The organism is Roseibium sp., from assembly GCF_965233565.1.
Classification (GTDB): Bacteria; Pseudomonadota; Alphaproteobacteria; order Rhizobiales; family Stappiaceae; genus Roseibium.
On record NZ_OZ247494.1, the window covers coordinates 5,978,395 to 6,036,065 of the forward strand.

47 protein-coding genes (1 of these 47 running past the window's edge) are annotated in these 57,671 nt (G+C 58.9%); 23 read left to right on the plus strand and 24 right to left on the minus strand.

The genetic code is table 11. The annotated features are described in order from the left end of the window. The first annotated feature begins 31 nt into the window (after nucleotides 1-31). Entirely contained in the window at nucleotides 32-1,174 is a 1,143-nt protein-coding gene (locus ACO6TG_RS27275; RefSeq protein WP_422376087.1) for an Mrp/NBP35 family ATP-binding protein, read from the plus strand. A gap of 469 nt (nucleotides 1,175-1,643) precedes the next feature. After that, nucleotides 1,644-2,882, plus strand: a complete 1,239-nt coding sequence (locus ACO6TG_RS27280; protein WP_422376088.1) for a multidrug effflux MFS transporter — start codon at nucleotides 1,644-1,646, stop codon at nucleotides 2,880-2,882. A gap of 55 nt (nucleotides 2,883-2,937) precedes the next feature. On the opposite strand, the gene moaA is transcribed toward ACO6TG_RS27280, so the two are convergent. The 3 genes from moaA to ACO6TG_RS27295 all read right to left on the minus strand — a co-directional run bounded on the left by moaA (nucleotide 2,938) and on the right by ACO6TG_RS27295 (nucleotide 5,714). Then, complete coding sequence (gene moaA, locus ACO6TG_RS27285; protein WP_422378960.1) at nucleotides 2,938-3,927, minus strand: GTP 3',8-cyclase MoaA; 990 nt, start codon at nucleotides 3,925-3,927, stop codon at nucleotides 2,938-2,940. A gap of 241 nt (nucleotides 3,928-4,168) precedes the next feature. Continuing rightward, nucleotides 4,169-4,615 carry a MarR family winged helix-turn-helix transcriptional regulator gene (locus tag ACO6TG_RS27290; RefSeq protein WP_094070440.1) on the minus strand — a complete coding sequence of 149 codons (447 nt, stop codon included), beginning with the start codon at nucleotides 4,613-4,615 and terminating at the stop codon, nucleotides 4,169-4,171. Then, complete coding sequence (locus tag ACO6TG_RS27295; protein WP_422376089.1) at nucleotides 4,608-5,714, minus strand: Acg family FMN-binding oxidoreductase; 1,107 nt, start codon at nucleotides 5,712-5,714, stop codon at nucleotides 4,608-4,610. The genes ACO6TG_RS27290 and ACO6TG_RS27295 overlap by 8 nt, the downstream gene beginning before the upstream one ends. A gap of 148 nt (nucleotides 5,715-5,862) precedes the next feature. Here ACO6TG_RS27295 and ACO6TG_RS27300 point away from each other — a divergent pair, with 148 nt between their 5' ends. From ACO6TG_RS27300 to ACO6TG_RS27325, 6 genes are all read left to right on the plus strand, one after another. After that, on the plus strand, nucleotides 5,863-6,309 hold the full coding sequence (locus tag ACO6TG_RS27300) for a cupin domain-containing protein (RefSeq protein WP_422376090.1): 447 nt from the start codon (nucleotides 5,863-5,865) through the stop codon (nucleotides 6,307-6,309). Beyond that, nucleotides 6,306-6,647, plus strand: coding sequence for an ArsR/SmtB family transcription factor (locus tag ACO6TG_RS27305; RefSeq protein ID WP_422376091.1), 342 nt, complete (start codon nucleotides 6,306-6,308; stop codon nucleotides 6,645-6,647). Before ACO6TG_RS27300 ends, ACO6TG_RS27305 begins: the two co-directional genes overlap by 4 nt. After that, entirely contained in the window at nucleotides 6,644-7,078 is a 435-nt protein-coding gene (locus ACO6TG_RS27310; RefSeq protein WP_422376092.1) for an SRPBCC family protein, read from the plus strand. The genes ACO6TG_RS27305 and ACO6TG_RS27310 overlap by 4 nt, the downstream gene beginning before the upstream one ends. Nucleotides 7,079-7,177: 99 nt before the next feature. Further along, on the plus strand, nucleotides 7,178-8,614 hold the full coding sequence (locus ACO6TG_RS27315) for a cryptochrome/photolyase family protein (protein WP_422376093.1): 1,437 nt from the start codon (nucleotides 7,178-7,180) through the stop codon (nucleotides 8,612-8,614). Between the two features lie 72 nt (nucleotides 8,615-8,686). After that, complete coding sequence (locus tag ACO6TG_RS27320) at nucleotides 8,687-9,055, plus strand: gamma-butyrobetaine hydroxylase-like domain-containing protein (RefSeq protein WP_422376094.1); 369 nt, start codon at nucleotides 8,687-8,689, stop codon at nucleotides 9,053-9,055. A gap of 190 nt (nucleotides 9,056-9,245) precedes the next feature. Beyond that, nucleotides 9,246-9,968 carry a DNA helicase gene (locus tag ACO6TG_RS27325; RefSeq protein WP_422376095.1) on the plus strand — a complete coding sequence of 241 codons (723 nt, stop codon included), beginning with the start codon at nucleotides 9,246-9,248 and terminating at the stop codon, nucleotides 9,966-9,968. Between the two features lie 45 nt (nucleotides 9,969-10,013). On the opposite strand, the gene ACO6TG_RS27330 is transcribed toward ACO6TG_RS27325, so the two are convergent. The 5 genes from ACO6TG_RS27330 to ACO6TG_RS27350 form a co-directional block, all read right to left on the minus strand. Further along, nucleotides 10,014-10,607, minus strand: coding sequence for a L,D-transpeptidase (locus ACO6TG_RS27330; RefSeq protein ID WP_094074510.1), 594 nt, complete (start codon nucleotides 10,605-10,607; stop codon nucleotides 10,014-10,016). A 365-nt stretch (nucleotides 10,608-10,972) separates the two neighbouring features. Beyond that, a complete protein-coding gene (locus ACO6TG_RS27335) occupies nucleotides 10,973-12,610 on the minus strand; it encodes a fumarate hydratase (protein WP_422376096.1) in 1,638 nt (545 codons plus the stop codon). Between the two features lie 140 nt (nucleotides 12,611-12,750). After that, nucleotides 12,751-13,308, minus strand: coding sequence for a YceI family protein (locus ACO6TG_RS27340; protein WP_422376097.1), 558 nt, complete (start codon nucleotides 13,306-13,308; stop codon nucleotides 12,751-12,753). 24 nt (nucleotides 13,309-13,332) lie between these two features. Then, nucleotides 13,333-13,917, minus strand: coding sequence for a cytochrome b (locus ACO6TG_RS27345; protein ID WP_422376098.1), 585 nt, complete (start codon nucleotides 13,915-13,917; stop codon nucleotides 13,333-13,335). 50 nt (nucleotides 13,918-13,967) lie between these two features. After that, on the minus strand, nucleotides 13,968-14,552 hold the full coding sequence (locus ACO6TG_RS27350) for a YceI family protein (RefSeq protein WP_422376099.1): 585 nt from the start codon (nucleotides 14,550-14,552) through the stop codon (nucleotides 13,968-13,970). A gap of 425 nt (nucleotides 14,553-14,977) precedes the next feature. Here ACO6TG_RS27350 and ACO6TG_RS27355 point away from each other — a divergent pair, with 425 nt between their 5' ends. After that, the gene (locus ACO6TG_RS27355; protein WP_422376100.1) at nucleotides 14,978-15,697 is read left to right on the plus strand and encodes a glycerophosphodiester phosphodiesterase; all 720 of its coding nucleotides are present in this window, start codon (nucleotides 14,978-14,980) and stop codon (nucleotides 15,695-15,697) included. Nucleotides 15,698-15,763: 66 nt separating this feature from the next. Here ACO6TG_RS27355 and ACO6TG_RS27360 read toward each other — a convergent pair whose 3' ends face one another. Next, nucleotides 15,764-16,342, minus strand: a complete 579-nt coding sequence (locus ACO6TG_RS27360; protein WP_422376101.1) for a TetR/AcrR family transcriptional regulator — start codon at nucleotides 16,340-16,342, stop codon at nucleotides 15,764-15,766. A 336-nt stretch (nucleotides 16,343-16,678) separates the two neighbouring features. Here ACO6TG_RS27360 and ACO6TG_RS27365 point away from each other — a divergent pair, with 336 nt between their 5' ends. The 3 genes from ACO6TG_RS27365 to ACO6TG_RS27375 all read left to right on the plus strand — a co-directional run bounded on the left by ACO6TG_RS27365 (nucleotide 16,679) and on the right by ACO6TG_RS27375 (nucleotide 18,542). Beyond that, nucleotides 16,679-17,407: a hypothetical protein gene (locus ACO6TG_RS27365; RefSeq protein ID WP_422376102.1), complete on the plus strand. Its 729-nt coding sequence runs from the start codon at nucleotides 16,679-16,681 to the stop codon at nucleotides 17,405-17,407. Nucleotides 17,408-17,460: 53 nt separating this feature from the next. Then, on the plus strand, nucleotides 17,461-18,099 hold the full coding sequence (locus ACO6TG_RS27370) for a hypothetical protein (RefSeq protein ID WP_422376103.1): 639 nt from the start codon (nucleotides 17,461-17,463) through the stop codon (nucleotides 18,097-18,099). Nucleotides 18,100-18,170: 71 nt separating this feature from the next. After that, entirely contained in the window at nucleotides 18,171-18,542 is a 372-nt protein-coding gene (locus tag ACO6TG_RS27375; protein ID WP_422376104.1) for a VOC family protein, read from the plus strand. A 128-nt stretch (nucleotides 18,543-18,670) separates the two neighbouring features. Here ACO6TG_RS27375 and ACO6TG_RS27380 read toward each other — a convergent pair whose 3' ends face one another. From ACO6TG_RS27380 to ACO6TG_RS27405, 6 genes are all read right to left on the minus strand, one after another. Beyond that, nucleotides 18,671-20,128 (minus strand): NAD-dependent succinate-semialdehyde dehydrogenase, encoded by a 1,458-nt coding sequence (locus tag ACO6TG_RS27380; RefSeq protein WP_422376105.1) that lies wholly within the window; start codon nucleotides 20,126-20,128, stop codon nucleotides 18,671-18,673. A 244-nt stretch (nucleotides 20,129-20,372) separates the two neighbouring features. Beyond that, entirely contained in the window at nucleotides 20,373-20,726 is a 354-nt protein-coding gene (locus tag ACO6TG_RS27385) for a helix-turn-helix domain-containing protein (RefSeq protein WP_208988532.1), read from the minus strand. 230 nt (nucleotides 20,727-20,956) lie between these two features. Next, nucleotides 20,957-25,303, minus strand: a complete 4,347-nt coding sequence (locus ACO6TG_RS27390; RefSeq protein WP_422376106.1) for a translocation/assembly module TamB domain-containing protein — start codon at nucleotides 25,301-25,303, stop codon at nucleotides 20,957-20,959. Between the two features lie 5 nt (nucleotides 25,304-25,308). After that, a complete protein-coding gene (locus ACO6TG_RS27395; RefSeq protein ID WP_422376107.1) occupies nucleotides 25,309-27,291 on the minus strand; it encodes an autotransporter assembly complex protein TamA in 1,983 nt (660 codons plus the stop codon). A gap of 226 nt (nucleotides 27,292-27,517) precedes the next feature. Next, nucleotides 27,518-28,429 (minus strand): bifunctional methylenetetrahydrofolate dehydrogenase/methenyltetrahydrofolate cyclohydrolase FolD, encoded by a 912-nt coding sequence (gene folD / locus ACO6TG_RS27400; RefSeq protein ID WP_422376108.1) that lies wholly within the window; start codon nucleotides 28,427-28,429, stop codon nucleotides 27,518-27,520. Between the two features lie 126 nt (nucleotides 28,430-28,555). Further along, nucleotides 28,556-29,548, minus strand: coding sequence for an AGE family epimerase/isomerase (locus ACO6TG_RS27405; RefSeq protein ID WP_422376109.1), 993 nt, complete (start codon nucleotides 29,546-29,548; stop codon nucleotides 28,556-28,558). Nucleotides 29,549-29,977: 429 nt separating this feature from the next. On the opposite strand from ACO6TG_RS27405, the gene ACO6TG_RS27410 reads away from it, so the two are divergent. The 5 genes from ACO6TG_RS27410 (at nucleotide 29,978) to ACO6TG_RS27430 (ending at nucleotide 36,404) form a co-directional block, all read left to right on the plus strand. Further along, complete coding sequence (locus tag ACO6TG_RS27410) at nucleotides 29,978-31,108, plus strand: polysaccharide biosynthesis/export family protein (RefSeq protein ID WP_422376110.1); 1,131 nt, start codon at nucleotides 29,978-29,980, stop codon at nucleotides 31,106-31,108. A 76-nt stretch (nucleotides 31,109-31,184) separates the two neighbouring features. Beyond that, on the plus strand, nucleotides 31,185-32,534 hold the full coding sequence (locus ACO6TG_RS27415; protein WP_422376111.1) for a capsule biosynthesis protein: 1,350 nt from the start codon (nucleotides 31,185-31,187) through the stop codon (nucleotides 32,532-32,534). Then, nucleotides 32,518-33,840 (plus strand): capsule biosynthesis protein, encoded by a 1,323-nt coding sequence (locus tag ACO6TG_RS27420; protein WP_422376112.1) that lies wholly within the window; start codon nucleotides 32,518-32,520, stop codon nucleotides 33,838-33,840. Before ACO6TG_RS27415 ends, ACO6TG_RS27420 begins: the two co-directional genes overlap by 17 nt. Before the next feature lie 95 nt (nucleotides 33,841-33,935). Beyond that, the gene (locus ACO6TG_RS27425) at nucleotides 33,936-35,576 is read left to right on the plus strand and encodes a hypothetical protein (RefSeq protein WP_422376113.1); all 1,641 of its coding nucleotides are present in this window, start codon (nucleotides 33,936-33,938) and stop codon (nucleotides 35,574-35,576) included. 18 nt (nucleotides 35,577-35,594) lie between these two features. Next, complete coding sequence (locus ACO6TG_RS27430) at nucleotides 35,595-36,404, plus strand: SDR family NAD(P)-dependent oxidoreductase (protein WP_422376114.1); 810 nt, start codon at nucleotides 35,595-35,597, stop codon at nucleotides 36,402-36,404. A gap of 55 nt (nucleotides 36,405-36,459) precedes the next feature. Here ACO6TG_RS27430 and ACO6TG_RS27435 read toward each other — a convergent pair whose 3' ends face one another. The 3 genes from ACO6TG_RS27435 to ACO6TG_RS27445 all read right to left on the minus strand — a co-directional run bounded on the left by ACO6TG_RS27435 (nucleotide 36,460) and on the right by ACO6TG_RS27445 (nucleotide 47,377). Continuing rightward, nucleotides 36,460-37,818, minus strand: a complete 1,359-nt coding sequence (locus ACO6TG_RS27435; RefSeq protein ID WP_422376115.1) for an aminotransferase class I/II-fold pyridoxal phosphate-dependent enzyme — start codon at nucleotides 37,816-37,818, stop codon at nucleotides 36,460-36,462. Nucleotides 37,819-37,844: 26 nt separating this feature from the next. Then, entirely contained in the window at nucleotides 37,845-45,470 is a 7,626-nt protein-coding gene (locus ACO6TG_RS27440) for an SDR family NAD(P)-dependent oxidoreductase (protein ID WP_422376116.1), read from the minus strand. Nucleotides 45,471-45,838: 368 nt separating this feature from the next. After that, entirely contained in the window at nucleotides 45,839-47,377 is a 1,539-nt protein-coding gene (locus ACO6TG_RS27445) for a trimethylamine methyltransferase family protein (protein ID WP_422376117.1), read from the minus strand. A gap of 311 nt (nucleotides 47,378-47,688) precedes the next feature. Here ACO6TG_RS27445 and bmt point away from each other — a divergent pair, with 311 nt between their 5' ends. Continuing rightward, nucleotides 47,689-48,717, plus strand: a complete 1,029-nt coding sequence (bmt, locus tag ACO6TG_RS27450) for a betaine--homocysteine S-methyltransferase (RefSeq protein WP_422376118.1) — start codon at nucleotides 47,689-47,691, stop codon at nucleotides 48,715-48,717. A 377-nt stretch (nucleotides 48,718-49,094) separates the two neighbouring features. Here the strand turns inward: bmt and ACO6TG_RS27455 are convergent, their stop codons facing one another. Together ACO6TG_RS27455 and ACO6TG_RS27460 are read right to left on the minus strand one after the other, a co-directional pair. Next, nucleotides 49,095-49,277 carry a hypothetical protein gene (locus ACO6TG_RS27455; RefSeq protein ID WP_422376119.1) on the minus strand — a complete coding sequence of 61 codons (183 nt, stop codon included), beginning with the start codon at nucleotides 49,275-49,277 and terminating at the stop codon, nucleotides 49,095-49,097. A 29-nt stretch (nucleotides 49,278-49,306) separates the two neighbouring features. Further along, nucleotides 49,307-49,603: a putative quinol monooxygenase gene (locus tag ACO6TG_RS27460; protein ID WP_422376120.1), complete on the minus strand. Its 297-nt coding sequence runs from the start codon at nucleotides 49,601-49,603 to the stop codon at nucleotides 49,307-49,309. Nucleotides 49,604-49,804: 201 nt separating this feature from the next. On the opposite strand from ACO6TG_RS27460, the gene ACO6TG_RS27465 reads away from it, so the two are divergent. Together ACO6TG_RS27465 and ACO6TG_RS27470 are read left to right on the plus strand one after the other, a co-directional pair. Next, nucleotides 49,805-51,148 (plus strand): ferric reductase-like transmembrane domain-containing protein, encoded by a 1,344-nt coding sequence (locus ACO6TG_RS27465; RefSeq protein ID WP_422376121.1) that lies wholly within the window; start codon nucleotides 49,805-49,807, stop codon nucleotides 51,146-51,148. A gap of 102 nt (nucleotides 51,149-51,250) precedes the next feature. After that, on the plus strand, nucleotides 51,251-51,676 hold the full coding sequence (locus ACO6TG_RS27470; protein WP_422376122.1) for a PaaI family thioesterase: 426 nt from the start codon (nucleotides 51,251-51,253) through the stop codon (nucleotides 51,674-51,676). A gap of 6 nt (nucleotides 51,677-51,682) precedes the next feature. On the opposite strand, the gene ACO6TG_RS27475 is transcribed toward ACO6TG_RS27470, so the two are convergent. Continuing rightward, complete coding sequence (locus ACO6TG_RS27475) at nucleotides 51,683-52,891, minus strand: GGDEF domain-containing protein (RefSeq protein ID WP_422376123.1); 1,209 nt, start codon at nucleotides 52,889-52,891, stop codon at nucleotides 51,683-51,685. Between the two features lie 329 nt (nucleotides 52,892-53,220). Here ACO6TG_RS27475 and rplM point away from each other — a divergent pair, with 329 nt between their 5' ends. Beyond that, nucleotides 53,221-53,688, plus strand: coding sequence for a 50S ribosomal protein L13 (gene rplM / locus ACO6TG_RS27480; RefSeq protein ID WP_094070471.1), 468 nt, complete (start codon nucleotides 53,221-53,223; stop codon nucleotides 53,686-53,688). 2 nt (nucleotides 53,689-53,690) lie between these two features. Then, nucleotides 53,691-54,167, plus strand: coding sequence for a 30S ribosomal protein S9 (gene rpsI, locus ACO6TG_RS27485; RefSeq protein WP_094070472.1), 477 nt, complete (start codon nucleotides 53,691-53,693; stop codon nucleotides 54,165-54,167). Between the two features lie 84 nt (nucleotides 54,168-54,251). Here rpsI and ACO6TG_RS27490 read toward each other — a convergent pair whose 3' ends face one another. Continuing rightward, on the minus strand, nucleotides 54,252-55,316 hold the full coding sequence (locus tag ACO6TG_RS27490; protein WP_422376124.1) for a YHYH protein: 1,065 nt from the start codon (nucleotides 55,314-55,316) through the stop codon (nucleotides 54,252-54,254). A 219-nt stretch (nucleotides 55,317-55,535) separates the two neighbouring features. On the opposite strand from ACO6TG_RS27490, the gene ACO6TG_RS27495 reads away from it, so the two are divergent. Continuing rightward, nucleotides 55,536-56,957 (plus strand): MATE family efflux transporter, encoded by a 1,422-nt coding sequence (locus ACO6TG_RS27495; RefSeq protein WP_422376125.1) that lies wholly within the window; start codon nucleotides 55,536-55,538, stop codon nucleotides 56,955-56,957. Here the strand turns inward: ACO6TG_RS27495 and ACO6TG_RS27500 are convergent. Together ACO6TG_RS27500 and ACO6TG_RS27505 are read right to left on the minus strand one after the other, a co-directional pair. Then, nucleotides 56,927-57,499 (minus strand): hypothetical protein, encoded by a 573-nt coding sequence (locus tag ACO6TG_RS27500; protein ID WP_422376126.1) that lies wholly within the window; start codon nucleotides 57,497-57,499, stop codon nucleotides 56,927-56,929. The two genes, ACO6TG_RS27495 and ACO6TG_RS27500, sit on opposite strands and share 31 nt — an antisense overlap. Nucleotides 57,500-57,603: 104 nt before the next feature. Continuing rightward, a protein-coding gene (locus tag ACO6TG_RS27505; RefSeq protein ID WP_422376127.1) for a helix-turn-helix domain-containing protein crosses the window boundary here: on the minus strand, nucleotides 57,604-57,671 show its end. The gene runs 364 nt beyond the window's last position; 68 of the gene's 432 nt are visible here — the last part of the coding sequence; its start codon lies off the right edge, out of view — the gene reads right to left on this strand; its stop codon occupies nucleotides 57,604-57,606.

A 57,671-nucleotide genomic window follows, 5' to 3' on the forward strand; every position in this document is an offset into this window, starting at 1 on the left:
GCGCCGAATTGAAAGACAACGGGACGGGGTAATGAACGACACCATCAAGAATGCGGTTATGGAGCGGCTCAGCCAGATCAAGGGGCCGGACCTGGAAGGCAACATCATTTCTCTGGGCCTAGTCTCGGATGTCTTCGTCTCCGATGGCCGAGTTGCCTTTTCCATCACGGTGCCTGCCGAGCGGGCGCAGGAACTTGAACCCTTGCGTCAGGCCGCAGAAAAGGTCGTGAAGGAAGTCCCGGGTGTTGAAACCGCCATGGTTGCCCTGACCGCCGAGCGCAGGCCTGGCGGGACCCGCAACACGGCCCCGAAAGCGCCACCACAGGCTCCGCGAAAGGCGCCGGAAGAGCAGGGCGCCCAGAAGCCGGGAGTTCCGGGGATCAAACACATCATTGCCGTTGCCTCCGGCAAGGGCGGTGTGGGCAAGTCGACAACGACGGCCAATCTTGCGCTTGCAATGGCTGCTCTCGGCAAGAAAGTCGGAGTTCTCGACGCTGATATCTACGGCCCCTCTGTGCCGCGCCTTTTTAATGTTTCCGGCAGACCGGAAGCGCTGGAAGGTCGGATGTTGAAGCCGCTTGAGGGCTACGGCGTGAAGGTCATGTCCATGGGGTTCATGGTCGAGGAGGAAACTCCGATGATCTGGCGCGGGCCGATGGTGATTTCTGCGCTGACCCAGATGCTGCGTGAAGTCGCCTGGGGCGATCTTGATGTGCTCGTTGTTGATATGCCTCCGGGAACCGGTGACGCGCAGCTGACCATGGCGCAACAGGTTCCGCTGGCCGGCTCTGTCATCGTCTCGACGCCTCAGGATCTTGCGCTGATCGACGCGCGCAAGGGTCTCAACATGTTCAAACGCGTGGATGTGCCTGTTCTCGGCATTGTCGAAAACATGAGCTATTTCCTCTGTCCGGATTGCGGCAGCCGTCACGACATTTTCGGCCATGGCGGCGCGCGCAACGAGGCGGACCGTCTCGGCGTCCCGTTCCTTGGAGAGATCCCGCTGACCATGACGATCCGCGAGACCTCGGACGCCGGCACACCGGTTGTCGTCTCCGATCCGGAAGGTGCGATTGCAGCTATCTACAAAAAGATTGCGGCCAGCGTTCTTGAAGGTATCGAGGCGGCAGAAGCTGGTCAGGAGCGGGCAGCGCCGGCCATCGTGTTCGAATAAGATGCTTGTCGCGACGTCGGCCACATAGTTTCTTGGATTTTACAGCAAGAACCGGCGGCACCTGAATGCCGCCGGTCAGTTCCCTGTCTGAACACGCTGATGCTTCTGCCACCCGCAAGACCGACCTGCACCAAACGACAGATCGAAAGATGGCATTCACTTGGAAGTTGTGACGGCTTCGGTTGATCAGAACGGCTGCCTGAGTGAACGGCGTGCACATCAGCCGGCGGTCTGCAAGGCCTCAGGTTGCACTTGGGTGTTTCTGAAGCAATTGCTTCGGATCTCAAGGGGGGCTTGCACTGAGATGACGCAGAAACCGGACAATCAGGTGCGCAATTTTATTGCCGTGAAATTGCGAGGGACTGTAACAATTGATCTTTTCACATCCGGATCACGGAGGGTTTGTATCTTACAACCTCCACACCCGGCGTTCTGAGTCGGAGAGATCAACAAAGGGTCCGTCCCAGGCATGTCCGCTGGCCGCTCTCAAACACATGGTTATGAAGCCAAACCATCCCTGGGTGTGCTGATCGCAATCTCGACAATAAGCCCGCTTGCGATGCAGATTTATCTGCCGTCGCTGGCCGGCATGATGATTGTGTTTTCTGCAACCGCAGGTGAGATCCAGCTGACCATGTCGGCCTTTTTCATTGCGGTGGCCGTGAGCCAGCTCTTCTGGGGCCCCTTGTCGGATCAGTTCGGGCGGCGCCCGGTGATCATCCTCGGCATGGCACTTTTTGTGATCGGCAGCATTTTGTGTCTGGTCGCCCCCAACCTTGAGATGCTGATCGCCGCCCGAGTGCTGCAGGCAGCCGGCGGCTGCACCGGTCTTGTTCTCGGGCGGGCAATCGTTCGCGATCTGCACGGTCCCAAGCAGGCTGCCAGCATGATCGGCTATGTCACCATGGGCCTAGCGGTCATGCCGACAATTGCCCCGGCCGTGGGCGGGGTGCTGGACCAGTTCTATGGCTGGCAGGGCGGGTTCTTCCTGATGCTGGTATTCGGCGTCGGGGTCTTGCTGGCGTCGATCTATTGCCTGCCGGAAACCCATCACAAGCGGACAGCCGTAGGCGCAAGGCAGGTTCTGCGCTCCTACAGGACCCTGTTCAGCGAGCCACTCTACTGGAGCTACGCCCTGACGGCGGCTTTCAGTGCGCTGACCTACTTTGCCTATCTTGGCGGTGCGCCGTTCATAGCCGCCGGTCTCTTGCAGCTCAGCGCTGCAGAGATGGGTTTCTATTTCATGTTTGTCGCCCTCGGTTACATCGCGGGCAACTATCTGTCAGGCCGTTTTGCGGAACGTGTCGGCATGTATCCCATGATCATCAGCGGCACCGTCATCGGCTTGATCAGCGTTCTGGTGATTGCAGCCTTTGCCAAGTTTGATGCGCTCACGGCGCCCAGCCTGTTCCTCCCCATGTTCCTTCTGGGGCTTGGCAATGGTGTCTGCCTGCCGAGCGCGCTTTCCGGTGCGGTCAGCGTGCGCCCGGAACTGACAGGCGCAGCGTCCGGGCTGACAGCCTCTCTGCAGGTCAGCACCGGAGCGGTTGCCGGTTCTCTTGTGGCCTGGCTTTATGCAGACAGCATCTTTGCCGGAACGCCCTGGGGAATGATCATCATCATGGGGCTCGGCATGAGCCTCAGTCTCATCGCCGCGCTCTCGATTCGCCGCCAAGAGGCCCGCTTGAAGCTTGTTCCGGCGGAATAGGCAAGAAACATCACCACATCAGAATTTGATTGCCGTTACGCTGGTCTGGGAACGATCAGCCGCCGGTGACGCTCATGTGGCGGGACACTGCGGGCTGTTTCCGGTCCCGGTCAATGACAAAGTCATGTCCCTTTGGCTTTCGGCCGATGGCTTCATCAATCGCCGCGTTCAGCAAGCCATTGCCTTCCGAAGCCCTGAGCGGTGCGCGCAGATCCGACATGTCGTCCTGGCCGAGACACATGAACAGCTGACCGGTGCAGGTGACGCGAACCCGGTTGCAGCTTTCGCAGAAATTATGCGTCAGAGGTGTGATGAAGCCGAGACGACCGCCGGTTTCCTCGATCGTGACATATCGCGCCGGACCGCCGGTCTTGTAGGGGATGTCCGTCAGCGTGAACCGGTCCGACAGACGCTGGCGCACGGTCGAGAGCGGCAGATACTGGTCAGTCCGGTCGCCGTCGATTTCACCCAGAGGCATGGTTTCAATCAGGGTCAGGTCGTGGCCATGATCATGGCACCAGGCCAGCATGTCCTCGATCTCGTGCTCGTTGACGTCCTTGAGGGCCACCATATTGACCTTGATCTTCAGGCCGGCTGCCGTTGCTGCCCGGATACCGTCCATGACCTTGCCGAGATCACCCCAGCGGGTCACCGCCTTGAATTTCTGCGGATCGAGCGTGTCAATGGACACGTTGATCCGGCGGACCCCACAGTCATAGAGCTCGTCCGCGAAACGGGCCAGCTGTGAACCGTTGGTGGTCACGGTCAGTTCCTCCAGCGCGCCGCTGTCGAGATGACGGCCGAGGCTGCGGATCAGGCTCATGATGTTCTTGCGGACCAGCGGTTCACCGCCGGTCAGGCGCAGTTTCCTGACGCCTTTCTCGATAAAGGCGGTGCAGAGCCGATCCAGTTCCTCAAGACTGAGCACTTCGCGCTTGGGCAGGAACGTCATGTCCTCGGCCATGCAATAGACACATCTGAAATCGCAACGGTCGGTAACGGAAACGCGCAAGTAGGTCACCGCCCGGCCGAACGGGTCGATCATCGGCGCGGAGTGGGTTGCGCCCTCTGTCGATTCTGCCGGAATCACAATCTTGCCGTCTGTCACGGACCGCTCTCCCTCATATGTGTTCTTAGCCAGATCATATGGCGCCGATCCGGGCAAGATCAATTCAAACCGGACCAAGAGTATCCAGTTTTCGTCAGAGGTAAACTGACGAGTGTAAATTTGTCAATTGCGGAGGTGGTGGGCCATGCGACTTGTGATGGATCGGGCCGGTTGTCGCTCAATCGCGATAGGCATCCATGAAGGCGCGGATTTCTGACAGGAGCGGGAGCAAATCGGCAACGCGGTCTGCCGGTATGGCCTCCTTTAGATCGGCGATGTCCGGATCTATGGACCGAATGGCATCTTCTCGGAACTGACGCCCCTGATCGGTCAGCCAGACCGTCTTGCTGCGGCCGTCTTCCGGATTGGGGCGCATTTCCACAAGGCCGTGCTCCAGCAGGCCGGCCAGCGTGTGGGTCATGGTTGTTTTGGGAACCTGAAAGGCCCTGGCCAGGGTCAGCGGCGTTTGACCGTCGCGGACCCGGGTCAGGTGATTGACCACACTGAAATGCGGCAACGTCAAACCGTCTGGCAGTCGCGCTTCCATGGCTGCGCGGCTGAGCTGGGCAATGATGCCGACTTCGTTGAAGAAGCTGAAATAAAGATGCCGAGTGTCGTTATCCATTCAAGATCCGTGTTTCCAGCGGCCAGCGCGGTGTCTGCGCCGGTGTTGGTCCAAAGCCCAGGCGTCCCAGCATCTGAACGGTTTCACCCGGTTTGGCAAGCATCCTGTGTGCACGCTCGTAGTGAGGAGCCATTTCCTCGTATTCCTGCAGCGCCTGGCTGACGGGGTGCAAGGCGAGGCCAAGCCGCGTGGTGTCAAGATTGAGCCGTAGCCACCGACGCCCGGCGGCAATCTGATCCTCCCGCGTGTTGCGCGGCGTTGTCAGCACAATATAGGCCGGTGTTGCATGAAGCATGGCTTCATACATTTTCACACCTTCCTTGAAACCAGTGGAATCCGGGTCGAGCTGGCTTTCCCGGGTCAGGACCCCGGCAAGCATCAGGCTCTCCAGAAACGGGCCGCCCAGATCAATGCCGTCCGGATTGGCATTGATCTGGGCCTTGCCAAACCGCATCAGATCGACGCTTTCCTTCAGCGCCCTGTGGGTGTGCATTTCCGTCAGCCAGGCCTCCCAGCTTAGCTTCTTGACCTGGGCGACAAGCTCCTGATCGGTGATCACCATGCCATGGGCTGCAAGTTCAGTTGCCGCGCTGTCTGGCACCTTTTTGTCTTCGAACGGTTCCTTGCAGGAGCGCCGCTCCAGAATGAAGGTGGACAAGGGATCCTGTTCGGCACCGTCCAGCAGGGTAACATGCGCGATTGGTCCGTCGGTTCCATCAGGAAAGAGGTCAATCTGTGCTGACCTGCCGCGCACTGTCGCGGCAACCGACAACAGTTCCAGAAAACAGCCGAGACCGACAAAGATCTGACGGTCGTAGGGGTCCGTGTGCGGCAGGTTCCGCGCCTTGTCCCGATGCAGCAGAAAGGAATCCTGCCCCTGCAATTCGATGAGCCATGGCTGGCGATTGTGCGGGTTCGGCGCGAGCAGGGCGTAAGACAGCGCAAACAGCCGCGGGTCGTCATATTGACCGGCCTCCTGCCAGGGCTCCAGCGCCCGGGCCGGTGTCCGTGTCGCCAGAAAAGTGCCGGCGGAGGCAGTCGCTGCGACAACGAAGCCGCCTCCAAGAAGAGCGAGGGTTTTGCGTCGGCTCAGGGTCATGTCATCCTCATAAGTAGTGCGATATCGAATTATATAGTTCGAAGTCGTACTAATTTCAACTCCCGCAAAGAAGTTTCGTCGCATGTCTTGAAGTGACACCAAAAGGTGATATATAAATGACACCAAATGGTGTTACGAGGAGGTCGCAATGACACTGAAAACTTTTCTGTTTCTGGCAGCCGTGCCAATGGCGCTTGCCGGGCCCGTCAACGCAGACACGGCGGTTGAAATTCGCCTGATGCCCCAGCCGTCGCTGACCTGGGAGACAACACCGGAGGGCGTTGCCTTTGCAGCTCTCAAGGGCAACCGATTTGAGGAAAGCTACATGGCCATGGTGCGCCTGCCCGCAGGGCTGGTCAGTCCCGTCCATGTGAAGACCGCTGGCATGTATGGTCTGGTGGTTTCGGGCGAGATGGTGCACATGCCGAGCTCGCAGGATACTGCGCCCGCAAAGGTTCTGAAGGCCGGAGACTATTACGAAATTCCGGCAGGGCTGGCGCACCTGAGCAAGTGCGTCTCAAAAACGGACTGTGTCACTTTTCTCTATCAGGATGGTCCTTTTGACTTCCTGCCGGTCGGGGAGAAAGGCCAATGAATACCGGTCCCCAAGCAGTGTTCCGTGCCTTGGCTGATCCGACACGGCGACAGATCCTGTTGCACCTGGCCAGCGAAAACCTGGCCATCTCCGACATTGCTGCCCGTTTCGACATCACCCGAACAGCCATCAACAAGCACCTGGCAATCCTGGAGGAGGGCGGCCTCATCAAAAGTGAGGTGAGTGGACGCGAACGGCGCAACCAGCTGACACCGGAACCGATGAAATCCGCTTTCGAGTGGATCGGCCACTTCGAACGCTACTGGGACGTCAAGCTCGCCGATTTGCAGCGTGAAATCGAAAAAGAGATGGAAGAAACCAAGGAGACCGGAAAATGACAGCGACCACAATCACCAAGACTGTTTTCCTCAACGCGCCTCAGGATGTCGTCTGGGCGTTCCTGACGGAAAAGGACAAGCTCGCACGCTGGTTCCACCCGGCCGAGCAGGATCTCAAGGAAGGCAGCGACTACACGTTGCTGGACCAGAACAACGGCCTGTCGAAGATCTGTTGGGGCAAGGTTCTGGAAATGCGTCCCTGCAGCAGCCTGGTCTATACATTCACTGTGAAACCGTTGAACGGTGCCATGACGACGGTACGCTGGACCCTGGAAGAGGCAGCGGGCGGAACACGTCTGACCCTGCAGCACGAGGGTATTGAACAGGCGGCGGGCGAAGCAGCCTTCATGATGTTGAGTGCGCTGGACGCCGGTTGGGACGAGCATTTCGGCCGCTTGCGCGAAGCGGTGAGGGCATTGGTCCCGGCTTGAAGACCTTTCTTGTGATCGGCCGGTACTTCTACCGGCCGATTTTTTGATCTTTTTCCCGGCTCCTGGCGTATTCACATCGACGCTGCATAAAGGGGCAACATGACAACGCTAGTTTGGTTTCGCCAGGATCTTCGCATTGAGGACAATCCCGCGCTTCTTGAAGCATCGAAGCGGGGAGAGGTGCTGCCTGTCTTCATCTTCGAGACATCGGTGCAATCCGGAGAGACGCATCCTCTGGGCGGGGCAAGCCACTGGTGGCTGCATCACAGCCTGGCGGCTCTGAAAGACGTAATGCCGGGACTTGTGCTGATGCGCGGCAGCGCCCGGCACCTGATCCCGCACCTGGCAAGAACTCATGATGTCGACGCTGTCTTCTGGAACCGCTGTTACGAACCCCATGCGATCGAGCGGGACACGGATCTGAAAGTGTCCTTGAAGGAAGACGGGTTTGAGGTCAGGAGCTTCAAGGCCGCGCTTCTTTTTGAGCCCTGGGAGCTGGAAACCAAATCCGGCGGTCCATTCAAGGTCTATTCGCCCTTCTGGAAGACGGCGCAGCAACAGGACGTTCCGCCGCCATTGCCTGCTCCGGAAGAATTGACCTTCGTGAGCACTGTGGAAGGCGTCGACCTTGCCGAGCTCGACCTTCTTCCCGGAAAACCGAACTGGGCGGCTGGCTGGGAAAAACTCTGGCGACCCGGCGCAGTTGGAGCGCAGGAGCGTTTAAGCAGCTTTCTGGCAGAAGGCCTTGCCGGCTATGGAGATCTGCGCAACCGGCCGGATTTGCCAAACGTCTCCCGGCTATCGCCTCATCTGCATTTTGGTGACATCTCGCCAAGGCAGGTCTGGCACGCGACGCAAACGCGCATGATGAGCGATGCCTCCCTGTCGAAAGACGGGCAGAAGTTTCTGTCCGAACTTGCCTGGCGCGAGTTTTCCCATCATCTGCTCTACCACTTTCCAAAGCTTCCGTCTGGCAACTGGAAACCTGCATTTGATGCCTATCCCTGGCGCGAGTCTTCTGAAGACCTGGTACGCTGGCAAAAAGGGCAAACCGGCTATCCGATTGTCGATGCCGGGATGCGCGAACTCTGGCAAACCGGATACATGCACAATCGGGTGCGTATGGTTGTCGCGAGTTTCCTGGTCAAGCATCTGCGGCTTCACTGGCACCACGGGGAAGCCTGGTTCCGCGACACGCTGCTCGATGCTGATCTTGCGAACAACTCGGCCAGCTGGCAGTGGGTGACCGGGTCCGGGGCAGATGCCGCGCCCTATTTCCGTATCTTCAACCCGATCACGCAGGGCGAAAAATTCGATCCGCACGCGTCTTATATCCGTCGTTGGGTCCCGGAGCTCGCCGGGCTGGACACCGCTCATATCTTTGCGCCCTTTGAAGCGCCGAAAGAGGCGCTTGCCGCAGCCGGGGTCAAACTGGGTGAAACCTATCCGCACCCGGTCGTCAATCACGCGGCCGCGCGTCAGGCGGCCCTTGAAGGCTACGAGGCCGTCAAGCTGGCGGGACAAAACGCGGCTTGACCGCGTCGCCGCCACCGCTATCGTGCCCCTCCGCATCGATCTCTGCCGCTTCGGACAAAAAAGGACGCCTTCATGACCGATCCGTCAGCACCCTGGCCAACTGAGCTGCGTGTTGCCAAGGACAGGAAGTCACTTGCCATCGCCTTCAACTCTGGCGAAGCGCACGAACTGTCTGCAGAATATCTGCGTGTGTGTTCACCTTCGGCCGAGGTCAAGGGCCATGCGCCTTCTCAGAAAAAGACAGTTCCGGGCAAGCGCAATGTCGAGATCATCAAGATTGAGCCGGTGGGCAACTATGCCGTCCGTATCCACTTTGACGACATGCACAATTCCGGGATCTATTCCTGGACCTATTTTTTGCAGCTTGGCCGCAACCCCGACAATCATTGGGGTGTCTATCTGGCGGAGCTGGAGGCAAAGGGCCTCAGCCGGGACCGCTGACACCGGTCCCGCATTGCCCAGCTGGAAACGGGGTGGCCGAATCGGGTACCCTGATCACGGCTTGGCCCGCGCCGTCCCCCTCCAACTGGAGCAGCAGACATCCTGCAGGGTTCAATTTCATGGTTCGACCAGACCCGTGCGGTCGCATGAGGAGGGATTGCGTCAGTCGCACGCGGCATGGAGGTCGCACATGAAACTGACTGCCCCGATCTATCGATTGAAAAGTCGTGCCCGCAAGCTTGCGCGCGAAAACCGTATTCGTTTGCACCAGGCCCTCGACGCGGTTGCAATAGCGGAGGGATTTCGCAGCTGGAGCCATCTGGCAAATGCCTGGCAGCCAAATCGACCGTCCCGGTCTCTTCTGGAAGCGCTTGCGCCCGGTGACTTGCTGCTGCTGGCAGCACGGCCAGGGGAAGGCAAGACCGTTCTCGGCTTGGAGATTGCCGCCGAAGCATCAAAACTTGGGCGTGCCGCCTGGTTCTTTTCATCCGAATGCACCGAAGCCGAGGTGCAGCGAACTCTGTCGCTCAGCGGGTATGGTGATCTGAAAGGGTCTCGGGACCTGGTCATCGATCTCGCCGAGAGTGTCTGCGCGCGGCATCTGATGTCGACCTTATCGGGCGCGGTGCCAGGTTCGGTCGCGGTAATCGACTATCTCCAGGTCATGGATCAGAACCGGGCCGAACCGGTGCTTGGACATCAGGTAGAGCAGCTGAAGCGCTTTGCCAATGAGCGGGAAGTGTCTCTGGTCTTCCTGTCGCAGATCCGCCGGACGTTCGACCCGGCGCAAAACAGGCTCCCCGGGATAGACGATGTCCGGATGCCCAATCCGCTTGATCTTGGCCAGTTCACCAAGAGCTGTTTTTTGCATGGTGGTGAAATCCTGCTTCAGCCCATGCCTGCCTCGGCGTAAAAAAAGCCGGGCAAATTGCCCGGCTTTTCCCATCAGTCGTTTGGATCAGCGCTTGACGATGATCTTCGCGCCAACACTCACATTGTTATAGAGGTGAATGACGTCTTCATTTGCCAGCCGGATGCAGCCGGAAGAAACGGCGGAGCCGATCGTCCACGGCTCAGTCGTGCCATGAATGCGGTAAAGCGTGGAACCGATATAAAGCGCGCGGGCGCCCATCGGGTTGTTCGGGCCGCCGGGCATGTAGGCCGGCAGGATGCGGCCTTTGCGGCGCTCGCGCGCACGCATCTGTGCGGGCGGGGTCCAGCTCGGCCATTCGGCCTTGCGGGTGACCCGGTGCGTTCCGGCCCACTGGAAGCCTTCCTTGCCAACGCCAACACCGTATTTCATGGCCTTGCCGCCCGGCAGGACGTGATAAAGGCGACGCTCGGACGTGTCGATGACAATCGTGCCCGGGCTATAGGGGCCGTCATACTTGACGCGTTTGCGCTTGACCGGAGACGGGCCGCCCGGATGGTATTTCGGTGTCACCCAGGTGTTCGTGCTGTGGTCAAAAAAGCCATATCGCGGCGCGGCCTGTGCTGTCAGCGCAAAGGCGCTGGCAATCACCGCTACCACCAAGAAGTAAAACTTGTTCATTTCGATCCCCCATTCGCACCGGGCCCACGCCACACGGGTGCTTGATCACAGGAACTGACGTTACGCAAATGTCCTTGCCGCACTGTTAATAATCATGTCTCAAAAAGGGCTCAATAGGAATCTCACGTTGATGTGAGGTGCCCTCAACTCCATGAATTGTGCCGTAATTGCAACGGTTTTTTCGTTTTTTGCGAGTTCTTGCCGACGCTTCCCGTCAAGGTTGCTGTCAGGCCGGTCTGTAGCACAAATGAAGTCTGATTTTCACCTTGGTATTTGCCGGGAGGTGATTCCGTAGATGCGCCGGGAAACAAAAAGACCCGCTGCATTTGGCAGCGGGTCTCCTTGAGGGCGGCCTCGGCAGACCGTCAGCCCAGGTTCAACTCCTTGAAGAAGTCATTGCCCTTGTCGTCGATGACGATAAAGGCCGGGAAATCTTCGACCTCGATCTTCCAGATCGCTTCCATGCCCAGTTCCTCGAACTCGACCACTTCCACCTTCTTGATACAGTCCTGGGCTAGCCGGGCGGCCGGGCCGCCGATGGAGCCGAGATAAAAGCCACCATGAGCCTGGCAGGCTCGGCGCACCTGGGCCGAGCGGTTGCCCTTGGCGAGCATCACCATGGAGCCGCCTGCGGCCTGGAACTGGTCGACATAGGCATCCATCCGGCCGGCCGTGGTCGGGCCGAACGACCCGGAGGGCATGCCTTCCGGGGTTTTTGCCGGGCCGGCGTAATAGATCGGATGGTTCTTGAAATAGTCGGGCAGGGGCTCTCCGTTTTCCAGCCGGTCGCGCAATTTGGAATGCGCCAGGTCCCGGGCAACGATCAGCGGCCCGGTCAGCGACAGCCGTGTCTTGATCGGATGTTTGGAGAGTTCGCCGAGAATTTCGGACATCGGCCGGGTCAGGTCGACTTTGACCACGTTGTCCGACAGGTTGTCGTCCGTGACTTCCGGCAGATATTTTTCCGGATGCATTTCCAGCTGCTCCAGGAAAATGCCGTCCTTGGTGATCTTGCCGACAGCCTGCCGGTCAGCAGAACACGAAACGGCCAGGCCGATCGGCAGGGAGGCCCCGTGACGTGGCAGGCGGATGACGCGGACATCATGGCAGAAATACTTGCCGCCAAACTGGGCACCGACACCGGTCGCCTGGGTCAGCTTGTGGATCTCGGCTTCCATCTCCAGGTCGCGGAAGGCATGGCCAAGTTCTGAGCCCTGGGTCGGCAGGCCGTCCAAATAGCGCGCGGATGCGAGTTTCGCGGTCTTCAGGTTCATTTCCGCAGACGTACCGCCAATGACAATGGCCAGGTGATAAGGCGGACAGGCGGCAGTGCCGAGTGTCAGGATCTTTTCCTTCAGGAAGTCCACCATGCGGTCATGCGTCAGAAGGGACGGCGTTCCCTGGAACAGGAAGGTCTTGTTGGCCGACCCGCCTCCCTTGGCCATGAACAGGAACTTGTAGGCATCCTCGCCCTCGGCATAAAGCTCGATCTGGGCCGGCATGTTGCTCTTGGTGTTCTTCTCCTCGAACATCGAGATCGGCGCGAGCTGCGAGTAGCGCAGGTTCTTCTTGTAATAGGCGTCGCGCGCGCCTTCGCCGAGTGCTGCTTCGTCCGAGCCATCGCTCCAGACACGGCGGCCTTTTTTGCCCATAATGATCGCCGTGCCGGTGTCCTGGCACATCGGCAGCACGCCATGAGAGGCAATATTGGCGTTCTTCAGGAGATCGAACGCGACGAACTTGTCGTTCTCGGTCGCTTCCGGATCGTCCAGGATCTTCTTCAGCTGTTCCAGGTGGCCGGGACGCAGGTAGTGGTTGATGTCCTTGAAGGCTTCTTCAGCCAGCAGGCGCAGGCCTTCTGGCTCGACCATGAGCACCTCTTCGCCGTTGAACTCGGCCGTCTTGACAAAATTCGAGGTCAGTTTCCGGTAAGGCGTCTGGTCTTCTCCCTGCGGGAAGAGGGCGCTGTGCTGATAGGCGGGGGGCGTGACGGGAGCGTTCATGGGACGGCTTTCCTGATCTGGCTGCCTCCGGACGATGCTTGTCCGGACGCGCTGGATGTTTGGTGCTGTTCTCATACGGCAAAAAGGCCGCGGGCGCCAAGAGCCGCGGCCTGATCAAAAGGTCTCACATTCGCATGTGGCTATCTTGCGGCCGTCAGATCCAGCGTGACGGTAACTGCGTCACCGACCGTGTCGGTGCCGACACCTGTGCCAAGCTTGTAGGTGATCCGGTCCACGGTTGCCGTGCCGGTTGCCCTGGCGGTGTCGCCATCGATCTCGAGCGTGAAGTCAAGCGCAACCGGATGGGACACGCCCTTGATCGTCAAGGTGCCGTCCGCACGATAGCTGCTGCCCTCGACGAGGGTTGCGCCATCGGCGGCAAAGACAGCATCCGGAAAGGCAGTGACGTCGAACCAGTCCTTGCCCGGCAACGTGCCGTCAAACTGAGGATTGCCGGTCGAAGCGCTTGCGGGTTTGACCGTCGCCGTGATCGTCGCACTTTCCGGGGCCGCCGGGTCGAACTCGATTGTTGCGTCCCAGGTGGTGAATTGACCCTTCAGGGTGTTTTCCCCCTGCTTTACTTCGAAACCCAGGCTGCTCTGGTCCTGAGCCACGGTCCACGTGTCGGCCAGCGCGGTGCCGGCATGTCCCGAAACACAGAGGAACGCCAATGCAAAAAGGCTGTTTTTCAATGCCATGTCGGATTTTCCTGACTCAATTTGTTAGTTATCGGCTCTGGCAGGAGCGGTGGACACCATGCGCTTGAGCGTGTCGTCGCGTGCGATCAGGTGGTGTTTGAAGGCCGCTGCGACATGCACGACGATCAGTGCGATCAGCAAATAGGCGCCATAGGCGTGGAGCAGTTTGAAAAAGCTCTCCGCTTCCGCCTGTGTGCCCAGAACGTCCGGAACCGGCAGGTGGGGCACCGGCAGCACGTTGAAAACAATTGTCGGAATGCCCCATGGCGACGCGGAGGCCATCAGCCAGCCGGTCAGCGGCATGGCAAAGAGCAGGGCGTAAAGGCCGATATGGCCGAGATGAGCACCGAGCCTTTCCAGCGGATGCATGCCATCCGGCAGCCTGGGTGACGGATTGGCAAGTCGCCAGGTTAATCGCAGCACAGCGAGCGCGAGCACAACAAACCCGATGGATTTGTGCAACTGGTAGAGCGTGAACAGCTCGGGATCGTCACTCGGCAGGCTGGTCATATAAAGCCCGAAGGCAAGCATGCCGGCGATCATCAGGGCCATCACCCAGTGAAACAGGATCGCGACCCTGCCATATCCGGTCTTCGTGTTGCGCAGCATCGCCTGCTCCTCAGATAACCGGAGGCCATTCGACCTCCGGCGTCTTTCGATCAGTTGGTGGCGTCGGCCTTCAGCGTTTCAGCATGGAAGGTGACGGTCACCTCGTCCCCCACATAGGGGACAAACATGTCCATGCCAAAGTCGGACCGCTTGATGACAGTGGAAACGGCAAACCCGGCAGCTTCCTTCTTGGCCATCGGGTGTTCGCCAAGTGCCGTGACCGTGACGTTCACTGTTGTCGGCTTGGTGACGCCCTTGATGGTCAGGTCGCCGGTGACCTCAAGCTGGTTTTCACCAACCTGTTCGACCTTGGTGCTGGCAAAGGTCGCTTTCGGGAATTTGTCCGCATCGAAGAAATCCGCGCTCAGCAGGTGCTTGTCACGATCCGCCCAGAACGTGTCGAGGCTGGTGATGTCGATGGTGAACTCGATGGAGGAATTGGCCGGGCTGTCCTTGTCGATCAAGAGCGTGCCATCCCAGTTGCCAAAGCGGCCGTCCGTCGTGGAATAGCCGAGATGGTTGTAGGTGAAAGACAGGTTGGCGTGAGACTTGTCGAAATCATAGGCAACTGGCTCGGCAGAAGCTGCGCCGGCAAAAAGGGAGAGGGCCAGCGCGGAAGCTGCAAGACGGATCATGTTCAAACCTCGTAAGATTGTTGTCAGGAGCGTTCGCCCATGAACGCTGCAGTCTGGAAAATAGGTATGAAATTGGCGCATGCAATTTGACTGACTGTTCTGAAATTTCGAACAATCGCAGCCCGAATTCTGACACTGTTTTGGTGAAGGCCTGATAAGATTTTCCGAGTCGATTGTTGCTGCTCGTCATCCGAAAACTCCGGACATTTAGAATCAGCATCGCCTGCGAGGGCACATGTGGTGTCTTTGACGGCGCAATCAAGAGTTGCTTAGCTCGGTAAGTGCATGATAACTCGAAAGAAGTTCCAGTGTCATCATTCCATCAAGAAATTCAGGCACCTCTTGGGTCATCTTTCCTGACGTATAGCTGAAATCGGAACCCGAAAGCCTTCAGATCACCGGTCTGGAGCACCAGGAGAATCGACGTGAAACAAGCGATGGTTGTTTGTCACCGAGGCGCGTCACTGTGGGCTCCTGAAAACACGCTGGCGTCCCTGGAGAAAGCCATCGAGATGGGCGCGGAGGCTGTTGAGCTTGACGTGCGACCGTCCCGGGATGGCATTCTGTACGTCATGCATGACGCCACAGTGGATCGAACCACCAATGGCTCAGGCCGGATTTCGGACCTGACATCTGCAGAGATTGATGCGCTCGACGCCGGTATCTGGTTCGGCCCGGACTTCGCCGGCGAGCAGGTGCCCCGGCTGGACCGGTTCCTGGATGCCTGCAAGGGCCGGATTGCCACTTATGTGGAAATCAAGGACGGCGATCCCGGAGAAGTTCGTGACATGCTGGCGGTGCGCGGCATGCTCAGCGAGGCCTGGACCTTTTCCTTCGACCAGGCCATTCGCGCCGAGGCTCGTGCCAAGGTCCCCGACCTGCGCCGTATGGTTCTCTTCATTCACGTTGGATCGGTCGACCGCGCTGTGGCCCAGGAGGCGCAGATCCTCGAGTTTCACGAAGACAATCTCAGCGCGGACCTTGTGACGGCCGCAAAACAGGCCGGGCTGATCACGCAGATGTTTTATTCTGGCAACGACCGGACCGTGTTTGAAAAGGCGCTGCGCTGCGGTGTCGAGCAGATGAACATCGATCAGGTTGAGGTGTTTCGGTCGGTGGAAAGGGAGTTGTTTCAGACAGCTTAGTCTCTGCGATGCAACAAATGGAAAGGCGTCAACTGTCCAGTCGAAGCGTCAGAGAATTGCGACGGATCAGGCCGGCTTCAGCACTGCATCAAGGTAGAGATTTGCGGTCGTTTTCACGACTGACTGGTCTGGGCGAACGATTCCGAACACCGCAATTCCATTATCCAGGCATACAAGTGTCCGGGCGAGGGCGGTAACATCCGTATCATCTGCAAGGTCACCGTTTTTGAGAGCGGCGATCAGATTGTTGCGGAAACGCTCTTCCACCTGGTCGACAAAATTTCTGGCAACATTGAAGGCTGCACCTGGCACTGTGGCCTGCTCGGTCAAGGTGTTGACGATAAAGCAGCCTTGATAGTCAGGCTCCACTTTCAGCGCATCGAAATAGGCGCGGATGTTGGCAAGACCGAGAGGGTCCCGGCAAAGGTGGCCGTCGTAAAACGCCTTGGCCTCTTGCGCGTATAGCTCGAGCGCTTCCAGGAAAAGCCCTGCCTTGCCATCAAATTCCTTGTAGAGGCTGAAACGGTTCAGGCCTGTCGCTTCAACAAGGTCGCTCAGATGTGCGCCCTCGTATCCGGATCTCCAGAAACAGTCCCGTGCCTTTGCAAGGACGTCTGTTCGTTCATAGTTCTTTTTTCTACCCATAAGCGCCCCTTAGCAGGGTTGCCTCTCGATGTCAAATTTAAACACGTTTCGTTCTGTAAAAAATTACGGCGTGGTGCAGAAGCAATAGGTCACGCCGCAGTCTGAAAAGAAGTGTTGGTGCCGAGTCCACTCCGCCTCACCAGATCACCCTTCTGTCACCGTTTCTCTTCAAAAATTCAGAAAAGGCAAATACTGAAGCGTAAAGCGTGGGGCAGCTATGACAGCTACCTTGAGATCGTTGCGCAGAAAAATAAATCACGCATCGTTTAGAAAAACCTTGACAGCGGCAACGGCAAGGCAAATAAAACACTTATCGTTCTGAAAAAGGAAAGCCTCATGGTTAGAAAATTTGTTGCCACGATTGTCTTCGCCCTGATGGGGCAGGCGGCGCTTGCGGATGACAACACCATTCTCGAAATTGCCTGGTTCAAACTGCTGCCCGGCACAGAAGAGGTCCGTATGCTTGACGGTGCCCAGCATGTGCAGGACCGGTTTTTGCCGCGGTTTGACGGCCGGATCTATCGCGAATTGATGGCAGAGGACGGCGGAGACTATTGGATCGACTCGATCCACTGGCGGTCTGTCGGCGACTTTGCCAAGGCGGCTGCGGAAATTCTGACCGACCCGGACGGGGCCCCGATCATGGAGCTGATCGATCCTTCGACCATGGCCTGGTTTCACGCTGATCGGATGCGCCATTGGCAGGTGAGCAATGTGCCTCAGGGAGATGGATTTACAGAAATTCACGTCTTCCGTCTGGTGGCGCCTGGTTCGGAAATCGAATTCTTGATGCCGACGACAGATGAAGCCTTTCTGGAAGCTGCTGAACGTGTTCAGCAAAGCCTCGGCGAAATGTCCGGATTTGTGGACCGCGAGCTCTTTCGAACCACGGACGGCTGGTGGGTCGACATGGTTCATTGGCAGTCGCGAGAGGCGGCAGAGGCAGCGCAGATGGCGATGATGGCCGACATGGCTGATCCAGAGTCCGCTGCCATGCGGTTTCTCGTCCAGATCGACCCCAAGAGCCTCAAGACCTTCAAGATGAATCAAAAACGGGTCTGGTAACCGCTGCGGCCAGTCAAGGACCTTGCCGCTCTGGTGAGGCGAAAGGAAAAGAGATGTTAAGACGCGAATTAGGGCCTGTCGCGGTCATGGGATTTGCACGCTATCGATTGGTCGAGGGCACCAAGCCAGCCGAATTTCTGCAAGCTGCGGTCAATTGGCAGGAGCAGTTTCTGGCCAAGTGTGACGGCATCGCCATGCATTGTGTGCTCGGCAACCTCGATGGAGAGTTTGCAGATGCGATACTGGCGACGGACCAGAAGTCGTTTGGCCTCATGGCTGAAGCCCATCCCTCCCATCCGGCATCTGAGCCGCTGATGGGGATGCTGGATCGAGACAGCATACGTTTGACGGGCAATCAGCTGCTGGGGGGACCAAAGGAATTGCCGAGCGGGTTTTCCTGTATCGAGTTCGGTACCTTCCGCCCGTCAAACGGGACCGGCTTCTCGGAAAGCGGGATGATGGCGGTATCAGACGCGATCGAACAGCAATACCTGGCCGGCTTCTCCGAATCTCGCGCCCATTTCATGGGTAAGGTGGATGACGGTACCTATTCCGAAATCGCTTTTGTCGAGACATCCGGAGCGGCCCGAAAAATCTGTGGCGGCTATGTCGGAGACGAAACCTGCCAGGGACTGTTGAACATGTTCGAGCCGGAGACCGTCGATCTCGATTTCTGGCATGTCCTCGCCTGACATCGTTGCTGGCCTGCGTTCATCTGTCGTCGGTCAACTCGCTCTGATCGTTCGACCAACAGGAAAATGCAATGACATCCCGTCCGATCGTCTCCTGGTGTGAAATTCCAGTTTCCGACTTCGACAAGTCCATCGAGTTTTATTGTCATGTGTTCGACTATGTGATGGAGCTCGATAGGTCCGGCCCGGAACCGTTTGTCATATTGAACAATGACATGTCCGGTGTCGGCGCCCACCTTTTTGCCGGCAGGCCTGCCGGTAACGGCCGTGGTCCGCGGATCCATCTTGTCGTCCCGGATAACCTGGAGGCCGCGATTGAGCGCTGCAAGGCCAGGGGGGGAGAGGTCCTGTCAGATCCAAGGGACATTCCGCCGGGACGCTTCGTCTATGCACTCGATCCCGACGGAAATGGCATCAGCCTCTTTGAGCCGCGCCCAAACTGATATCAATAAAGAACCGGCCCTATGTCTGGGCCGGTTCTCCAAATTCTGCACTGCCAAGTTGGGGGCATTTGCCCACCGTCAGGTGCCGGGTCCTGCCCCTGGGCAATCGCGCTGTGTCGTTGAGAAATTCAAAGACCAAGGCCGCCGATACAGCTGTATTTGACGTTCAGGTAATCGTCGAGGCCATATTTCGAACCTTCATTGCCCATGCCGCTGTCTTTCACGCCTCCAAAAGGGGCGACTTCGGTGGTGATGACGCCTTCATTCACGCCAACCAGGCCATATTGCAGCTGTTCCATCACGCGGAATGTGCGGCCGAGATCCTGGGCATAGAAATAGCAGGCGAGGCCGTATTCCGTATCATTGGCCAACTGGATGGCTTCCTCCTCGGTGTCGAATTTGAAGAGGGCAGCCAACGGCCCGAAGGTTTCCTCATGTGCGACTTTCATGTCGGCGGTGGCGCCCGTGATCAGAGTTGGCTCGTAAAAGGAACCTGGCGCATCCGGTCGCTGGCCGCCTGTCACCAGTGCACCACCCTTGGCAAGGGCGTCCTGGACATGATCGGCCACCTTCTCTACCGCGGCTTCGTTGATCAGCGGACCCTGGGTGGTGCCGGCCGCAAGGCCGTCGCCAACCTTGAGCTGGGCGGCCATGGCGGTTTTCAGCTTGTCGGCAAAGGCATCATATACCCCGGCCTGGACGTAGAGGCGGTTGGCGCAGACACAGGTTTGACCGGAATTGCGAAATTTGCTGGCGATCGCACCTTCGACCGCGCGGTCGAGATCGGCGTCGTCGAACACGATGAACGGTGCGTTGCCGCCCAGCTCCATCGAGATCTTCTTCATGTTCTTGCCGGCATTGGCCGCCAGCAGTTTCCCAACGCGGGTCGAGCCGGTAAAGGTGAGCTTGCGCAGGGCCGGGTTTTCGCACATTTCCTCGCCGATGGCAGGCGCGTCACCTGTAAGGATGTTGATGACACCGGCCGGCAGACCGGCCTTTTCGGCCATCACGCCATAGATCAGAGCGGAATAGGGCGTGAACTCAGCCGGTTTCAGGACCATCGTACAACCGGCCGCAAGCGCTGCGCCGAGCTTGCGCGCGATCATGGAATTGGGAAAATTCCAGGGCGTGATCGAGCCGACAACACCGACAGGTTCCTTGGTCACCAGGATGCGACGATCGGCCCAGGGCGAGGGAATGGTGTCGCCATAAATGCGCTTGCCCTCTTCAGCAAAGAAGCGGATGTATTTGACACCGAGCGCGATTTCGCCTTTGGCCTCCGCAAGCGGCTTGCCCATTTCCGTGGTCAGCAACACGGCCAGATCGTCGATCTGGTCCATGATCGCGTCGCACAGCTTGTGCATGAGATTGGCGCGGGCCTCGGCTGTCAGTGCTTTCCAGGCAGGCAGGGCGACAGAGGCAGCCTCAATGGCGCGGGCCGTTTCCGGACGGCCGCAATAAGGGATCGTGCCGATGGTCTCGCCCGTTGCCGGATTGGACACGCCAATCGTCTGGCCGCTATCGGCGTCCTGCCAGGCGCCGCCGATAAAGACTTGTTCCTTCAACAAAGACGTATTCAAAGACATGGAGACTTCCCGATCCGTGTGACTTGACCGGATAGTGATAGGGGGCGGACGAAGGCTCTGGCAAGCGCTTTTGAAGCGGAACGGTTCTGGGAGATCCGATATATGCCAAGGCTAGACAAGTCGCCCGGCGCGGACGAGTTCAAGATGCTCGAACCGCAAAAGCCGGCGTCGTTTAACGCCGGCTGAGGCCGTAGCTGTCCGGTCTGAAATCAGGCCGTTATCCGATATTGTGCGCCTGAAGGGCTCAGGCGCCTTCGAGGCGCTCCTGAAGCGAGGCGATTTCATCGGCCAGCGCCTGGGCCTGCCGCTGAACGCGATCAAGCGCAACACGCATGCTGTCGATATCGGACGCTGCCGGCACATCGGCAGCCGGCGGCGTGCCGCGACCGACGAGCAGCCAGGTCGGGCTGACATTCAGGACGCCGGCCAACAGCACAAGCTTGTTGGAGCGCGGTTCGGACCGGTCGCTTTCCCAGCTGTGCAGTGTGGATGTCTTGATGCCGAGGCGCCGGGCCAGCTGCGCCGTGGAAAGGCCGGAAGCGTCGCGTGCCTTGCAGATCCGCTCACCCAAAGTGTAGTCGCTGCTGCTGGTGGACATGATGTCGCTCCCGTATTTTCCGGCCGACTCCGCCGCCAGATAAACGGTCTGCTCCGGACGGGACGGAGAGTTTCTTTTGAATATTTGGTTCATGGCGCGCACACTGGCACGTCTCATGTGTGCACCGCAACCGTCCACGGCGAATTTGTCGCAATGACGCAGGCTCGCGGCGTGTTCACGCAAATTGCCTGTCAAAATTGCCGTGCCACCGTCGTGGGAAGGAGGCGCTTCTAATACTCGCGCTCGAAAAAGATGCCCGCTTTTGAGGACCCGTCAGCCCCCACTTCACCGCGCACTTTCAGACCGCGATCAAGATCGATATCCACCTTTACCCGGCTGGAGCCGCTGCCGGTTCCCTGTTCGACCCCGACATAGATGTTGTCATTGATGTATTTGCCGACGGCAACGGACGGACCATCTTCGCCGTCGGTGTTGATGTCGATCGCATCAAGTCCGAGAGACTTCCGGATCGAGGCGAGGGGGCCACTGTCGCTGCCGCCGGTCAGGGTGGCAATGGCGGCAGCAAGCCGGGCAACCTGGGTCGCCGACAGGTTACCGACGCTCTTGCCGAACAGGAGCAGCGCGAGCACCTCGTCCTGAGGCAGTTCGGGAGAGGAAGTGAAGGCGATCTGCGGGTCGTCGGCCTCACCGCTCACCGTGACCGTGATGGTGGTGTCGCTGACCGTCGTGGAAGCGGCAAAATCGAGGAGCGGGGTCAGAGAGCCTTCGAACGTTGCACTGCCGCGTGAGAACACCAGACGCCGGGTCAGAATATCGAGTTGCCCTCGCTTCAGGCTGAAAGCACCGACCGCCTGGGGGGAAGCCGTCGTGCCGACGATCTTCAGGTTGCCTTGCAGTTCGGCGTCAAGACCGCGTCCGCGAATGAAGATGCGGCCCGGGGCCGACAACAGGATGTCCAGGCGAGGCGGGATCGTTTTCTGTTGCGTCTGCCGTTGCTGGGTATCGCCGCCAAGCTCGGCAACCTGCTGACGCACCGCCTTGGACGCGTTGACGTGCCGGACTTCGACAGGCGGGATCGCGCCGGGCAGATATTCCGGAATGGAGACATCTGCCTTGTTGATCGTAACCGTGCCTCCGATCAGGGCCGATGAAGAGGTGGATGCGAGCGGCCCTGAAATTTTCAGATCGGCATCCACTTCCGCGCTCACCAGTCCGGGGTCGATGTAGCGGCCCTTGTTCAGCTTTATCGTGAGATCCGTCGGAAAGCCGTTTTTCATGCCGATAGTGCCACCGGCCGACAGACTTCCACCGGTTGCCAACTCGCCGGTGATCCCGTTGAGCGAGGCCTGATCCTGCGTGACAGCAGCCGTACCGCCGATGTTCTGAACGGTCAGTCCGGTCGACAGGCTGGTAACTCTGAGACCGGCCGGTGTCGCGGTGATCTGGTAGGCGGGCGCACTGGCGGATCCGCTCACGGTGCCTTTCAGGGCAATCGCGCCCTCCGCCCGAATGCCCGCCTCCAGGAGAGGCCGCCGAAGGGCCGCCGTCGGGACCGTGCCGTCCAGCGTCAGGGCCAAGGCATTGGGCTGTTGAAGTCCGACAGTGCCGGAGGCGGAGAGGTTCAGCCCGTTCGGGTCGCTGACCTTGCTTGTCTGGGAAATCTGGTTGTCCTTCAGATCTCCGGAACTGGTCAGGCTGAGCGCAGCCAGGCCATTGTTCCGCAATTCGCTTGCCGTGAGCCCCGCGCCGGTGATCGACCAGGTTGCCTGTGGCGCGGACGCACTGCCGGTTGCCGTGATGTTGCCCGAGAGTGAACCGCCGAGCCCGAGCGACGGCGCGAAGGCGTTGGCAAGGTTCAGTGGTACTGATTTCAACTCGGCTTTCAGGTCCAGTTGTTCGCCGGCCTGGCCGGAGAGGGACAGGGAACCGTCACCGAGCTGAAGGTCGAGCGGCGCGATTGTGGCGGTGCCCTCGTTATAGGCAATCGTGGTTGGCGCCGTCAGTTTGCTGGCCAGGCCCTGGTAGCGCATGGCGAGTTCTGAAAGTGCAAGCAGATAGCCGCCGTCATCGGGTTGGCTGACCCTGGCCTTCAGCGTGAGCCCGTCCTTGCCGCTGCTATCAAGATCAATCCTGGCACCGATTGAGGTGCCGCCATTGTCCGGCCGGGCCTGCAGGTTGACGCTGTGTACGGGCGTGGCGTCCGTCAGCAGATCGCTGATTTCGATATCCGCCGAAACTGTTTCGGGGGCATAGGGCGCAGCCAGATTAGCCTTCATTTTCAGGCTGCCCAGGCTCAGCGAAGGCACATCAATACCGCTGCCTGTGATGTCGAGTGCAAGCTGCTTGCGGTCCGGATCTGCCGAGACAGTGCCGCTCAAGCGGCCTCCGATCTCCGTCAACAGGAGCGGGGAGAGCGAAGCCAGGTCCGGCGCGTCGATCTTGAGATCGCCCTTGAGCGTCTCGACCGGGCGGTTGAGGTCAGCGAAGGTCAATGCGCCGGTGATCGTGTTTCCGGCAAGTTTCACCGACAGGGGGCTGAGCTCTGCTCCGCCATCCTTGCTCACCAGTTCCACATCAACCGCTATCGGTTGCCCGTTCAGCGCGGCTGCCCCCTTGAGCTTGGCCGTGGGGGCCGAGCGATTTGCAACGGCATCGGCCGAGAATGTCAGATCATCGAGGGGCGTACCGGCCAGGAGGATCTGTTTGGAGCCAGCGGTCGCCTTGACCTCAAGAGCCTCGATGGGCCCCGAGGTTGTCGCATCAAGTTCCAGACTGCCGGCAAGTTGGCTGTCTGCCCTTGACAGGTCGGCGAGGCTTGCCGTCAGCGCCGAGGTCAGGTTGCCGTCGGCATAGTGGGCCTTCCCGGAAACGTTCAGCTGATCGTTGCCGATTGCGAGATTTTCTAGATTGATGTCGCTTGTGCCACTCAGGTCCAGTGTCAGGTCCGTGCGGGTTTCGCCGGTCAGTAAGGCATCCGCCTGAGGAATGGCGACAGAGACATCCTTGCTGATCAGGGACACGGCGGCTGTTCCCGTCAATTGGCTGGGATCCAAGTCGGCTGTGAATTGTCCGGCGATACTGCCGCCAAGGTTTCTTCCTGCCAGTTCGGACAGGATCGCCAGATCAGGAACAGAGATACGTCCCTTGCCGCTGACCATGTCGGGCGACAGGGTCGAGTCGGTCAGCGTGAGGGTCATGGCAGAAGACGTGAGGGCGAGTTCCGACAGCTGAACGTCCTGCGTTCCAGAGTTAACTGATCCTTTGCCGGTAACGGAAAGCGGACCGGACAGCGCTGCTGTCTGTTGCGTCAGTCCATCCAGTCCCGTGATGTTGAGCGTCAGGGCAAAGGGTGACGTCAGTGTCTCGGAGCTGAAATCCGCGCCATTGCCGGAGACCGTCAGCCGGATCTTTTCCGTGCGCAATTCCGTTGTCTGGAAAGAAGCTAGCTCTAGGTCAGCTGCCCAGTCGGCGGCACTTTGAGTGCCGGACACGTTGACCTGGCTGGTCACTGGCCCAAAGGCAATGCGGCGATCGCCGACGTCAAGCGCAATCAGTGCTCCGCCACCCGCATTGACGGACAGACTGGCGGTGACATCCATCTTGTCATTCGCAAGGTCGGCCTTTGCATCGAGGGCAAGCGTCTGGGTCCGGGCGGAAAGATTGGCTGCAAGCGGCGCAAAGCCCGGCGAAAACCGTGCCGTGCCGGTCAGGTCCGTCGTGCCGAGCACGAAGGCCTGGGCGGCGGGCGGGGCCAGGTCGGCGAGATGGCCATCAAGATCGAAGCTGAGATGGCGCTCCGAAGCGGTTTCCTGCAGGCTGGCGGAACCTGCTACCGTGGTTTTGCCGTCAAGCGCGACGCTCAGGTCGGCTGCCCAGTCGGTGAGCGGCCCGCTGCCCTTCAATATGAGGTCCAGGGCAGGAAGGTCCGGAACATCAAGCAGGCGTGCTGCCAACCCGCCACGTGGTTCGGAGATGGAAACATCGAATTGCAGGGTTTCGGCCGACGGTTCGAACCGGGCCATAGCGGTCAATCCTGCGTCGATCCCGTCCACCCGGCGAACATCGAGATCCGCCGTAACGAGTGCCGGATCGAGCGCAAACGCCCCTGAGCCGGAGGCGGTCAGGGAAACGGGCGCGCCCAGCAAGGCGTCACCCAGATTGATTTCCTCAAGCGACAGCCGCTCAAGCGACACGTTGACAGGCAGGGACAGTCCGGTCGTTCCTTCTGCCTCCGGCGTCGCGGATGTGTCGGTGTTCTCGGGCGTCTGGAGAGGCCGCACCAAGTCGAGCTGGTGGGCACTGAGAACGGTTATGTCCAGATCGCCGGACAAAAGCCGCAGCGGCCGCCAGTTGAAAACGATCGTCTGTGCGGACAGCCAGACGCCTTTCTTGTCCGCAATGTCCAGGCTTTCAATCGAGGCGTTAAGACCAAAGCTGACGTAGAGACCTTCAATCCTGATCGTTCGCTCTGGCGTGGAGGCAAGTGAACTGGCAACCCCGGATACCAGATCGCGTCCGGACTGCACCTGCAACGCGCCGATGACAAGCAACGGCACGGCAATCGCAATTGCGATCAGGAATCCGAAGATCCGCAAGGACAGATTGACAAAACGCATCTGCGTTAAAACGCCTGGCTTAAACCGACATAAAGGGCAAAATCCGGGTCATCCTGTCCCGGATCCAGAGGCACCGCCGCATCGATTCGAAGCGGACCTATGGGAGTAAAATAGCGCAGGCCGGCGCCGACGCCCACCTTCAGGCTTTCTGAAAAGTCCGGGACACTGTCTTCATAGGCGTTGCCGGCGTCAACGAACCCGACCACTCCAATGGTATCCGTTACTTTGACCCTGACTTCACCCGACAGTTCCACCAGCGACCGGCCACCGGTCACTTCGTCATTCACCCGGGGGCCGACATTGCGATAGGCATAGCCACGGATCGAGCCGCCGCCCCCTGCGATAAAGCGCCGGCTTGCAGGCACGGCCTCGACTGACGGTGCCAGGATGGAACCCGCCGAAACCCGCCCGGCGAGAATGAAGCGCTTGGCCTCGTCCAGGGCGTAGTAGCTGGATACGGTGCCCTTGACGAAGCCCATGGCATTCGAGTTCAGCGTGTCATAGGCAGGTTCGGCAAACAGCGCCGCAAAGACGCCCTTGGAAGGGTTCAGCTTGTCGTCGCGATTGTCGAAGGTCAGACCGGCGGGAAGGCCGACCAGCAGATAGTCACCGTCGCCAAACGCGTCTTCCTCGTTCGCATAGAACACTTCTGCGCCAGCGCGGCCTTTCAGCTGTTCGGAAAACTCGCGATTGAGATACGCATCATAGGTAATCGTCCGGCTCTTGTAGGCGTCCGGGTTTTCCTGGCGGGCCTCCAGGCTGGTGGAAAAACTCGTCAGTGGCCCGAAAACCCCGGGTTTTTCGAAGGCGACCCGTGCGGAGTATTCCAGATCCTTCAGGCTCTCATTTCCGATACGCCCGACGGAGCCTTCAACCGACAGGAGTTCACCGCGGCCGAACAGATTGCGTCTGCGCCAGTAGGACTCTACCCCGAAGCCTTCCGTGCTCGACCAGGAAGCGCCCGCACCGATGACATGGCGCTTGCGCTCGCTAACCTCAATCTGGATGGGCAATGACCCGTCCGGCCCGGAGATGTCGCCTTCGACAAGCCGGATAGACGAAAAGATGCCAAGTTCGTTCAGCCGTTTGCGTGCCCGAGCCAGGTCTTCAGGCGAATAGATGCCGCCCACGGGCAGCATGGCCTGCTGGATCACGAAATCCGGATCGGTCACGTCCGTACCGCTGACGGTAACCTGGCCGAACCGGGCTTGCGGACCTGTGTCCGCGACCAGCGCGACATCCAGCGTGTTCGTTGCGTGATCTGCCGTGATCCGGCGCTCCGCAATCCGGGCTTTCGGATATCCGCGCCCGCGCAGCACGCTGACAATGCGGCGCTCCGCCGCGAGGACCTTGCCGGAGGCGGCAACTTCACCGCTGTTCAGGCCCCAGAAGGACGGATCGGAAGAGAGGTCACTGCCAATTGTGGAAACGCTCACCTTGCCAAAGTCGAAAACAGGTCCCGGGTTGACGATGATAGCCACCTTGAGGGGACGGGTGTCAGGCAGGTCCGCGCGTTCCAGCGCCGTGTCCAGTGGCAGACCTGCAAGCACGATCTCGACCGTGCCGCCATACCGGCCCTCGGCATAGAGTTTGGCAATCAGGCGTTCGCGGTCTGACAGGGCACGGGCAATCAGTCCGGCTTCCCCGGACGGCGGTTTGTCCTGTTGCTGGATGAGCAGGGAAGCGGACTTCAGATCCTTGGTCAGGTCTTCCGACCCGCCGGTCGTTGTCAGACTGGCCTCGTAGGGAGTGGGATCCGGAACGGCTTCCGCCTCCTCGGCGCCGGATTCAAAGAACTTCCAGCCGAAAATCTCGAAGGCGGAGCTGGTCGTTGCCGTGGAAGAAAGGAGGAGGCAGGCGAGGCCAAGAACGAAGGGAATTCTGACACACGAAAGCGTGCCGGCGGCCCGTCGGGTTGCCAGCAAAGGATGCGCGGTAGCCCGCGGACCGGCCCGAAGGCCGGTATAACAGGACGGTAGACCCTTCACTCACTGCCGCCTGACGGATTGGCAGAGCCGCTTGTCACAGATCCCTGTCACAAATCGGCCCACTGTATTGCAGCCCCTACGTAATCAGCTTACCGGGGCCATGGTTAAGACAATGCCAACACGATAGACCATGACCCGCAGACAAGCGCAAGGGTGAAGCCCCGGCGAGAGTTTGCTTCCGCTGGGCAATTTGCGAGCGAAATCCGAGACAAGTGGTGCCGGGCGGTCAGAAAAGCGGTTCTTCTTCCGGCAGGCCAAGCAGGCGCCGGACTGCGGTCAGCGTGTTGACCATCAGCATCGCGATGGTCATCGGACCAACACCGCCCGGCACAGGCGTGATGGCGCCGGCATGTTCGAGCGCTTCCTTGAATGCAACGTCGCCAACCAGCCGGCTCTTGCCTTCGCCAAGATCAGGAGCCGGAATTCGGTTGATGCCGACATCGATCACAGTGGCGCCGGGCTTGATCCAGTCGCCCTTGATCATTTCAGGGCGGCCGACGGCGGCCACGACTATGTCGGCCGCACGAACCACGTCCGGCAGGTCACGGGTGCGGCTGTGCGCGATGGTTACAGTGCAACTTTCCTGGAGCAGGAGGCTGGCCATCGGTTTGCCGACAATATTGGATCGACCGACAACAACGGCGTTCTGTCCGGACAAAGTGTCGCCGAGCGTGCGCTTCAGCAGCACAAGGCTGCCGGCCGGGGTACAGGGCACCAGTGCGCTGTTTCGCTCGCCGGCGGTCAGCAGGCCGACATTGACCGGGTGAAACCCATCGACGTCCTTTTCCGGGCGGATCAGGCGCAGCACCTTGCTTTCGTCGATGTGGCCGGGCAGGGGCAATTGCACCAGGATGCCGTGAATTTCCGGATCATTGTTCAGCTGATCGACAAGCGCGAGCACGTCCGCTTCGCTCGTTTGGGCGTCGAGCGTGTGTTTGACGGAATGAAATCCGCACGCTTCCGCAGCCCGGTCCTTGTTACGCACATATACCTGGCTGGCCGGATCTTCACCAACAAGCACGACCGCAAGGCCGGGACGCTTACCGCTGTCGGCAAGCAGTTTAGCGGCCCGATCGGTAATTTCCTGCCGGACTGAGCCTGCAACGGCTTTGCCATCTATGATTTTTGCCTGGGGCATTCGGCCTCCCAAAATGTCATGCGGTGTCGAGGTATGTCTGGCGACAAGCTATAGAATGCTGCCTCAGATTGAAAAAGGCCGATTGCGTCGTTTCCTGCTCTGGTTTCGCCATTTCCGCGACTGTAGTCAAAGTGTCCGGGTGAACCGGTCCAGTTCGGAGATGGCGCAAACGATATGATAAAGTGAGCTGGCCGGGGCCTGTTCCTCTACGAACGTTCCATCGGGAGACAGTTTGTCGCGCCAAAGCCCCTTGGGTACATCGTTCAGGTAAATCTTGAGTGCGGCAACCGCGTCAGGAATGTCAGAGGCGTAAGCGTCGCGTTCCGGGCCGCTGGACAGCTCGGTCAAAGCAATGGCGGCCTTGAGCCATTCCGTCTGTGCCCAGAGCCGGGCGAGCGGGTCCTTGACGGTAAAGTCGTCGTTCAGGGCCATAAAGGCTGCGCCTCGGCTTTCATCAATGCCATAGGTCCAGCCGATATCGTATAGGCGACGCGCTGCAATCAAGGCGCCGGCATCGTTACGCAGACGTCCCCAGCGGGCGAGAAGCCAGGCCCACTCAAATTGATGACCAGGCTCCATGATGCGACCGTCTTCTCCCGGATACGGCCGCCATTCCATATCGAAGAACTCACGCAAACCACCGGAAACCGGATCGATGAACCGTGTCAGGGCAAGTTCCGCAATCTCATCGGCTATATTGCTCCAGTCAGGGTCTTCGGAGACGCTTTCCCAGGCCAGGCATGCCTCAAACAGGTGCATATGCGGATTTGACCGCAGTGGTAGACGTCCGTCTGTGGATTCCAGGAAACCGGCTTCAGGATGGCGGTACGATTGTTGCAGCAGATCAAGAAGGCGGTTGGCCGAAGCAATGGCTTCTTCCCGCTGCTCTGGGATCGCCAAGGCCACATTCGCAAATCCGAAAAGCGCAAAGGCCTGATTATAGAGGTCGAAAGTCGGGTCGCTGACCTTTCCGTGGGCATCCACGGCGGCGGCAAAATAGCCCTCTTTCAGCAAATAGGCACCTTTGAACCAGTCGTGGAGGTCCGAGGCAATCCGGATTGCCGGACCGTTCCAGCCCAGCCTTTCGCCCTCGAGGAAAGAATAGATCTGGCGCGGCACAACGCGGGCACGGCAAGGCGTGGACTGTCCCTGTGAGCTGTCGAGGGCAATGGCTTCGTAACAGGTCCCCTTATCGGAATCGATTCCGTCAGCTGTCCAGACCGGAAGTGCTTGATTGACGAGCCAACCTGTTAAATCTAACGATAGATTTTTAAGATAATTGTTTGAAATCGAGGGTGCTGGGGCAGTCATGGAAAATCTCTCGGCGTCTGGCTGGATCAAATGCTCACATTGACAGATTAGTTCTCGGTTTGCAGTGCGAGAAAGACGATAAATTGGAAATTAATCAATTCACTAGGAAAAGCGGGTCTAGTGTTACAGCAAAGTCACAGCCGCGATGTTTATCCGGGGGATAGCAGTGTTGCGACTTGGACATCACGGCAAGAGGGTGTTACCAGACTGGCAGTAGATGGGGTGGAACGGGTACTGATGCGGATTTTGTTTGTATTGATGGCTGCGGCAGCCTTGTTCGGGTGCGCTGCTCTTCCTGGCGATGGGCCAGCTGCCATTAACATCACCACGCAGGACGTGGAGACGAGTGCGCAGTCGGGCGACTTTACCGTGGTTATCGTCGACCCGGACAATATCAAGACTATTCGTTCATATCGCCCGCTGGCATTCGCCAATCAGTTCCGCGGTGTAGGTGGAGGCGGTTCGCCCACTTTACTGGGTGTCGGCGATACACTCACTGTGTCCATTTGGGAGGCCTCTCCAGATGGACTGTTTTCAAGCGGGGAAAGCGGATCGAGCCAGATTCCGTCCGTGGTCGATGAAAACGGCTATATTTTTGTTCCCTATGCAGGCCGGGTTCGGGCAGCAGGCCTGAGTATTGAAGGTCTGCGCCAGTCGGTCCAGCAGAAGCTGGTCGGGAAGGCCGTCGAGCCACAGGTGCTGATCACGCTCATGGACAAATTGAGCTCGACAGCCGTTGTGGTCGGCGATGTTGCCAAGCCTGGCGTCTATCCGCTGCCACTTCGTGAGACCCGGCTTCTCGAGCTGGTCGCACAAGCAGGCGGTGCGCGAGAAGCAACTTATGAAACGGTTGTCACGCTTAAACGCGGCAAGCGGGCCGGAACAACCCGTCTTGAAGACTTGATCGACTATCCTGAGAACAATGTCTTGATTTCGCCCAACGACAATATCCTGTTGTCGCATCGGCCGCGTACGTTCTCTGCCTTTGGTGCCGTCAAAACCAATCAGCTTGTGCCGTTCAGGACCAAGAATGTTACAATGGCCGAAGCCCTTGCGACGGTTGGTGGTCTGCGGGACGAACGTGCAGATGCCAATGGCGTGTTTCTGTTCAGGTTCGAGGATGCAGCCCTTGTACGCAGTCTCAAGCCGGAGCTTGCTGACAAGGTTGTCGGCACGCAGCCTGTCCCGTTGGTTTACAAAATCAGCCTGAGAGATCCGCGTGGGTTCTTCATGTCTCAGCATTTTGAAATGCGGGACAAGGACATTTTGTATGTGTCGAACCATCCGACAGCGGAACTGGGCAAGTTCCTGCAGATTATTGCACCGCTCATCAGCAACTACTCGACTGTCGCCAGAATTACCGATTAATTGTTGAGGATCAAATCGAGACGCGTTTCGGCTGTTCGCAGAAGGAGCGCCCAGTCCAGCGGATCGGCCACGTGGTATGAAGTCAGTCAGCCCCATGGTGGTGCTATTTCTACAGGGACCGCCTGGCGTGTTTGCGCGCACGATTGCCGACAGCCTGGAAGCGGCAGGCGCTCAGACGTGTCGGATCAACCTGTGCGCAGGAGACTGGCTCAATTGGCACGACAGTCGGTGCACATCCTATCGAGGACGTCTTGAGGCCTGGCCTGACTGGCTGAGACGCTTTTGCAAAGAGCGTCAGGTCACTCACATCATCTTTTATGCCGATCGCGTGCCGTACCACGTTGCCGCAGCAGAAGTTGCAGCCGATCTGGGTCTTGCGTGTCTCACCTACGAGAACGGCTACCTGCGTCCGGACTGGATCACGCTTGAACATTTTGGAATGTCTGCTCATTCCCGTTTCCCGGACGATCCGGGCCTGATCCTGAAGCTTGGTCAATCGCTTCCCGATATCGACCGCCAGCCGCGCTATGGCTATCCGTTCATCAATGAAGCGGTGAACGAAGTCTGCTGGAATATGGCCAACGTGTTTTTTGCGCTGGCGTTTCCCGGCTTTGTGAGGGACAAGCTCTATCACCCGTTGATCGACTATTTGAGCAATATTCCGCGGTTTACATTGGCCAGGGGCCGCAAACGCGCGGCCAACCATGTGATTGACGATATCATATCGACCGATCTGCCCTATTACGTGTTCCCGTTGCAGCTGCAAAGCGACTATCAGCTTCGCTTCAACTCGCAATACGACCATATTGCGGACGCTGCTGAAGAGGTGATTGCCTCGTTTGCCGGGCATGCACCCTCCGCTGCGCGCCTTGTTTTCAAGGTCCATCCTCTCGACAACGGCATGGAACCCTGGGCCAGGATTTTGCGGACGCTTGCGAAGAAATACAACGTCAAAAAACGTGTGTTGCTGGTCGATGGCGGCAACCTGAACCAGTTGCTGAGCCATGCTGCCGGGTCCTTGACCATCAACAGCACGACCGGTCTCCATGCTTTGCGCGCGGGATGCCCCACTAAGGTTCTGGGGATTGCACTTTATGACATTCCGGGGCTGACGTGCCAGAAATCACTGGATGATTTCTGGCGCCTTGCCACGACCCCTGATCCAGTGTTGCTGGATGCGCTGGAACGGCTTCTGGCTGCGACCATCCAGGTCAAGGGCTGCTTTTACACCAAAGAAGGGCGGGAAGCGGCCGCCGACCAGATGGCGGAGCGTATCGTGAATAATACGGTCAACCTGCCCGGAGCTTTGTGCGATCAGCCTCCACGTCTTGAGAAGGCCCTGTCGCGGGGAATTGCCACGACTTTTGCAGACCAGCTGAAAGCAAGGGGCAAAATGGAGCGGTGGACGCATGTCTGGCGCGGCTGAGACCGGGCATCCCGTTGATGACGCGGTCCGCGGAGATCGGAATATCCTGTTCCTGCAAGGACCGCTTTCTCCCCTGTACAAACGAACCGGCAGGATCCTGAAATCCAGGGGTTTTGGTGTCTACCGGATCAATTTCTGTGCCGGCGACTGGCTGCATTGGCATGGCGTCGGATGCACGAGCTACAAAGGGGCTGTTTGCGACTGGTCCGGGTTTATCGACCGTTTTCTGGACAATCACGGCATAACAGACCTGATTTTGCACGGGGACCAGCGAGTCTATCACCGGGTTGCGATCGAGTGCGCCCGCAAGCGTGGTCTCTACGTCGCGGTAACAGAGCTTGGTGCGCTGCGGCCGGGCTGGATGACCCTGGAAAAAAACGGACTGTCGACCGCTAGCCATTTTCCGAACGATCCGACGGCCATTCGCGAAATCGCCGAGCGTGTCGGACACATCGACCTGTCACCCCGGTTTCCGTCATCCTTTTGGCTTCAGACAGCACCTGATGTTGTCTACAATCTCGCAAATGTGTTCCTGAAGCCGATATTTCCTCGCTATGAACGACACACAATCTATCCGCCGGTCGTGGAATATTTACGCGGTGCCGCGCGCCTGATGCGACAGGGAACGCGTGACGCACACGCCAACGCTGTAATGGCGCAATTGCAGGAAAAAGGCACCCGGTACTTTGTTTTGCCCATCCAGCTGGAGGGCGATTTTCAACTGCGCCGACATTCGCCCTACCGCAGCTTCAAAGACGTTCTGGAGCTGGTTTTTGGGTCGCTGGCGTCGTCTGCAGGGAAGGACACAGAGCTTGTCTTGAAAAGTCATCCGCTCGACGTGGGGATCGAAGACTGGGAACGCGTTGCAAAGTCCCTCGCGAAAGAACACGGGGTGAGCGACAGGGTTCACTATCTGGACGGAGGCGGGCTTGCCAAGCCGTTCGAAGAAGCGGCCGGAGTAGTCACGCTGAATTCGACGGCCGGACTGGAAGCCTTGCAGGCCGGGGTCCCCGTCAAGACGCTTGTGCCGGCGCATTTCGACATAGCCGGTCTGACTCATCAGGGCTGTCTTGCCAGCTTCTGGTCGGAGCCTGAGGTGCCCGACGAGAAGCTGCTGGATGCCTATGTCCGGGCGCTCGCGGGCACCACGCAGGTCCGCGGTTCGATCCACAACAGGGACGGGGTCAACGCCGCCGCCACAAACATCGCGGAGCGGATAGCAACAAGAACACTCAACGCGCATGGCGCTTTTGTCGATCCACCACCCAGGCTGGAGCGGGCACGCAAGCTCGGTGTGCCGCTATGACTGCTGTTTTTCGGCCATGGTCTCGATCAATACGCTTTGCAGATCCCGATCTGCGATCGCTGCGTCCACGCCTGTCTGCTGCGCTGAAAGCAGGTTTGCTCCCGCAGCCGAGCGATGGCCGGCACTACCTGGTTGGCGGTACCTCGACGTTGATGACGGGTGGACGGCGTTCGGTGGCTGGCGAAACCGTCCCGCTTCTCGTTCTCAACGGACCGTCCCCAATCGAAGCGAAGCGCCTGCCGGCAAGTTTCGTTGCCATGCCGATCACTCTGCCACCGACCTCTGACTGTCTTGCTCCGGAAGAAGTCGCCCGATGGCTGGTTCAATCTACGAAGGAAAAGCCGGTCGATGCGGACACAGATTTTTCTTACCTCTGGCGATCCAGAGGGATGAGCTGTGCGGCGTCAGGCGAACAGATTTCCCGAGAAACGTCGGCTGGTTCGCTTGAACGCCTTCTGACGGGACACTCGCTAACGGCGTCGGAGCATCCCTTCTGGGCAGAAGTTCTTCGCGTTTGTGAGACCGAGGCCCTCGAGCAAGCGCGTTTGGTCAACCACGTCTTGTCGCAATACACGCTCTGGTTTTCCCCCTACACGGGGCAGCCGATATTGCCCGCTTACGCTGCCGCCATCTTTGCGATCATGCATGAACACTGGCAGGAAAACGATCAACCCAGTCACTGTTTTGGGGCGCAGTACTGGAACCATCCCTCTATCAGCGCGACTTTTTCCGGCCGTGGTGGAACCGTACAATTTCACGAAACCGAGGCAGAAACGCTGACAGCAGCGAGAACAAGCAATGGCCGTGTTCTGTCCTGGGCTGGCCGCACGCGCGAGGAGCTTGAGGCGGAATGCAGCAGGAACGGCACACCGCTGATACGCATTGAGGACGGATTTTTGCGGTCCGTCGGTCTGGGAGCAGGCCTGGCGCGGGGTGCAATGCTTGCCGTCGACGACCTGGGTATCTATTACGATCCCTCGCGCCCCAGCCGACTTGAGGTGCTGCTGCGAGATCGCGACCTTCTGCCTGACGAACTGTTGCGCGGCGAACAGCTGGTTGAGCTACTGCAGAAGGCCCGGGTTTCGAAATACAATTTCGGCAGGTCCCGGACCTATGATTTTCCGTCCGGACGAAACAAGATTCTCGTACCCGGTCAGGTGGCAGATGATGCCGCGATCCGTAAATCGAGATCGGCGACCATCGATTGTGCAAACACGCCCAATGTAAACCTGGATCTATTGCGACTGGCGCGGGAACGCCACCCGGATGCCTTTCTGGTGTTTAAACCGCATCCGGACGTGGAGACGGGCCTGCGGAAAGGCAAGGTGGCAAGAGAAACCGCACTGGGTTTCGCGGATGCTGTAGCGGAAGACGCCAATATCATCGATCTGATTGAAGCCGTTGACGCGGTAGAGACCTTTTCTTCCTTGTCTGGCTTTGAAGCCTTGCTGCGAGGCAAGTCCGTCGCCGTACACGGCGCTCCCTTTTACGCTGGCTGGGGTCTTTGTGAAGACCTGACCCGGCTGGAGGGCAGGGGGCGTCAACGATCTCTGCCCGAGCTGGTTTATCTGTCTCTGGTCGTCTATGCCCGGACCATTGACCCTGTGACACTGCTACCCTGCACGCCGGAGTTTCTGATTTCCAGGCTGACAGAACAGCGAAACGACCGGAAGCACCTTTTGATAACAGCTGCAAAACGGCATGCTTCCTGGCTAGGCAGGAAGTTGGGACTGTAACGGAGTGCGGAACTGAGAATGGCGGCCGAAACAAAAAAAGTCATCGTGCTGACTGGCGCCAGCGGCGGGATCGGTCAGGCGCTGGTGCGAGAAATCGCCCGGGAGGGCGTCTATTTTGCACTCATTGCCAGGGACGAAGACCGCCTGCGTCCACTGCTTGACGAACTCAGACAAAAAGGGGCCGATGGCGAGATTCGGGCGATCGATCTTCGCGACCGCGCACCGTTGCATGCCTATCTGGAAGACCTTGATCACCGCCATGCAATAGATCTGGTCATTGCCAATGCGGGCGTGACGGCCGGCCTTGGACCGAACAGGAGCCGCGAGACCGATGCCGACAGTGATCGGCAGATTGACGTAAATTACCGTGGTGTCGTGAATACGGTGACCGGCGCCGTCGACTTCATGCAACAGCGCCGCCGTGGCCAGATAGTTCTCATTTCCTCTCTGGCCGGGATGCGAGCCTTGCCCGACATGCCGAGTTACAGCGCCAGCAAGGCGGCAGTGATCGCTTATGGTCATGCGCTTCGTGGCTGGCTGAAACCTTTCGGGGTCTCTGTGACCATCGTTTGTCCAGGTTTCGTGACGTCTCCCATGTCTGCCCGCCACAAGGGCGCAAAACCGTTTGAAGTATCGGCAGAGCGCGCAGCTCGCTGGATGCACCGCGCAATCTTGAAAAAGAAGGCGTTCTACGCGTTTCCCTTCCTGCTGGCCACCGGCATCCGCCTGCAGAACCTGCTTCCACCCAGCATCGGAGACCTGTTCATGGGGGGCTTCGACGCGGAGATCGAACAGGATCCAAGATACCGGGATCAGGACAAGTCCTGACAAAAAAACCGGGCACCTGGCCCGGTTTCCTGCGTATCAGCGAAGTTTCAATGAATTACCTGGCCGCTTTAATCAGACGGTCCACCGCGTTGCCTTCAGTGCGCATGTCGTCCAGTTCGGCTGCGGTGACCGCCACCGCATTGGCAAGCTGCTCTTCCGTGTGCTCGCTGGTAATGAAAAAACGGATCCTTGCCGACTTTTCCGGAACGGCCGGAAAAATGATGGGCAGTGCATTGATGCCCCTAGCAAGCAGTCGGTTGGACAAGGTTGCTGCACCGGCAGAATCGCCGACGATCACCGGAACAACTGCGTAGCCGGCGCTCGGGCCCGTATCCAACCCGGCTTCTTTCGCAAGCTTCAGGAACAGGGCACCGTTTTTCTGCAGCTGTTCGACCCGTTCCGGTTCTTGTTCGAGCAGCTCAGCAGAAGCGATTGCCGCTCCGGCCAGTGCCGCTGACAGGCCAACGGAAAACACAAAGCCCGGTGCAGTGACCCTCAGGTAATCACACAGGACCTTGGATCCCGCGATATAGCCGCCACAGGAAGAGAAAGTCTTGCTGAGCGTGCCCATCCAGATCTCGACTTCGTTGGGGTCGATGTCGAAATGTTCCGCGATCCCGCGCCCGGTTTTGCCGAGCACGCCGATCGAATGGGCTTCGTCAACCATCAGCCAGGCGTCATAGGCCTGTTTCAGCTTCACGATCCGGCGGAGATCCGGAAAGTCGCCGTCCATGGAATAGAGGCCCTCGACAATCACCAGAACCCTGTCGAACTTATGCCGATGATCCGCCAGCATCTTTTCCAGGGCGTCCAGATCGTCATGCGGAAAATTCATGCGGGTGGCGCCAGACAACCTGACGCCTTCGGCAATGGAATTGTGCACAAAGGAATCGGTGAGAACCAGATCACCTTTATGCATCAAGTGCCCGATCGTGGTGACATTCGTCGCGTGGCCGGAGACCATGACGATGGAAGACTCAACACCGTGAATTTTCGCCAGCGCAGCTTCCAGTTCAGCATGAAAGGGACGTTCCCCTGCCACAATGCGGCTTGCGGACACGCTGGTGCCGTAGCGGTCGACAAAGGCCTTGGCTGCCGCGCTGACCTTCGGATGACCGTTCAGGCCAAGGTAGTTGTACGAAGCGAAATTTTCGTAGTTGTCGCCGTCAATGACGCTTGTCCCGGCTGCCAGGCCGTCATGCGGCCTGAAAAACGGGTTCTCGATGCCCATCATGTCCGCCGCCGCACGATGCATCTGCAGCTGTTTGACCTGGGGCAGTTCCTTGAAGTCAAAAACTTTGCGCTTCGGCGCTGCCGTCGGGGGACGGGAAGCCGCAGAAGCGGTCCGTCCACGTGCGGAGCGGCGATTGGCTTTCAAGCTGTCCATCAGCTTGGCGCGATCGTCTGCGCCCATTCGCAATATTCCTTACCTGGTGCCGGTTACAGGAAGGACCCGAGTTCCCGGCTCTTGTTTTCAACTTCGGCCGCCACATCCGAAAGGTCTTCGTCTTCGGGCCGTTTGTCGTCCATGTGCAGGCTTGCAAGCTGCTGTGTCTCGTCGGAGATGCCAGAGGCATTTTCCTCTCCGAGCACACGATTGGCAACACGTCCCGAAAGATCGATCAAAGTGGCCCCATTTGCAAGCGACATCAAAGGAATGTCGATGCCGAGCTGCCGCTCAGCGCTCATGCGCAGCTCCAGGGCCATCAGTGAATCCATGCCAATATCGGACAATGGCTTGTGCGGATCGATTTCTTCCGGTGCAATTCGCAGGATTTTTCCGATTTCCGCAGCCAGGAGCTTGGCAACCGTTTGGGCAGCCGTCACCTGGTCCATCCCTTCCAGCATGGCAGCAAGATCAATCATCCCGTCGCCACCGGCATCGTCGTCATCACCGAGACCGAGCAGAGAGACGAGCGGCGTGCCGACAAGCGCGAGATCCTTGCGTGCCGCCTGCCAGTCGATGCGGGCATAGCCGAGAGACGCAAGTCTTGCGTCTTGCTCGTTGGCCTGCGCCATCAGGCTCATCAGACCGTCGAGTGCTTCTTTGGCCGTCAGGGCATGGCGTCCGAGTTTGCGGGACAGCATCTCGTTGACGTCTTCGTTGCGGGCAAGATAGCCGGCATCTGAGATCGCACCCCAGGCAACGGCAAGTCCCGGGCGGCCTTCCAGGCGACGCTTGCGTGCAAGACCTTCCAGATAGCCGTTGGCCGCAACATAGTTTGCCTGCCCCGGATTGCCGACAAGCGTGGTCGCCGACGAGTAGAGCACGAAATGATCCAGAGGATCGTCCAGGGTGAGACGGTCGAGCAACTCCGCACCGCGCACCTTGGGAGCCAGGACCCTGGTCAGCCCCGCGTGATCCATATTCGCGATCAGCACGTCGTTGAGAACCATCGCCGTATGGAAAATGCCCTTGAGCGGTTTTCCATTCGCGCGGATATCGGTCAGCACCTTCTTCACCGCATCTTCGTCGGTGATGTCACAGGCGTGTCCCTTGATATCAACACCGCGTTCGGTCAGCTGGGAGAGGACCTCCTGTGCTTCTTCGCTGGCGTCGCCGCGCCGGCTTAGAACCGCAAGAGACTTCGCACCATGATCGGCAAGGCGATGCAGAAGCGCTGCGCCAAAGCCGCCAAAACCGCCAGCAACGAGATAAACAGCGTCGCCGTCAAACACGATGTCCCTGGCTGCCGGTTGCACAGCGGGGACTTCCGGCGGGCGAATGACGATCTTGCCGATATGACCTGCTTGCTGCATCAGGCGGAAAGCATCAACCACGTCGGTCGCCTCGAAGACCCGGTGCGGAAGCGGACGAAGTGTTCCGTTCTCGAAGAGTTCGACCAGCTTCACGAAGAGGTCCACGGCCAGCTTCGGTTGCCGGGTCAGCAGCTGATCGGCATCAATGCCGAAATAGGTCAGGTTCTGACGGAACGGACGCAAGCCGATGCGAGTGTTGCCGTAGTAGTCGCGCTTGCCGAGCTCGAGGAACCGCCCAAACGGCTTCAGCACATCAATGCTGCGCTCCATGGCCTCGCCAAAAAGCGAGTTCAGGACAACATCAACGCCTTCACCTGCAGTTTCTTCCATGACTTCGTCGACGAAGGCAAGGCTTCTGGAATCGAGCACGACATCAGCGCCGAGCAAGCTCAGCGTGTTGCGCTTGTCTTCAGATCCGGCCGTTGCGATGATCTTCGCGCCGCGCCATTTGGCGATCTGAAGCGCGGCCAGACCGACACCACCTGCGCCGCCATGAATCAGAACCGTTTCGCCTTCCGACAGTGATGCGAGATGCACTAGCGCGTAGTAGGCGGTCAGGAAGGTCACCGGAATGGTTGCTGCTTCTTCCGCCGAGACCGTTGACGGCATCGGTGCGCAGCCGCTTTCGTCAACGGTGACATGTGTCGCAAAACAGGCCGGCGCGAAGGTAATGACCTTGTCGCCTGGCTGAAAGCGGGTCACATCCGGACCGACATTGACAACACGGCCACAGCACTCCATGCCGAGCGTCGGGCCGGCAAAACCGTCTTCCAGTGCTTCTTCCGGCAAGAGGCCAAGGGCCCACATGACATCTCGGAAGTTCAATCCGCTGGCTTCAACCGCGATTTCGACGTCTTTGCCCGCAAGCTGATTGCGTTCGACCGCCTGCCACGAGAGCTGGTCAAGAGATCCCTGGCGCAGGATGTCCAGTCGCATCGCCGGATCGGCCCCCTCGGCGAGACGGCTGTCGGACAGGACACCGCCCTTGAGCAGGCGGATGCCTGAGCGCGTTTCGCTGTCCAGCACAATTTCCCGTTCGCCGTTCGAAACCAGAATTTCATCGGCAACTCGAGCCGCGGCGATCCCCGGCTCTAGGTCCGGCGAGACGTCGATCAGCTTGAGATTGGCGTCGGGATATTCGTTCATCACGACCCGGCCAAAGGCCCAGAAACCTGCCTGGTCCGGGGCGGCGGTGCGGCCTCCGGCAATGTCCTGTGCGCCAGCGGGCGCGAGAAGCGCAATGTCGCCTGTGTTGGCGCCGAGGGCCTTCAGGATCACCATCAGGCTATGCGCTCTCGTGTCGACGGAGGCAAGGGCATCGTCAGATTTCGCATAGGCGCCCAGGAGATGGACAACGCGCCCATCGTGGCTGGCCAGGAGCTCGGACAGAGCCTGATCCGGCGTCTCTGCCTCCTGTTCGGCCTCCAGCGCGGCGCTCCAGGTGTTGTCATCGAGTTGTTCGGTGACACCTCCCGGCACAAGCAGGGTCGCAGCGTGACCGTTGCGTTCCAGACACGCTTTCAACCCTTCAGCCAGGCGATGGGCGGGACCATCGGCATCGGTCAGAAGCAGATAGGATTTCTGCTCGACAACCGGCTGGTCCGCATCAGACGATTCAGGATCGTCAACGATAGCTTCTTCCTCTTGCGCCTCAACGGCCCGCGCGCACACGAGATCGGCCTCGACGAGCGAACTTTTCAGCGGCAGCGTGTCCACGGAACGCAAACCGGCGGCCTCCAGAGCCTTGGACCAGTCCGACTGTTGCTTGGAAAGCGGGAATTCGACACTTGCGCTTTCATGCCACCAGTCCGACCCGACACCCATGATCAGGTCGGCAAGCGGATGCGGCAGGGTTTCAGCGCCTAAGGTCAGACCACCAGGTACAAGTGCCCGCGCCAGACGCTTCAAGGTTTCGGCGTCGAATTCCGAAAGAGACGTCTCGAACAGGAGCAGGTCGAAGTGTCGCTCAAAAGTGAATTCTGCCTCTGTCGGTTCGACAAATTCGGTCGCGGCGCTGCCTTGCCAGAGCCGTTCCCCGCGACCCACGGCAGCGGCGGTCGCGTCCGTCACGACAAGGGCCATGTTGGTTGGGTCGAGGGTCTTGTCGATCCACGAAGCCAGGCCGCCATTGGCACCCACGAGCAGAATGCGCAACGCCTGATCCGATGGCCACTGGGAGACGAGGTCCTGGCAGATTGTCCGCAAAGAAGAGGAAAGTTCCCTGCGCGCAGGTGCCGAAGACCGATAGGCATCGAACAGGCTGGAGGCATATTCCTGGCTGGCGCTTTCAAGTAGACCGTCTTGCAGGATCTCTTTTAGTCCGGTCCAGAGCCGCGCGAGCAGCGCAGCCTCGGCGATATGTTCACCGCCGCCGTCCGTGAGAGCTTGAAGCAGATCTCCAGCGGACGGAAGGCCGGCCGGGTTCGTCAGAGCAAAACCTTCGTCGCTCTCAATGCAGAGGTCGCTTTCCACCAACCAGGCAAACATGCTGGCTGCCAGTGGAGCGGCGGTTTCATGCAGTTCTTCAGCCGCGACCAGATCGGCCAGCGTGACCGTTCGCGCGCCATATAGATCGAAAAGGGTCTGATGAACGACGGATCGTCCCAGGGCTTCTATCAACACCCTGCTGTCGTCCAGCTCCTGGTCTTCCGATCCTGCCAGATCAAGCTTTTGTGCAAGCTCTGCAAGGCCGGGGAAAATTGTCTCAAGCGGAGAAACGCGGTTGCGTTCCGGCAAGACAGTCGCGATCTGACGATAGACGAGGTCGTCCGGCCGCGTTTCTTGCCCGAGCGTGACCGCCTTGAAGCGGGTCTTGCTCAACCGGGCAACCACTAGCCCGTCAGCGTCCAAAAACTCGAAACTGGCCTCGATCGAACGCGGAGATGCCTTTGTCACTTCAATTCTGACAGATGTCGGATGGGTCTCCGGAGCCAGCAAACGCAGCGCACCCAGGCGGATCGGCAGGAAGGACGTGTTTTGCGGCACGTCCTCGACTTCATCGAGAAGAGCAAAGAGACCGTGGAACCCGGAGTCGACCAACGTCGGGCAGAGTGCAAACGAATGGGCGCGAACGGTTTCGTCTCGATCGAGAAGTGTGACAGTGGCGCTCGTCTGCGAATGCTTGATCACACGGTCGGCCCTGCGGAAGGCCGGTCCGTAATTCAGACCAAAGGTTTTTGTAAGCTCGTAGAGCGCCTGATGGTCGAGTTCCGACACCAGGTCCTCGCTTGCCCGCAGCCAGCGGGAACGTGTCGAAGTGGATGGCGTCTGGTAAGTGCCTCTGGCGTTCAACGACCAGTCATTATCGGACAGGCGCGGGCGCGACAGAACCTCTACGACATGGTCGTCAGGCGAAATACGGACCTGTGTCTCCCAAACTTCGTCGCCCTCAATCACGAGGGGTCGAATAATGTCCAGGTCACACAATTCGATTTGATCGGCCCGTGTCCAGCGCAGCGCTGCCCTCAAGCACATTTCGATGTAGCCGGCGGCCGGAAAAACAACGCTGTCTTCGACCTTGTGGTCCTGCAGGAACGGCAGGGAACCGCTGTCGATGTGGTTGAACCACTCCGCAGCGTCCTGGCGCAACCTGTGGCCAAGCAGGGGCCAGGTCTGGCCGAACATGAAGTCGACCCGTTCCGGGCTGCTTTCCGGCTTGTAGTCGGTGTTTTGCCAAGGGTATGACGGCAACGACACAAGGCTTGCCGGTTTCGGCCCCACATATTGGGACAGATCCATTGCGCCGCCATTGGCCAGGACCGAAGCGGCAATGCGTTCAAGCGGGTTCCCAAGTGGGGCAGCCGCTTGTTTTTTCGGCGGTTCCTTGAGTGTTTCCAGAACCTTGGCCTTCTTGCCCTTGGCGCGAAGAACGTCGTTGATATAGGTGCCGAGCACTGGTTTGGGACCGACTTCAACGAGGACCGCAAAGTCGTCCAGCGCCATGTTCTCCATGGCGGCTGCGAACCGGACAGGCCGGCGCACGTTTTGCCACCAGTAGTCCGCCGATACCAGAACGTCGGTTTCGTCCGGCGTAACCGTTGAATAGAACGGCAGCGCGGCGGTTTGTGGCGATAGGCCCTTCAACGCGTCAAGGAGCGGTTTCTCAATGAGATCCACCAGCGCGCTGTGATAAGGGTATGCGAGATTTAGCTTGCGCATTGCCCATTTTTTCTTGCGCGCAAATTTCGCAAAAGCATCCAGGCTGTCACTGTCGCCGGAAATGGTTACGCTGCGCGGGCTGTTGTCGGCTGCCAGTTCGAGGCGCGGCAATCCGCTTTCCTCGATGGCGGCAACAGCTTGCTCGGCGGGCAGCAGGAGCGCGGCCATGGAGCCAAGATCCCGGACGACTTCCTGTTCGCTGGAACGGGCACGAATAACAGTGACCGCCTGTTCCAGATCGAGGGCGCCGGCACACCAGGCGGCTGCAACTTCACCGACTGAGTGGCCGGCGGTTCCGTCTGCAGTGATTCCGCGCTCGCGCAGTGATTCAACAATTCCAACCTGAATAGCGAACAGGAGCGGTTGAGCAACTTCCGATCGTTCCAGGTCGGCTTCCAGATCGTCGGCAAACAGCGTTGTGACCAGAGACCAGCCACTCAGACCCATGAAGATCTTGTCGACCTTGTCGAATGCTGCGCGGAACACTGCGTCGGCCTGATAGGCCTCCTGTCCCATTCCTGCCCATTGAGAGCCATTGCCGGAGAATACGAAACCGACTTTCGCCTCTGCTTTGATAATGCTGCCGGAGACAAGATCTGGCCGGTCTTCAGTCCCGTCTTGAAAAAAGTCGCGCAGGGCGGCCAGTTTTTCTTCCCGGTTCTTTCCAAGCACGACGAGGCGTTCAGACAGCAAGTCGCGACTATGTGCGCTTGAGGCAATTACGGCACCGGCTTCCTCGTCGGAAGCATTGTCCAGCCGGTTGGCGTAACGGTCTGCGAGGTCCTTGAGCGCCTCACCGGATCGGGCACTCAGAACGAGCGGAGCCGAGGCTTTCGCATTTGCAGCGGAAACCGTTACCGGATCGGGATCACCGATAACGGCGTGTGCGTTGGTACCGCCAAAGCCGAATGAGTTGATTCCCGCCAGCCGCCGCTGGTCACCGCGTTGAAGTGGCAGGGCTTCGCCTGCGACTTTCAGATTGAGGTCCTCGAAGGGAATGTCCGGGTTCGGTGTCCGGAAATGCAACGATTCAGGCAGCAGGTCTTCGCGCAGCGCCATGACGGATTTCAGCATTCCGATGAGGCCTGAAACCGGTTCCAGGTGTCCGACGTTGGTTTTGACCGAGCCGATTGGCAGGGCGTCGCTGCGCTTTTGTCCGATAACGCGGCCGAGCGCATCCGCTTCTGCCGGGTCGCCGACGCGCGTGCCTGTTCCGTGCGCTTCAATAAAAGCCAGGGCCGCCGGGTCAATCTCGAGACCCTCGTAGATTTCGCGCAGCAGGTCTGCCTGGGCGTAAGGGGAGGGCAGAGAAAGGCCTACGGTGCGACCGTCTGCATTGATGCCTGTGGCCAGGACCTTGCCGTGGCTCTGGGTTCCTTCAGGCAGCCCGGCTCTAGCAGCCCGCAACACAACGACAGCGCCACCCTCGGACCGGACATAGCCATCTCCATTGGCATCGAACGCCTGACAAAGACCTGTCGGCGACAGCATGGTCGCGCGCGAAAAACCGACAAAAGCGAACGGGCTGAGCAGCAGGCTGACACCACAGACAATTGCGGTGTCGATTTGGCCGCTTTCCAGCGCGGAAACGGCCTCATGCAAGGCGACAATAGAAGAGGAGCAGGCAGTGTCTACTGTGAAACTCGGACCGCGCAGGTCGTAAATATAGGAGATCCGGTTGGAAACGATCGACAGAGTATTGCCGGTCATGAACTGCATGTCTGCCATGGCCGGATCGACGATAAACCGGTGGTGGTAATCCAGCGAAGAAGCGCCGACATAAACGCCTGTGGTTGTTCCGGCCAGGTCGCTCGGCTTGAGTTTGGCATGCTCGAGGGCTTCCCAGACCAACTGGAGCAACAGACGCTGCTGCGGGTCCATTTGAACGGCCTCGCGCGGCGAAATGCCAAAAAAGGCGGGGTCAAATCCCCATACGTCGTCTAGTTGGCCGGCGGCCCAGGTGTAGGTCTTTCCTGAGGTGCTTTGGGCCGGGTGACCAAACCTTGCCAGGGGCCAACGGTCTTCCGAGACGGACGTAACGGAACACTGGCCGCTTTTCAGCAAGGTCCAGAACTCGTCGGAATTGTTGGCTCCAGGGAGCCGGGTAGAATAGCCGAGAATATCGATGTTGGAGGTGAGCGACGCCACAGAACAACCTGTTTTTATTTGTTGGGAACAGTCAAGTTATTGATATTTCACAAGAAAATTAAAAGCTGCTATTGCTCATTCAAATTACTCCCTCATATTCAAACTCCGGCACCAACAATCGTTGCCAGCACCGCCGCGTACGAGTTTATCCCATGGCCATGACCGTTTCCACCTGTCAGGAAATGGCTGAGTCAGGCAACCTTTATCCTAGACTGAATAGCTGTGGAAGGTACATCTCGCAAAAAAAAGCGCAGGTCTTCCTTGTGTTAACACTAACCGGTGCCGCTGCAGGAAGCTCTTCGGGGAATAATGACCAAAAAAAAGAAAACGCCCGATCCGGGGATCGGGCGCTTGTCTTGACGTAAAGATCAGACGTTGCTGTCAGGGAAAGAGGCTTTCCGCTCGGCCATGAAGGCCAGCAGCGCCTCGTCGATGGCCGGATCGAGTTCCGGACCGGAATAGGCCCGCAACTGTTCCTTCCAGCGCGCGTTTGCGCGTTTGGCGGCATCCAGTTCACCGTCTGCCAGCCATTGTTCGAAAGAATTGTTGTCCGCGATCGACGAGCGGAAGAAGGCGCTTTCGAAATTGCGCTGTGTATGAGCGGCACCGAGAAAATGTCCTCCGGGCCCGACTTCCTGAAGCGCGTCCATGGCAAGTGTCTCGTCGGAGATTTCGATACCCTTTGCAAGCACGTGCATCATGCCGAGCTGGTCGGCATCCATGACGAATTTCTCGTAAGAGGAGCACAGGCCGCCTTCCAGCCAGCCTGCGGAGTGAAGGCAGAAATTCACACCGGATTGCACGGTGGCCAGGATTGTCTGTGCGGATTCCTGGGCCGACTGGGCATCCGGTACCTTGGAGGCAGTGAAGGAGCCGCCGGACCGGAAGGGCAGGTTGAGACGGCGTGCGAGCTTTGCCGCGCCGTTCAGCAGCAACGATCCTTCCGGGCTGCCGAAGGTCGGGGCGCCTGATTGCATCGAAATGGAGCTCACAAAAGCGCCGAAAACAACAGGTGCACCGGGACGGATCAGCTGTGTCAGCGCACAGCCGGCAAGGGCCTCGGCCAGGACCTGCGAAAGCGTGCCGGCAACGGTGACCGGGCTCATCGCGCCGGCAAGAATGAACGGCGAGACGATACAGGCCTGATTGTGACGTGCGTAGACCTTGAGCGCACCGAGCATGGTAGCGTCAAACACGAGCGGCGAGTTGGCGTTGATCAGCTGGATCATGACGCAGTTCTGATCGACAAATTCCTCGCCGAACGTAATCTGCGCCATCTTCACCGAATCTTCGGCGCGTTCCGGGGCGGTCACGGACCCCATGAATGGCTTGTCCGAGTATTTGATATGGGAATAGACCATATCAAAGTGACGCTTGTTGACCGGAAGATCGACGGGCTCGCAGACCGTGCCACCTGAGTGGTGAAGCCAGGGCGACATGTAGGCCAGCTTCACGAAATTGCGGAAATCCTCAATCGTGCCGTATCGGCGCCCCTGATCGAGATCGGTCACAAAGGGAGGGCCGTAGACCGGGGCAAGCACCAGATTTTTGCCGCCGATCTCGACGTTGCGGGCGGGGTTGCGCGCATGTTGGGTGAATTGTGCAGGAGCTGTCTTGACGATTTCGCGCAGCATGCCCTTTTCGAAATAGACCCGTTCGCCATCGACCCGGGCACCGGCCTGTTTCCAGATGTCGAGCACTTCCGGGTCTTCGCGGAATTCAAGGCCGATTTCAGCCAGAATGCGGTCGGCATTGGCCTCGATGCGTTCTGCGCCTTCATCGCTCAAAAACTCGTAATTCGGGATATTGCGCGAGATATAGGGGACGGATTGTCCGCTCGGGCCGGCCTGTCGCCGCTCACGGCGGGCGTTTCTACCTCGACGGCCAGATGGGGCGGCGTCTGACATTTTGATTGCTCCCGAAAAGATGCATATTTGTTTGCGCGTAGTCTTGATCAGACGGTGCGGTCGCCCGGCTCCAGATCCGTCGCGCAATGCCGCAAATGCGTCATGTCGCTTTGTTGCTCCATTTTGTCTCAGAAGTCCATTGACTTCATCGGTACGAACACCGTACAGCCGCAAGCAAATGCTTGGCTGAGCACCCTTGCTGCTGCTACAGCGCTTCTTCACAAACAGGATCAACGCCTGAAACGCCGGAGCTTGTCACTTCAGGCAGGCCGACCCGTTTCGGGCCGTAAGACAGAACGAAAGATCATCGCATGTCCAAGCTGGAAAATCTGCTGGCCGCCAAGGGGGCATTGCTTGCGGACGGAGCAACGGGAACCAATCTCTTTGACATGGGCTTGTTGTCCGGCGACGCACCGGAACTCTGGAACACCGATGAACCGGACAAGATCAGGGCTCTGCACCAGTCCTTTGTCGATGCAGGGTCCGACATCATTCTGACCAACACCTTCGGCGGCAACAGGCACCGGCTCAAACTGCACAACGCTCAGGACCGGGTGAAGGAACTCAATATCGCCGGCGTCCATCTGGCTAAGGAAGTGGCAGCGTCCGTCGAACGGGAGGTTCTGATCGGAGGGTCTGTCGGGCCGACCGGCGAACTGTTTCAGCCGCTCGGGGCCCTGAGCTATGAAGACGGTGTTGCTGCCTTCAAGGAGCAGATGGAAGGCCTTGTCGAGGGCGGCGCCGACATTCTCTGGGTCGAAACCATGTCGGCGGTGGAAGAAATGAAAGCAGCCGCAGAAGCCGCGCAGGCTTTCGATTTGCCGCTGGTGATTACAGCGAGCTTCGACACAGCCGGCAAGACCATGATGGGGCTTGCGCCGAAGGGATTGGGCGATTTGCAGTCGCAATTTGCCTGCACACCGGTTGCCATCGGTTCAAATTGCGGTGTCGGCGCGTCCGACCTGCTTGCCGCGATCATGGAAATCACCGAGGCCTATCCGGATGCGATCGTCGTTGCCAAGGCCAATTGCGGCATTCCGCAGATCCAGGGTGATGAAGTTGTCTATACCGGTACGCCGGAGCTGATGGCCAAATACACGCATATGGCGCTGGATGCCGGTGCCAGGATCATCGGCGGCTGCTGCGGCACCTCTCCGGTTCACCTTGCGGCCATGCGCGGCGCGCTTGACGTGCACACTGCCGGCAACCGGCCGACCCTGGACAAGGTGCTGGAGGAAATCGGGCCGCTGGTGTCTCCTCCCAACAGGGAAGCGGATGCAGCGCGCGCTGAAGGCGAGGGGGCCGGTTCGGGGCGCCGCCGCGGCCGCAGGCGCGGGTAACGGACCAGAAAAAGGGCGCCTTGTATTCGGGGCGCTCTCAATGTCTGTCCTGCCAGTCCTCAGCACGGGCCTGGAGTGGCCTTTTCGAATGATGTCCCGGATTTGCGCAAAGTTGCAGAGACAATGCCCATCGGCTGATACGGCGGATCGGTCTGCATTCCGGGATTGGTCATGTGGATCTTATAGCAACCGGTGAAGGTCTCGCTGGAGCCGTCTTTCTTTGAAGCGGAGATGGCAACCGGCAAGGCCCAGTAGATCTGTCCCGCTCCCGGATCGGGCGCCGTCTCTCCGAACTTGACCTTGACAGCACCTGTATCCGCATAGCCTTTCTTCCAGGCATCAAACTCCTTTGGCGTGGATCCTTCCGCAAAATAACCTTAGGCCTGCGCATAACTCTGCTGGCTGATGGCAGCATAGTAACTTTCCACCAGTTTTTGCGGACTGGACCGATTGTCCATGTACGTCCAGTCATCGGCTCCTGCCGGCGCCGCCAGGCTGGCAACGTTTGTTGCCACCAGGAGTGCGGACAACCGAGTGAATTTGGTTCGAGGCAATCGCATCGCTTCGTGCTCCTTTTCCGGCAGGTTGCTCAGAGGGTTTCAATGGCCTCCGGTCGGATGATCTCAACGTTCTTGTCGACGACAAGCGGGCGCGCAGTCGCTCGCCAGACAGAAAGGTGCGGTGTGGCAAAATGGGCTTCCAGCGCCTGCCGGTCCTGCCAACGTTCCACAAAGACGAGCGTATTCGGATCGCTGACACTTTGATGCAGATCGTAGGACAGGCAGCCGTCTTCCCTGCGGGTGGCCTCGATACAGACTTGGCTCGCCGAAATCAGCTGTTGCCGGTTCTTGTCGGTGGTCCGGAGGGTCGCGATCACGAATATCATTTTGGTCCCGTTCATTTGTCAGAAGGAATGGCGGAGCGACATGTGTCCGGTCACGGCCCCCCGCATGCAGGTGATTTAATGGACCCATTACATGCCGTTTCCGCGGCACAATCAAAAGTTTATTGAGATTACATGGCAAGATGTTACTTGAACGCCGAGATCGCTCCGTGACATGAGCGGCCTGAGTGCGGGGACAGTGACTTGAGACTTTTCGGACTGATTTTGATTGCAGCGGCGAGCCTTGTGCCGCTGATCTGGTTTGCGCCTCTTGCCGCAGAGCGGGATCCGGTCGCCGTTTTCAGCCAGTATATCGGGTCGGCTGCCCTGATCCTGATGGGCATCAACCAGTTCATTGCAACCCGGGTTCCCGGACTGGAGACTGTCTTCGGGCCGCTCGATCGCATCTACGTGCTGCATAAGTGGCTTGGCGTCATCGCGATGGTCTGCCTCGGTTTGCACGATATTATCGACGCGGAAATGAACGGACTGCGTGGTGGGCCTCTGGCAGGCATTGCCGAGGATATCGGCGAAGTCAGCCTCTACGGACTTCTGATCCTCGTCCTGGCCTCCGTGATAACCTTCATTCCCTATCACCTTTGGAAGTGGAGCCACCGGCTGATCGGTATCTTCTTCTTCATGGGCGCGTTTCACTACTTTTTCATCGAGAAACCGTTTTCGAATTTCGATCCGCTGGGCCTCTATGTTTCCGCATTCTGTGTACTCGGTCTTGTCAGCTACGTCTGGATGTCGTTGCTGCGTCCGATGGCGCCGCGCGGTCATGGCTACAAAGTGTCTTCCGTCCGCCATCTCGGCGGTCTGACGGAAGTGGAGCTTCAGCCCAGGGGCAGGGGACTGAAACACAGGCCAGGTCAGTTTGCCTTTCTGACCGTCAGGGGCAGCGGCTTGTCCGGGGAGCATCCCTTCACGCTCTCCAGCGCGCCACGCGACGACAGGTCGCTGCGTTTTTCAGTCAAGGACCTTGGTGACTATACGCGGCGCTTGCGGCGCGAACTGACGGAAGGCATGGAGGCGACCGTTTCCGGTCCCTTTGGTCATTTCTCCATGCCATCTGGGCGGGACCCGCAAGTCTGGATCGGGGCCGGGGTCGGCATCACGCCGTTTCTGGCCTTTGCCGAAAGCCTGAAATCAGCCGATGCCGGTCCGGTCAAGCTCTATTACTGCGTTCGTGAACGCGACGACATTCCTTATGCGATGGATCTGGAACGCCTTGCCGAGGAGGTCGGCAATCTGGAACTGGTGATCGTCAATTCCAATGAGGGCGTGCGGTTGACACCGGAGCGCATTGACGCGGATCTGGCCGGCGGTCTTCGCCAGGCCCATGTGTTCTTCTGCGGTCCTGTCGCCATGCGCAAGGCCCTCAAGTCCGGCCTGGTGCTGAAAGGCTTGCGGGCCAGCCGTTTCCATTTCGAAGAGTTCGAGATGCGAACCGGCATCGGTCTCAACGCCCTGGCGGCCTGGATCTGGGACAAGGGCATCTACACCGTCGAAAAACGTCGCGCGGCCAAGACACAGCCAGCAGAATAACCGGTTGCCCGTCAGGAGGCGCTTGCAATTTCTGCCTTTTGACCTTTACGTAAAAGCGAGCTGCATTTGCGGCGCGTTTTTAGGGGTATAGGGGAGCAGAATATGCATCCGGTGATGACGGGCGACGAGATCATGGCAATGCTGGACAACGTGTTCCCGCAGATCCATGCCGGTGGACGGGTCTATGCCATCGACGGTGTGTCACCTGGGGAAGCCAGAGTGCGTCTCAGCGCCAACGAATTGCATCTAAGGCCCGGCGGGACGGTGTCGGGGCCTTCGATGATGGCGCTTGCAGATCTGGCGGCCTACGTCGTGATCCTTGCCCATATCGGTCCGGAGGCCCTGGCGGTGACCACCAATCTCAACATCAACTTTCTGCGCAAGCCGGAGCCCGGCGACCTGATCGCAACCTGCCGTCTCCTGAAACTGGGCAAGCGGCTGGCTGTGGTCGACTGCGGCATTGCCGGGGAGGGGCAGGAAGACCTGGTTGCCCACGCGACCGCGACCTATTCGGTGCCGCCGCGCTGAAGATCGTCAGGCTGTCTGGCGGGCCAGGTCCTGCTTGAACAGGCCTTCCAGGTCCTCGGAATATTCCACAACCTGACCGCGGCCGCGCCGCTTGGCCGCGTAGACGGCCAGATCGGCCCGGTGCAGCGCAGTCTTTTCCGTATCGCCTTCCCGGGTCAGGTAGGCCCCGACGCTCAGGCTGGGCACGTAACTCTTGTCCTCGTGTGCACAGGGCGTTTTTGCACCTTCCATCACGCGGCCATAGAGTTTGCGGAATTCGTCGCGGGTGATGTCGGGGGCAAGCACCACGAATTCGTCGCCACCGAAACGTCCGACAATATCGCTGTTCCTGCGGGTGCTGTCGCGCAGTATGCCGGCAATGTGTTTCAGCAGCAGATCGCCGCAGGCGTGTCCATACTGATCGTTGACCTGCTTGAAATAGTCGACATCGACGAACAGGACACCCAGACCATTGGCTGTCTCGGGATCTGCGAAAAAGTCGTCGAGGATTTCCGAAATGGAATTGCGGTTCAGGATACCGGTCAGCTGGTCGTAGCGGGTGAGTTCCAGCAGTTTGCGGTCCTTTTTTCGCAGCTGGCTGGTCCGGTGCACATAGGCTGCAGCCGGGATCGCCAGAACAATCGCTGTGCCGAGAACAAGCAGCCAGCCGATCTGCTGGAATGCTGATTCAAGGGCTTCTTCCAGGGGGCTGACGTCAACATAGACCTCGATTGTTCCGACCCGCCTGCCATCAGGTGTAACGGCGGGAACATAGGCTTCGACAAAAGTGTCTGGCTGTCCGGAATATTCTGCGACCTCGTCATGAATGACAAAGAGCTTCGGCTTGCCGGAGAAAAACACCTCCAGCGCATTCTTGTTGAGCTCGTCTTCCTGGTCGAAGTCGGCATCGCCGGCCGTAAAGGTTCGATGCCCGTGCATGTCAAACAGCTGGAACTTCAGAATGTCGATCATGGCGAAGGAATCGACAAGCCGAAGTATGTCGGCATCGGCGACTGCACCTTCTTCAAACATGCTTTCCGCATTGGGAACGTTCTTGAACAACCGTTCCGACCAGGTCATTGCCTTGACTTCGGCATTGTGCCGGATGGAGTTGAGTACCTGCCAATCCAGAAGCACATGAACGGCACCGGCAATACCGGCGAGCAAAAGCCCGCCCGCAACAACGGCAAGAACCAGCGGTCTTTTTGTCCAGTAAGGCAGGCTGAACAACTGCATCAATTTCCCTTGCGTCAAAAACGGTTGTCTAATCAGTGCCTCAATGGGTGTTAAGCTGGCGTAAAATCCGGTCTGTGAATGCGCCAGGAAAAACGCCAGCACAGGCAGGATTCGGATGAAATGCGTGCGAAAAACATGCGGTATTATGATACCGTTTTTATAAGTTGTTGTTTTAAAAGATGTTTATTGAGCTTTGCCTCGTAATTTGTGATTGACGACGTTTTGATGTCGGCGTATAAGCTGCCTCGAACGAATTCAAGGTCCGTTCGCTGCCTTCCTTATGAAGACGCGCGGGCCTTTTCTTTAACCGCTCAGTACGGATCAAACTCATGAAGACCTTCTCTGCCAAGCCGGCTGAGGTCGAGAAAAAGTGGATCTTGATCGACGCAGAAGGCATGGTTGTCGGCCGTCTCGCCGCCTTCATCGCCAACCATCTGCGTGGCAAGCATCTGCCGACCTACACGCCTCACATCGACACCGGTGACAACGTCATCGTCGTCAATGCGGACAAAGTCGTGTTCACCGGCCGCAAGTACGACAACAAGAAATACTACTGGCACACCGGCCATCCGGGCGGCATCAAGGAGCGCACCGCACGTGCCATCCTGGAAGGCCGTTTCCCGGAGCGCGTCCTGGAAAAAGCCGTGCAGCGTATGATGCCGGGCGGTCCGCTGTCCAACAAGCAGCTGAAGAACCTCAAGGTTTACGCTGGTCCGACCCACCCGCATGAAGCTCAGTCGCCGGAACTCGTCGACGTCAAGGGCCTCAATGCAAAGAATGACGGCAAGAGGGCTTAACAATGGCTGAGCTGCAATCCCTGGAAGAACTGGGCGGCGCGGTCGACACCGCAGCCCCCGAAGCTCCGGTCCATGTCCAGAAGCTGGACGCTCAGGGCCGCGCATACGCAACCGGCAAGCGTAAGGACGCCATCGCGCGCGTCTGGATCAAGCCGGGCACCGGCAAGATCATCGTCAACAAGAAGGACTTCACCGAGTATTTTGCTCGTCCGGTTCTTCAGATGATCCTTCAGCAGCCGATCATGCTTACCGACCGTGCTGGCCAGTACGACGTTGTAGCCACCGTCACCGGTGGTGGTCTGTCCGGTCAGGCTGGCGCTGTGCGTCACGGCCTCTCCAAGGCCCTGACCCACTACGAGCCGGAGCTGCGCGGCGTTCTGAAGAAAAACGGCTTCCTGACCCGCGACAGCCGCGTCGTCGAACGTAAGAAGTTCGGCCGCCGCAAGGCACGCCGATCCTTCCAGTTCTCCAAGCGTTAATCGCTGGACCGACTGGTCTTACCGTTTCAAGAAAACCCGCCGGATCGCTCCGGCGGGTTTTTTGTTGTCAGTTGAACAAAAGCGCTATTCCGGGGGGATCGAGCCTGGTGGCGGCAGCGGCACTTCGACCGGCTCCAGGGGCAGTCTTGCGTCGCATGTCTGGGAACCGGGGGAGAGCGCACAGCCGAGTTCGGCCTTGAAACAGCCGATCACGCGATTCACGCCCAGAGGGGCAGCGTGATAATGATAGCCGAGCCCTGCCGTCGTGTGGCCTCTGCACGCGTCAAGATCTTGCGGCTCCTGGCCATCTGCGTCCAGCTGGCTATAGATGCCGTGGCCATCCATGGCCATGCCCACAAGGTCCGCATGCCCGCCAGACTGTTCGACAGCTTCAAGACACTCCGTGGCGAAGTGATAATGGTAGCCGAAATAGGGGTTCACGTGACCGCCGCAATCGTCGAACGGGGCGATGTTGTAGGCATGCAAAATGGCATTGACCGGGGCAGGTCCTTCAAAGCGGACCCCGTCGAGTGAAACGCCGGCGCCCGGATGATCGGTCAACTCGATTGGCTCGTCGACAGGCACAGGCTCCAGCGGAATGAAAAGTGTTCGAATGGGCGAAAAGACGGTCTGCTCCGGTGTGCACTGCGCGCAGTAATAGTAATACTCTTTCCAGACATCCGGCCGCGCCACTCCGAAGCAGGCATCAAAGGACCTCGAAACCAGGACGTCTCCCGTTTTCGGGTCATACATCTGCCATTTCGGATCGTCGTAGAATTCGGCCAGATTTTTGACGAACGCGCCATCTGCATCATAGACCTTGCCGTCCTTGAACCAGATGCCGGCGTCATCCGGTCCGTCTTCAATTGTGCTCGGACACCAGGGCCCGGGCTCCTCGCGCGGCGCCTGTTTCAGCACCAGTTTCACGCATCTGGTCGTGGTGCCGCCGGAGAGTGTGCAGTCCGCTACCTCGGCGTCCTGCATGATGGCTTCCGGCCGGACATGAGCCAGGAAGGTCTTCAGCACAGCGGATGCGTCTGGCGGAATGCTCAGGCTTGGCGCGTCATGTGCGCTGACGTCAGAGGGGATCAGGCAGGCGGCCAAAAGGCCTGCACATGCAAGGTTTCCGGAAGGTCGGCTGACAATCATGACAGTCCTCTGCAATCAGGTGACAAAACCGAGTCGGGCAACAGGTGTTACCCTTCTGGAAAATCGTAGCATGGTCCATTGACACCTCGTGCGCCGATCTGTTTCCGCATGTTGCCGTTGCGGAGCCGGTCGTTTGCGGCAAGGTGAGCCGATTTCGGCTTGCGCGAACGCCGTTTCCGGTCCATGCAGCCCTCTCGAAGGCCTGCCGGGCGGGCCAGAATGTCCAGATCGATGTCAGGTGCCATGAGCCAGGCCAAATTCGTTACAGGCAGCTTGTTCCGTCATGTCACGGTCATGTCGCTGACGTCCTCTGTCGGCCTGATGGCGATCTTTGCCGTCGACTTTGTCGACATGATCTTCATCTCCATGCTCGGCAAGGCGGAACTGGCCGCTGCGGTCGGTTACGCCGGCGCGATCCTGTTTTTCACCACGTCTTTCAATATCGGCGTTGCCATTGCGGCCGGCGCTCTGGTCGCGCGGGCGCTCGGGGCAGGGGATCGTGAGGAGGCGCGGCAACAGGCCTCCAACGCACTCGTCGCCGGGGTGATCTTCAGTGGCGTCTTTGCCCTTACGGTGTGGTTGTCCCTGGACTTGCTTGTCAGCCTGATCGGTGCCCATGGCGATACCCATGATCTGGCGGTTCACTACCTGCAGATCATCGTGCCGACCCTGCCGCTGCTTTTGCTCGGCATGGCGGGGGGCGCCGTGCTCAGGGCCCATGGCGATGCCAAGCGGGCAATGATGGCGACAATTGCCGGCGGCGTCGTCAATGCGGTCCTGGACCCGATCCTGATTTTCGGACTGGATCTGGAACTCACCGGCGCTGCCCTGGCAAGTGCCGCGTCGCGCGTCGCGATTGCCTTTTTTGCCCTGGCGCCGATCTTCCGGTTTTACGGCGGTCTCAGCCTGCCGAGACCGCTCAAGCTCCTGAAAGACCTGCCACCCATATCCGCCATCGCCTTTCCCGCGATCCTGACCCAGCTGGCAACACCCGTCGGCCAGGCCTTCGTCACGCGCTCCATGGCCGAGTTCGGCGAAGAGGCTGTCGCCGGCATGGCCGTGGTCGCACGCATGACGCCGCTCGCTTTTGCCACGATCTTCGCCCTGTCCGGTGCTGTCGGACCCATCGTCGGTCAGAACTTTGGTGCCGGAAAATATGACCGGGTGCGCGGCACCTTGCGCGAAGCGCTGCTCTTCACGGCGCTCGTGGTCGGGCTGGCCGCTTTGGCTCTGTTCTTTCTCAGAACGCCGATAGCACGCCTGTTCGATGCCGATGGCCTTGCCCTGACGCTGATTTTCCTGTTTTGCGGCCCGCTGGCGCTGGCCTTTTTCTTCAACGGCGCCCTGTTCGTTGCCAACGCGTTTTTTAACAATCTTGGCCGGCCGTTTTACTCCACCTGGATGAACTGGGGCCGGCACACACTCGGCACGATCCCTTTTGTCATGGTGGGGGGCGCATTTTATGGCGCTCCCGGCGTCCTGATCGGACAGGCCGCCGGAGGTGTGGTCTTCGGGATTGCCGCGGTGGTTCTGGTGCGCGTTGTGATCCGCGATGTGGAGACGCATCACGAAGCCTCGAAAGGTCCGGGCCTGTTCCAGCGCCAGGCGCGTCAGGTCATATTGTTCTTTTCAAGAAGGTGACCGGTTCTGGCATTGTGGGCTGCAAGTTTCTGCAGCTGGCGCAACGCCTTTACGGCAGCCTTGTCCGTCATCGGCCGTGATGGCGCCGGGCCAAAGTCACCCGTCAGGTAAGTCCAGGCAAACAGGACAGGATCGGCCGAGCTCAGCCAGCTTGGTTTTTGGCTGACCCGCTTTTCCGCCAGAACCTGACCGCTGTCGATATCCAGAAGATAGCCGTAGAGCGTGACGGAGGGCCGGATGAGCAGCGGCAGCCAGGTGTCGTGGGTGTTCAGGGAGGCCAGAAAGCCGTAGCGCAGATCGGTGATGGCAAGATGCAGGAGCTGATCGCCAGGTTTCAAATCCTCTTCCGGTGAATAGAGCGGCAATCCGAGCGCCTTCGCAAAATAGCGCTGCAATTGCTCCTGGTCGGGTTCCGTCTGAACTGGCGCGCCAAAATGGTGACAAAAGGAGCTGACAATATTCCAGTCGAGATGCATCTGGACATCGCCGAGAAAAATCGTCGGAGGCTTTCTGATACCGAGTAGCCAGCGCCAGAATGACATCAATGGGGCTCCAAAAAGTCTTTTACTTGAAATGTGTGCGTTCAGGGGAATTTGTCTAAGCCTTGGACAGGCTACAGCTAGTTATTTTCGACAGGAATTCAAACTCAAAATGATTGCCAGCGTTGAGAGATTGCGCCGCCGCTTCTCCGCTTGCCACTGATGCGAAGCAGTC

Coding starts and splice junctions, on each gene's coding strand:
- ACO6TG_RS27275 (WP_422376087.1), top strand. CDS start 32: ATGAACGACACCATCAAGAATGCGGTTATGGAGCGGCTCAGCCAGATC.
- ACO6TG_RS27280 (WP_422376088.1), top strand. CDS start 1,644: ATGTCCGCTGGCCGCTCTCAAACACATGGTTATGAAGCCAAACCATCC.
- moaA (WP_422378960.1), bottom strand. CDS start 3,927: ATGATCGACCCGTTCGGCCGGGCGGTGACCTACTTGCGCGTTTCCGTT.
- ACO6TG_RS27290 (WP_094070440.1), bottom strand. CDS start 4,615: ATGGATAACGACACTCGGCATCTTTATTTCAGCTTCTTCAACGAAGTC.
- ACO6TG_RS27295 (WP_422376089.1), bottom strand. CDS start 5,714: ATGACCCTGAGCCGACGCAAAACCCTCGCTCTTCTTGGAGGCGGCTTC.
- ACO6TG_RS27300 (WP_422376090.1), top strand. CDS start 5,863: ATGACACTGAAAACTTTTCTGTTTCTGGCAGCCGTGCCAATGGCGCTT.
- ACO6TG_RS27305 (WP_422376091.1), top strand. CDS start 6,306: ATGAATACCGGTCCCCAAGCAGTGTTCCGTGCCTTGGCTGATCCGACA.
- ACO6TG_RS27310 (WP_422376092.1), top strand. CDS start 6,644: ATGACAGCGACCACAATCACCAAGACTGTTTTCCTCAACGCGCCTCAG.
- ACO6TG_RS27315 (WP_422376093.1), top strand. CDS start 7,178: ATGACAACGCTAGTTTGGTTTCGCCAGGATCTTCGCATTGAGGACAAT.
- ACO6TG_RS27320 (WP_422376094.1), top strand. CDS start 8,687: ATGACCGATCCGTCAGCACCCTGGCCAACTGAGCTGCGTGTTGCCAAG.
- ACO6TG_RS27325 (WP_422376095.1), top strand. CDS start 9,246: ATGAAACTGACTGCCCCGATCTATCGATTGAAAAGTCGTGCCCGCAAG.
- ACO6TG_RS27330 (WP_094074510.1), bottom strand. CDS start 10,607: ATGAACAAGTTTTACTTCTTGGTGGTAGCGGTGATTGCCAGCGCCTTT.
- ACO6TG_RS27335 (WP_422376096.1), bottom strand. CDS start 12,610: ATGAACGCTCCCGTCACGCCCCCCGCCTATCAGCACAGCGCCCTCTTC.
- ACO6TG_RS27340 (WP_422376097.1), bottom strand. CDS start 13,308: ATGGCATTGAAAAACAGCCTTTTTGCATTGGCGTTCCTCTGTGTTTCG.
- ACO6TG_RS27345 (WP_422376098.1), bottom strand. CDS start 13,917: ATGCTGCGCAACACGAAGACCGGATATGGCAGGGTCGCGATCCTGTTT.
- ACO6TG_RS27350 (WP_422376099.1), bottom strand. CDS start 14,552: ATGATCCGTCTTGCAGCTTCCGCGCTGGCCCTCTCCCTTTTTGCCGGC.
- ACO6TG_RS27360 (WP_422376101.1), bottom strand. CDS start 16,342: ATGGGTAGAAAAAAGAACTATGAACGAACAGACGTCCTTGCAAAGGCA.
- ACO6TG_RS27365 (WP_422376102.1), top strand. CDS start 16,679: ATGGTTAGAAAATTTGTTGCCACGATTGTCTTCGCCCTGATGGGGCAG.
- ACO6TG_RS27370 (WP_422376103.1), top strand. CDS start 17,461: ATGTTAAGACGCGAATTAGGGCCTGTCGCGGTCATGGGATTTGCACGC.
- ACO6TG_RS27375 (WP_422376104.1), top strand. CDS start 18,171: ATGACATCCCGTCCGATCGTCTCCTGGTGTGAAATTCCAGTTTCCGAC.
- ACO6TG_RS27380 (WP_422376105.1), bottom strand. CDS start 20,128: ATGTCTTTGAATACGTCTTTGTTGAAGGAACAAGTCTTTATCGGCGGC.
- ACO6TG_RS27385 (WP_208988532.1), bottom strand. CDS start 20,726: ATGTCCACCAGCAGCAGCGACTACACTTTGGGTGAGCGGATCTGCAAG.
- ACO6TG_RS27390 (WP_422376106.1), bottom strand. CDS start 25,303: ATGCGTTTTGTCAATCTGTCCTTGCGGATCTTCGGATTCCTGATCGCA.
- folD (WP_422376108.1), bottom strand. CDS start 28,429: ATGCCCCAGGCAAAAATCATAGATGGCAAAGCCGTTGCAGGCTCAGTC.
- ACO6TG_RS27410 (WP_422376110.1), top strand. CDS start 29,978: ATGCGGATTTTGTTTGTATTGATGGCTGCGGCAGCCTTGTTCGGGTGC.
- ACO6TG_RS27415 (WP_422376111.1), top strand. CDS start 31,185: ATGAAGTCAGTCAGCCCCATGGTGGTGCTATTTCTACAGGGACCGCCT.
- ACO6TG_RS27420 (WP_422376112.1), top strand. CDS start 32,518: ATGTCTGGCGCGGCTGAGACCGGGCATCCCGTTGATGACGCGGTCCGC.
- ACO6TG_RS27430 (WP_422376114.1), top strand. CDS start 35,595: ATGGCGGCCGAAACAAAAAAAGTCATCGTGCTGACTGGCGCCAGCGGC.
- ACO6TG_RS27435 (WP_422376115.1), bottom strand. CDS start 37,818: ATGGGCGCAGACGATCGCGCCAAGCTGATGGACAGCTTGAAAGCCAAT.
- ACO6TG_RS27445 (WP_422376117.1), bottom strand. CDS start 47,377: ATGTCAGACGCCGCCCCATCTGGCCGTCGAGGTAGAAACGCCCGCCGT.
- bmt (WP_422376118.1), top strand. CDS start 47,689: ATGTCCAAGCTGGAAAATCTGCTGGCCGCCAAGGGGGCATTGCTTGCG.
- ACO6TG_RS27455 (WP_422376119.1), bottom strand. CDS start 49,277: ATGCGATTGCCTCGAACCAAATTCACTCGGTTGTCCGCACTCCTGGTG.
- ACO6TG_RS27460 (WP_422376120.1), bottom strand. CDS start 49,603: ATGATATTCGTGATCGCGACCCTCCGGACCACCGACAAGAACCGGCAA.
- ACO6TG_RS27470 (WP_422376122.1), top strand. CDS start 51,251: ATGCATCCGGTGATGACGGGCGACGAGATCATGGCAATGCTGGACAAC.
- ACO6TG_RS27475 (WP_422376123.1), bottom strand. CDS start 52,891: ATGCAGTTGTTCAGCCTGCCTTACTGGACAAAAAGACCGCTGGTTCTT.
- rplM (WP_094070471.1), top strand. CDS start 53,221: ATGAAGACCTTCTCTGCCAAGCCGGCTGAGGTCGAGAAAAAGTGGATC.
- rpsI (WP_094070472.1), top strand. CDS start 53,691: ATGGCTGAGCTGCAATCCCTGGAAGAACTGGGCGGCGCGGTCGACACC.
- ACO6TG_RS27490 (WP_422376124.1), bottom strand. CDS start 55,316: ATGATTGTCAGCCGACCTTCCGGAAACCTTGCATGTGCAGGCCTTTTG.
- ACO6TG_RS27495 (WP_422376125.1), top strand. CDS start 55,536: ATGTCCAGATCGATGTCAGGTGCCATGAGCCAGGCCAAATTCGTTACA.
- ACO6TG_RS27500 (WP_422376126.1), bottom strand. CDS start 57,499: ATGTCATTCTGGCGCTGGCTACTCGGTATCAGAAAGCCTCCGACGATT.